51 protein-coding genes (1 of these 51 only partly in view) are annotated in these 56,586 nt (G+C 64.9%); 21 read left to right on the top strand and 30 right to left on the bottom strand.

The window, feature by feature from the left end; all coding sequences use genetic code 11:
• The 3 genes in view from EJ069_RS21585 to EJ069_RS21575 are tightly spaced (each overlapping or abutting the next) and all read left to right on the top strand, a layout consistent with a single transcriptional unit that may run on beyond the window.
• A protein-coding gene (locus tag EJ069_RS21585) for a PqqD family protein (protein WP_126063021.1) crosses the window boundary here: on the top strand, positions 1-232 show its 3' portion. It extends 56 nt beyond the left edge of the window; only the last 232 of its 288 coding nucleotides appear in the window; the start codon falls outside the window, past its left edge; it ends in the stop codon at positions 230-232.
• Positions 232-663, top strand: a complete 432-nt coding sequence (locus EJ069_RS21580) for a lasso peptide biosynthesis B2 protein (protein WP_126063020.1) — start codon at positions 232-234, stop codon at positions 661-663. Before EJ069_RS21585 ends, EJ069_RS21580 begins: the two co-directional genes overlap by 1 nt.
• Entirely contained in the window at positions 660-1,652 is a 993-nt protein-coding gene (locus EJ069_RS21575; RefSeq protein WP_126063019.1) for a serine kinase, read from the top strand. Before EJ069_RS21580 ends, EJ069_RS21575 begins: the two co-directional genes overlap by 4 nt.
• Here the strand turns inward: EJ069_RS21575 and EJ069_RS21570 are convergent.
• The 15 genes from EJ069_RS21570 to EJ069_RS21500 all read right to left on the bottom strand — a co-directional run bounded on the left by EJ069_RS21570 (position 1,640) and on the right by EJ069_RS21500 (position 15,437).
• The gene (locus EJ069_RS21570; protein ID WP_126063018.1) at positions 1,640-2,665 is read right to left on the bottom strand and encodes a nucleotidyltransferase family protein; all 1,026 of its coding nucleotides are present in this window, start codon (positions 2,663-2,665) and stop codon (positions 1,640-1,642) included. The genes EJ069_RS21575 and EJ069_RS21570 overlap by 13 nt on opposite strands.
• Positions 2,666-2,732: 67 nt before the next feature.
• Entirely contained in the window at positions 2,733-3,719 is a 987-nt protein-coding gene (dhaK, locus tag EJ069_RS21565; RefSeq protein WP_126063017.1) for a dihydroxyacetone kinase subunit DhaK, read from the bottom strand.
• Positions 3,720-3,750: 31 nt separating this feature from the next.
• Entirely contained in the window at positions 3,751-4,182 is a 432-nt protein-coding gene (locus tag EJ069_RS21560; RefSeq protein WP_189475916.1) for a hypothetical protein, read from the bottom strand.
• 4 nt (positions 4,183-4,186) lie between these two features.
• Positions 4,187-5,761 (bottom strand): phosphoenolpyruvate--protein phosphotransferase, encoded by a 1,575-nt coding sequence (gene ptsP / locus EJ069_RS21555; RefSeq protein WP_126063016.1) that lies wholly within the window; start codon positions 5,759-5,761, stop codon positions 4,187-4,189.
• A 32-nt stretch (positions 5,762-5,793) separates the two neighbouring features.
• Positions 5,794-6,096 (bottom strand): HPr family phosphocarrier protein, encoded by a 303-nt coding sequence (locus tag EJ069_RS21550; RefSeq protein WP_095817696.1) that lies wholly within the window; start codon positions 6,094-6,096, stop codon positions 5,794-5,796.
• A gap of 19 nt (positions 6,097-6,115) precedes the next feature.
• On the bottom strand, positions 6,116-6,505 hold the full coding sequence (dhaM, locus tag EJ069_RS21545; protein ID WP_042645089.1) for a dihydroxyacetone kinase phosphoryl donor subunit DhaM: 390 nt from the start codon (positions 6,503-6,505) through the stop codon (positions 6,116-6,118).
• A complete protein-coding gene (gene dhaL / locus EJ069_RS21540; RefSeq protein WP_126063015.1) occupies positions 6,505-7,104 on the bottom strand; it encodes a dihydroxyacetone kinase subunit DhaL in 600 nt (199 codons plus the stop codon). Before dhaL ends, dhaM begins: the two co-directional genes overlap by 1 nt.
• A 10-nt stretch (positions 7,105-7,114) precedes the next feature.
• Complete coding sequence (locus EJ069_RS21535; protein WP_126063014.1) at positions 7,115-8,755, bottom strand: dihydroxyacetone kinase subunit DhaK; 1,641 nt, start codon at positions 8,753-8,755, stop codon at positions 7,115-7,117.
• A gap of 64 nt (positions 8,756-8,819) precedes the next feature.
• Positions 8,820-9,833 (bottom strand): ABC transporter ATP-binding protein, encoded by a 1,014-nt coding sequence (locus EJ069_RS21530; RefSeq protein ID WP_126063013.1) that lies wholly within the window; start codon positions 9,831-9,833, stop codon positions 8,820-8,822.
• Positions 9,826-10,932 (bottom strand): ABC transporter ATP-binding protein, encoded by a 1,107-nt coding sequence (locus tag EJ069_RS21525; protein ID WP_126063012.1) that lies wholly within the window; start codon positions 10,930-10,932, stop codon positions 9,826-9,828. The genes EJ069_RS21530 and EJ069_RS21525 overlap by 8 nt, the downstream gene beginning before the upstream one ends.
• A gap of 2 nt (positions 10,933-10,934) precedes the next feature.
• Complete coding sequence (locus tag EJ069_RS21520) at positions 10,935-11,141, bottom strand: hypothetical protein (protein ID WP_126063011.1); 207 nt, start codon at positions 11,139-11,141, stop codon at positions 10,935-10,937.
• Positions 11,138-12,088 (bottom strand): carbohydrate ABC transporter permease, encoded by a 951-nt coding sequence (locus tag EJ069_RS21515; RefSeq protein ID WP_041001244.1) that lies wholly within the window; start codon positions 12,086-12,088, stop codon positions 11,138-11,140. The genes EJ069_RS21520 and EJ069_RS21515 overlap by 4 nt, the downstream gene beginning before the upstream one ends.
• Positions 12,085-13,032, bottom strand: coding sequence for a sugar ABC transporter permease (locus tag EJ069_RS21510; RefSeq protein WP_126064833.1), 948 nt, complete (start codon positions 13,030-13,032; stop codon positions 12,085-12,087). The genes EJ069_RS21515 and EJ069_RS21510 overlap by 4 nt, the downstream gene beginning before the upstream one ends.
• A 123-nt stretch (positions 13,033-13,155) precedes the next feature.
• Entirely contained in the window at positions 13,156-14,487 is a 1,332-nt protein-coding gene (locus EJ069_RS21505) for an ABC transporter substrate-binding protein (RefSeq protein ID WP_126063010.1), read from the bottom strand.
• A 251-nt stretch (positions 14,488-14,738) separates the two neighbouring features.
• Positions 14,739-15,437, bottom strand: a complete 699-nt coding sequence (locus EJ069_RS21500) for a PIG-L deacetylase family protein (RefSeq protein WP_126063009.1) — start codon at positions 15,435-15,437, stop codon at positions 14,739-14,741.
• A 21-nt stretch (positions 15,438-15,458) separates the two neighbouring features.
• Between EJ069_RS21500 and EJ069_RS21495 the strand changes: the two genes are divergently transcribed.
• The 5 genes from EJ069_RS21495 (at position 15,459) to nhaA (ending at position 23,020) form a co-directional block, all read left to right on the top strand.
• The gene (locus tag EJ069_RS21495; RefSeq protein WP_126063008.1) at positions 15,459-16,349 is read left to right on the top strand and encodes a DMT family transporter; all 891 of its coding nucleotides are present in this window, start codon (positions 15,459-15,461) and stop codon (positions 16,347-16,349) included.
• Positions 16,350-16,394: 45 nt separating this feature from the next.
• A complete protein-coding gene (gene hrpB / locus EJ069_RS21490; protein WP_126063007.1) occupies positions 16,395-18,983 on the top strand; it encodes an ATP-dependent helicase HrpB in 2,589 nt (862 codons plus the stop codon).
• 375 nt (positions 18,984-19,358) lie between these two features.
• Positions 19,359-20,684, top strand: coding sequence for an ActS/PrrB/RegB family redox-sensitive histidine kinase (locus tag EJ069_RS21485; RefSeq protein ID WP_042645840.1), 1,326 nt, complete (start codon positions 19,359-19,361; stop codon positions 20,682-20,684).
• A gap of 225 nt (positions 20,685-20,909) precedes the next feature.
• A complete protein-coding gene (locus tag EJ069_RS21480) occupies positions 20,910-21,473 on the top strand; it encodes an ActR/PrrA/RegA family redox response regulator transcription factor (protein WP_108703014.1) in 564 nt (187 codons plus the stop codon).
• A 350-nt stretch (positions 21,474-21,823) separates the two neighbouring features.
• Entirely contained in the window at positions 21,824-23,020 is a 1,197-nt protein-coding gene (gene nhaA / locus EJ069_RS21470) for a Na+/H+ antiporter NhaA (RefSeq protein WP_126063006.1), read from the top strand.
• A 4-nt stretch (positions 23,021-23,024) separates the two neighbouring features.
• Here nhaA and EJ069_RS21465 read toward each other — a convergent pair whose 3' ends face one another.
• The 3 genes from EJ069_RS21465 to EJ069_RS21455 form a co-directional block, all read right to left on the bottom strand.
• Positions 23,025-24,071, bottom strand: coding sequence for an RNA polymerase subunit sigma-70 (locus EJ069_RS21465; RefSeq protein ID WP_126063005.1), 1,047 nt, complete (start codon positions 24,069-24,071; stop codon positions 23,025-23,027).
• Between the two features lie 42 nt (positions 24,072-24,113).
• Positions 24,114-24,860 (bottom strand): SDR family NAD(P)-dependent oxidoreductase, encoded by a 747-nt coding sequence (locus tag EJ069_RS21460; protein WP_126063004.1) that lies wholly within the window; start codon positions 24,858-24,860, stop codon positions 24,114-24,116.
• 188 nt (positions 24,861-25,048) lie between these two features.
• Positions 25,049-25,549, bottom strand: a complete 501-nt coding sequence (locus EJ069_RS21455; protein WP_189475914.1) for an MmcB family DNA repair protein — start codon at positions 25,547-25,549, stop codon at positions 25,049-25,051.
• A 771-nt stretch (positions 25,550-26,320) separates the two neighbouring features.
• Here EJ069_RS21455 and EJ069_RS21450 point away from each other — a divergent pair.
• Both EJ069_RS21450 and EJ069_RS21445 read left to right on the top strand, forming a co-directional pair.
• Positions 26,321-26,611 carry a hypothetical protein gene (locus tag EJ069_RS21450; RefSeq protein WP_126063002.1) on the top strand — a complete coding sequence of 97 codons (291 nt, stop codon included), beginning with the start codon at positions 26,321-26,323 and terminating at the stop codon, positions 26,609-26,611.
• 209 nt (positions 26,612-26,820) lie between these two features.
• The gene (locus tag EJ069_RS21445) at positions 26,821-27,291 is read left to right on the top strand and encodes a nucleoside deaminase (RefSeq protein ID WP_042645834.1); all 471 of its coding nucleotides are present in this window, start codon (positions 26,821-26,823) and stop codon (positions 27,289-27,291) included.
• A 7-nt stretch (positions 27,292-27,298) separates the two neighbouring features.
• Here the strand turns inward: EJ069_RS21445 and EJ069_RS21440 are convergent, their stop codons facing one another.
• On the bottom strand, positions 27,299-28,087 hold the full coding sequence (locus EJ069_RS21440; RefSeq protein ID WP_126063001.1) for an outer membrane beta-barrel protein: 789 nt from the start codon (positions 28,085-28,087) through the stop codon (positions 27,299-27,301).
• A gap of 232 nt (positions 28,088-28,319) precedes the next feature.
• Between EJ069_RS21440 and EJ069_RS21435 the strand changes: the two genes are divergently transcribed.
• Entirely contained in the window at positions 28,320-29,285 is a 966-nt protein-coding gene (locus tag EJ069_RS21435) for a helix-turn-helix domain-containing protein (protein WP_126063000.1), read from the top strand.
• A 22-nt stretch (positions 29,286-29,307) separates the two neighbouring features.
• Here EJ069_RS21435 and cueR read toward each other — a convergent pair whose 3' ends face one another.
• Entirely contained in the window at positions 29,308-29,712 is a 405-nt protein-coding gene (gene cueR, locus EJ069_RS21430; RefSeq protein ID WP_126062999.1) for a Cu(I)-responsive transcriptional regulator, read from the bottom strand.
• A 225-nt stretch (positions 29,713-29,937) separates the two neighbouring features.
• Here cueR and EJ069_RS21425 point away from each other — a divergent pair, with 225 nt between their 5' ends.
• Positions 29,938-30,555, top strand: coding sequence for a L,D-transpeptidase (locus tag EJ069_RS21425; RefSeq protein ID WP_126062998.1), 618 nt, complete (start codon positions 29,938-29,940; stop codon positions 30,553-30,555).
• Positions 30,556-30,741: 186 nt separating this feature from the next.
• Here the strand turns inward: EJ069_RS21425 and EJ069_RS21420 are convergent, their stop codons facing one another.
• The 5 genes from EJ069_RS21420 to EJ069_RS21400 all read right to left on the bottom strand — a co-directional run bounded on the left by EJ069_RS21420 (position 30,742) and on the right by EJ069_RS21400 (position 37,846).
• Positions 30,742-31,311 carry a NifU family protein gene (locus tag EJ069_RS21420; RefSeq protein ID WP_073987681.1) on the bottom strand — a complete coding sequence of 190 codons (570 nt, stop codon included), beginning with the start codon at positions 31,309-31,311 and terminating at the stop codon, positions 30,742-30,744.
• Between the two features lie 194 nt (positions 31,312-31,505).
• Positions 31,506-31,997: a universal stress protein gene (locus EJ069_RS21415; RefSeq protein WP_042645830.1), complete on the bottom strand. Its 492-nt coding sequence runs from the start codon at positions 31,995-31,997 to the stop codon at positions 31,506-31,508.
• A 159-nt stretch (positions 31,998-32,156) separates the two neighbouring features.
• A complete protein-coding gene (gene trpS, locus EJ069_RS21410) occupies positions 32,157-33,224 on the bottom strand; it encodes a tryptophan--tRNA ligase (RefSeq protein WP_126062997.1) in 1,068 nt (355 codons plus the stop codon).
• 172 nt (positions 33,225-33,396) lie between these two features.
• Positions 33,397-35,004 carry a murein biosynthesis integral membrane protein MurJ gene (gene murJ / locus EJ069_RS21405; RefSeq protein ID WP_126062996.1) on the bottom strand — a complete coding sequence of 536 codons (1,608 nt, stop codon included), beginning with the start codon at positions 35,002-35,004 and terminating at the stop codon, positions 33,397-33,399.
• 40 nt (positions 35,005-35,044) lie between these two features.
• A complete protein-coding gene (locus tag EJ069_RS21400; RefSeq protein ID WP_126062995.1) occupies positions 35,045-37,846 on the bottom strand; it encodes a [protein-PII] uridylyltransferase in 2,802 nt (933 codons plus the stop codon).
• A 187-nt stretch (positions 37,847-38,033) separates the two neighbouring features.
• On the opposite strand from EJ069_RS21400, the gene EJ069_RS21395 reads away from it, so the two are divergent.
• The 4 genes from EJ069_RS21395 (at position 38,034) to EJ069_RS21380 (ending at position 42,759) form a co-directional block, all read left to right on the top strand.
• Positions 38,034-40,538 carry a heavy metal translocating P-type ATPase gene (locus tag EJ069_RS21395; protein ID WP_126062994.1) on the top strand — a complete coding sequence of 835 codons (2,505 nt, stop codon included), beginning with the start codon at positions 38,034-38,036 and terminating at the stop codon, positions 40,536-40,538.
• A gap of 43 nt (positions 40,539-40,581) precedes the next feature.
• Positions 40,582-40,971, top strand: a complete 390-nt coding sequence (locus tag EJ069_RS21390; protein ID WP_126062993.1) for a DUF305 domain-containing protein — start codon at positions 40,582-40,584, stop codon at positions 40,969-40,971.
• Between the two features lie 90 nt (positions 40,972-41,061).
• Positions 41,062-41,907: an aldo/keto reductase gene (locus tag EJ069_RS21385; protein ID WP_126062992.1), complete on the top strand. Its 846-nt coding sequence runs from the start codon at positions 41,062-41,064 to the stop codon at positions 41,905-41,907.
• Positions 41,908-41,949: 42 nt separating this feature from the next.
• Positions 41,950-42,759, top strand: a complete 810-nt coding sequence (locus tag EJ069_RS21380) for an MBL fold metallo-hydrolase (RefSeq protein ID WP_126062991.1) — start codon at positions 41,950-41,952, stop codon at positions 42,757-42,759.
• 105 nt (positions 42,760-42,864) lie between these two features.
• Here the strand turns inward: EJ069_RS21380 and EJ069_RS21375 are convergent, their stop codons facing one another.
• A complete protein-coding gene (locus EJ069_RS21375) occupies positions 42,865-43,455 on the bottom strand; it encodes a TetR/AcrR family transcriptional regulator (RefSeq protein WP_126062990.1) in 591 nt (196 codons plus the stop codon).
• Between the two features lie 108 nt (positions 43,456-43,563).
• On the opposite strand from EJ069_RS21375, the gene EJ069_RS21370 reads away from it, so the two are divergent.
• Complete coding sequence (locus EJ069_RS21370; protein WP_245456230.1) at positions 43,564-44,532, top strand: DUF3313 domain-containing protein; 969 nt, start codon at positions 43,564-43,566, stop codon at positions 44,530-44,532.
• Positions 44,533-44,545: 13 nt separating this feature from the next.
• Entirely contained in the window at positions 44,546-45,193 is a 648-nt protein-coding gene (locus EJ069_RS21365) for an isoprenylcysteine carboxylmethyltransferase family protein (RefSeq protein WP_126062989.1), read from the top strand.
• On the opposite strand, the gene mutS is transcribed toward EJ069_RS21365, so the two are convergent.
• Positions 45,194-47,932: a DNA mismatch repair protein MutS gene (gene mutS / locus EJ069_RS21360; protein WP_126062988.1), complete on the bottom strand. Its 2,739-nt coding sequence runs from the start codon at positions 47,930-47,932 to the stop codon at positions 45,194-45,196.
• Between the two features lie 168 nt (positions 47,933-48,100).
• Here mutS and EJ069_RS21355 point away from each other — a divergent pair, with 168 nt between their 5' ends.
• Together EJ069_RS21355 and EJ069_RS21350 are read left to right on the top strand one after the other, a co-directional pair.
• Positions 48,101-49,285 carry a glycosyltransferase gene (locus EJ069_RS21355; RefSeq protein WP_126062987.1) on the top strand — a complete coding sequence of 395 codons (1,185 nt, stop codon included), beginning with the start codon at positions 48,101-48,103 and terminating at the stop codon, positions 49,283-49,285.
• Between the two features lie 137 nt (positions 49,286-49,422).
• The gene (locus tag EJ069_RS21350) at positions 49,423-51,702 is read left to right on the top strand and encodes an NADP-dependent malic enzyme (protein WP_126062986.1); all 2,280 of its coding nucleotides are present in this window, start codon (positions 49,423-49,425) and stop codon (positions 51,700-51,702) included.
• A gap of 90 nt (positions 51,703-51,792) precedes the next feature.
• On the opposite strand, the gene EJ069_RS21345 is transcribed toward EJ069_RS21350, so the two are convergent.
• From EJ069_RS21345 to EJ069_RS21335, 3 genes are all read right to left on the bottom strand, one after another.
• Complete coding sequence (locus EJ069_RS21345) at positions 51,793-52,923, bottom strand: porin (protein ID WP_126062985.1); 1,131 nt, start codon at positions 52,921-52,923, stop codon at positions 51,793-51,795.
• Positions 52,924-53,296: 373 nt separating this feature from the next.
• Complete coding sequence (locus EJ069_RS21340; RefSeq protein ID WP_126062984.1) at positions 53,297-53,995, bottom strand: antitoxin Xre/MbcA/ParS toxin-binding domain-containing protein; 699 nt, start codon at positions 53,993-53,995, stop codon at positions 53,297-53,299.
• A 410-nt stretch (positions 53,996-54,405) separates the two neighbouring features.
• The gene (locus EJ069_RS21335) at positions 54,406-55,398 is read right to left on the bottom strand and encodes an adenosine kinase (protein WP_126062983.1); all 993 of its coding nucleotides are present in this window, start codon (positions 55,396-55,398) and stop codon (positions 54,406-54,408) included.
• A gap of 271 nt (positions 55,399-55,669) precedes the next feature.
• On the opposite strand from EJ069_RS21335, the gene EJ069_RS21330 reads away from it, so the two are divergent.
• Positions 55,670-56,581: an EamA family transporter gene (locus EJ069_RS21330; protein ID WP_126062982.1), complete on the top strand. Its 912-nt coding sequence runs from the start codon at positions 55,670-55,672 to the stop codon at positions 56,579-56,581.
• Positions 56,582-56,586: the final 5 nt, after the last annotated feature.

Here is a 56,586-nt window from a genome sequence, read left to right as displayed (position 1 = left end):
GCATGTCGGCGATGGCGCCGTCGTGCTGTTGGCGCGCAGCGGCCAGCTCTACACCTGCAACGACACGACCGAGGCTTTTCTCGACAAGGTCGATGGCACGCGCAGCCTCGGCCAGATCATCGACCTGCTGTCGGACGAATTCGAGGTCGACAAGGCAACGCTCGACGAGGATATGGCCGAATTGGCCGCCGAGCTGGTGGCTGAAGGCATCCTCGCCGACTCGGGCCTGTGATGACCGACGGGCCGGTCCTGCGCGCCCTGTTCCGTGCCCATTTGTGGCTCAGCGCCAGGCTGCTGCCGGTGCTGGTCGGCCGGCGCGATTTCGAAAGCGTGCTGAAACTGGCGCCGCTGCGCTCGCCCGCGCCCTATCGTGACTTGCCCTGGACCTATATCGTCCAGCGCGTCAACCGAACGGTGCGGCGGCCCTGGCTCATGCGCGACCGCAGATGTCTTCGCGAGGGTCTGCTCGGCTTCCGTTTTCTGCGCATGGCCGGCCTCGACCCGGAGCTGCGTTTCGGCGTCGACGCCAAATCGATGCACGAGCCCCGCCTTTCGGCCCATTGCTGGGTCTGCCTCGACGGCAAGCCGGTGGTCAGCGACAGTCAGCCCGGCATGGTTGAAATCTACCGCCATCCGCCCAGCGTGAAGGCGTCCGCTGCTTGAGCGACCGGACAACGACTTTCTGCTACGACCTCAAAGGGCAGGTCATAAGCGTCACCGCCGCCCGCGCCGACCTCTGGCCGAGCTTCGATCTGATGCTCGGCGCGCTGCGTGTGAGCGAGGCCGCCCGGCCCGGCTTTCGTGTCGATATCATCGAAACGCTTGATCTGCAGGAAAACCCTGAAGGGAAATTGGCTTTCGATGGCGAAGTGCCCTTCGATGGCCATTGCCGGATGATCGACGCCGGGGACGTCTTCCACCTCGTCTTTCCAGGCCAGCAGACGCTGTCGATCCGCGACAAGGAAAGCTGCGCCGAAATCAGCGTTCACCCGGACAGCAAGATCAAATGGACGCTGCTGATGATGGTGCTGGATGCCGCGCTCGATGCCGGAGGGCAGCACATGCTGCACACGGCCGGCCTGACGCTGCCGGGCAGCGATACGCTCGTGCTGATCCATGCGCCGAGCGGCACCGGCAAGTCGACGACGTCGCTGGCGCTCGCCTCGCAGGGCTTTGGCCTCTGTTCCGACGACGTCATGATCCTCAGGGCGACACAGGACGGCGTCACGGCCTGGGGCATGCCGCGTAAAGTGAAGATCCATCGCAACACCGCAGCGATGCTGCCTTTCGTGTCGCCCTGCCTTGGCGAGACATGGGATGCGGAGGGCGAGCAGGCCGTGTCGCTCGATCGCCTTGCCGAGATCGTCCGTGTCGAGGATGTTCGCGCCAGGCCGATCGCGGCTCTTCTTCATCTTGCCCGCTCGGCCGATGGCAAGACAAGGCTGGTGCCCATGGCCAGGACCGATGCCATGGTGGCTTTGGCCGCCGACAATGTGAGGACCGGCATGACCGGGCTTTTGCCGCTGCAGAAAAGGCGAATGGCTACGATCGCAATATTGGTCAAGACGGTGCCGACCTTCACGCTGGAAGTGGGCGCGAGGCCGGCCGAAGCGGCGCAGCTGATCCGCGCCGCGCTGCGTCAGGCCGGATAGGGCCGTGCTCGCGCCAGCCTCTGCACCCAGCGGAAGGCGTCGCGGCTGAGGCGCGAGCGCAGCTTTTCGCGCGAGTTGACACGCAGCAGCATGTTGCCGGTGATCAGCCATTTCGCCAGCCGTATCGAGAGGTCCGGCTCGATGCGGTTCGCAAGCTTGATCGCGCGCGGCGCGTCGAACAGACGTCCGGTGACGTTGAGGACCGTCGCCAGCTCAAGCTCTATGCCGGTCATGCGGGCCGCCTCCAGCAGGCGCGCTTCGTCTTCCGGCGATCTCAGCGCCCGCACGCCTTGCAGTACGTCGACACACAGCTGCAGCCGGTGGAATTTGTGGCCGCCGGCGGCATGGACGATGGCGATGGTCAGAAGTGCGGCCGGCGTATCGGTTTCGCCGCCGTCGATCGCCTGCAGCTCGGGGAAGCCGAGCGACAGGCGCCGGCGCATGCCGGTGTCGTGCACCAGATTGCCGTGCAATTCGATCAGCAGCCTGGAATTCTCTTTCTCCAGCCATTTGAACTCCTGCAGTTGGTGCGACTCCGCCTCGCCGCTGCCGAGCCTGAAGCCGCATTCGGCGATCGTCCTGTTGGCTTCCTCGATGCCGGCGGGGTCGACGAGAATGTCGATGTCGGTGAACGGCCGGTCGGCAGGCTGGTGGTAGAGCCTGCGCGCGAACACCGGCCCCTTGACGATTCGCGCCGGAACACCTTTCGCCGCCAGCGCCTTCATGATGCGGTCGCCGTGATATTGCAGCAGCATCGACTGCCCGGTCGCCATCGTCATCTGGTCGCGCAATTCGGCAAGCTTTTGCCGCAGACCCACGTCTTGCGGCAGCTTGGCGTCGCCGCGTTCCCGGAGCTTGCGCAGCACGATCGGCAGCACGCCGTGGAACTCCGCATTGGCGAGCAGCGCCAGCAGGTCGCCTGCGGAAACGTCATTGTTCCAATCGGCGGGCGCCTCGGGGTCGGCAAGGCTGATCAGCAGTTTTTCCTGGGCAGGCGAAAGCTCGGGCAGCATCGTTCAGGCAACAGCGGCAAGGTTCGGCGCATGCTTGCCAGAAAAGGGCCGGTGAAGCCAGCGGCGGCTACATTCCCCAGCGCAGCGCCGCGGTATGCACCGGCGCGTCCCATAACGCCGCGGTATCGTCGTCAAGCATCGCCAGCGTGATCGAGCACCCTGCCATGTCGAGCGAGGTCACATAGGATCCGACGAGCGAGCGGATCACCGTCACGCCCCGTTTCTCAAAGATCCTGCGGGCGCTGTTGTACATCAGATAGAGCTCCATCGACGGCGTGCCGCCGAAGCCGTTGACGAACAGCAGCGCCGGCCCCTTGGCGCGGTCGCCGAAATCGCCGCCGATCGCCGCGCAGACCTCTTCGGCGATGGCGTCGGCGCTCTTCAGCGCGTCGCGTCGCCGGCCAGGCTCGCCATGAATGCCGACACCGAATTCCATCTCGCCGTCGCCGATCTCGAAGGTCGGCTTGCCGGCCGCGGGCACCGTGCCGCTGGTCAACGCCACGCCCATCGAGCGTGTCGCGGCGTTGACACGGTCGCCCAGCGCCTTGAGCGCGGGCAGCGCCATGCCTTGCTCGGCCGCGGCGCCGACGATCTTTTCCACCACCAGCGTGCCGGCCACCCCGCGCCGTCCGGTCGTGTAGGACGAGTTCTCGACCGCGACGTCGTCATTGGTCACCACCTGCAGCACGCCGTCCGCCATCTCGGCCGCCATGTCGAAATTCATCACATCGCCTTCGTAATTCTTGACGATGAACAGGCAGCCGGCGCCCGTGTCGACGGCCTGCACGGCCGCGAGCATCTGGTCCGGCGTCGGCGAGGTGAAGACCTGGCCGGGGCAGGCGGCGTCCAGCATGCCGTGACCGACTAGCCCGCCATGCAGCGGCTCATGGCCGGAGCCGCCGCCGGAGATCAGCGCCACTTTGCCGGGTTTCAGCTCCTTGCGGCGGATGAATTTGTGGTCGTCGCCAAGCATGAGGATATCGGCATGGGCGGCTGCGAAGCCGTCGAGGCTTTCGGTCAGAACCGTGTCCACCGTGTTCATAAATTTCTTCATGGCGTCCTCCCAAACAGCCCGGCAACAAAGGTCAGCCGCTGCCCTTGCCGGCGATGCTGGTTATTTTCTGGATGAAGTCGTTGATCGCCCGGTCGAGCGCGGCGTTCTGCTTGTCGTCGCCGAAATCCGGCACGATGAGCGAGACGTGTCGCGTCCTGCGCGGCCCGGACGCCGCGGGCGCCTTGCCGGGATGCGCCTGGTGATAGGCGGCCATGAACTGGTCGCGCTCGGCCTGGCTGAAATGGCAGACGGAAAAGATGGAAGGCAGATGCTTTGACGGGATCGGGATCGTATAGGCGGGGCTGGAAATCTGCGTGACGAAGCTGCGGTGCTTGCCGAGCGCGTCGGCCAGGCGCTGGCGCATGCCGGACGGGCGCTGGTCGATGACCTGCGACAGGATCGTCTTGTAGGCGCGGATCGCCTCTTCCGAGCCTGCTTCCGGTATTCTTTCCATCCTGGCCATGCGCCTACACCGCAACGTCCGCGATGGCCGCTTTGGCCATCGCCAGTTGAGCAGGGGCGACCGAGAGGTCGCGCAAACCGGCCTCGAGCAGCGCCGGGATGGTTTCAGGGTCGCCACCGGCATCGCCGCAGAGGCTGACCGGAATTCCCTTCTCCAGTCCGAAGGTCGTGATCGCGGTGATCAGCCGCAGCACCGCCGAGTGACGGACGGAATTGAGATGCGCCACGGCTGCGTTGTCTCGCGCGGCCGCCATCACATATTGCGTCAGGTCGTTGGAGCCGATGGAGAAGAAGGCGACGTCGGCGAAATCCTCCGGCGCCAGCGCCACGGAAGGCACCTCGACCATGATGCCGAGCGGCGGCAGCTTGTGCGCCACGCCCTGCGCGGCAAGCCCAGCCTGTTCCTGCGCGAACAGCGCGACGGCTTGGCTGTATTCGTCAGGCGTGGCGATCATCGGGAACATCACCCTCAGATTGCCGTGGATGGCGGCGCGCAGCAATGCCCGGATCTGCGCGCGGAAGATATCCAGCCGCTTGAGTGACAGCCTGATGCCACGCAGGCCGAGAAACGGATTGGTCTCCTCGACGGTGAAACCCGGCACCGGCTTGTCGCCGCCGGCATCGACGGTGCGGATGGTCACCGGCTTGCCGCCGGCCCATTCCAGCACCTTGCGGTAGGCGTGGTATTGCGTCTCCTCGTCCGGCAATGTCTTGCCGAACAGGAATTCCGTGCGCATCAGGCCGACGCCGTCGCAGCTCTCGATATCGATGCCTTCGACATCGGAAGGGTAGGCGATGTTGACCTGCACGCGCACCGCGGTGCCGGCCTTGGTCACCGCCGGCTCCGTCAGGAATGTCTTCGCCGCGCCCAGGCGGTCGGCGAAGGCGGAAGCCGATTGGCGGAAGGTTTCGACCTCGGCCGGCAACGGTGAGAAAATGATCGCGCCGTGCTCGGCATCGAGCAGCGCGTCGCCCGTGGGCGGTGCGGCCAAGGCGCCGAGACCGACGATCATCGGCACGCCGCGCGAGCGCGCCAGCATCGCGACATGGCTGGCCGTGCTGCCGGCTCTCAGTGCTATGCCGCCGCCCTTGCTCCAATCGGTTTCGAGGAAGCGCGTCGGCGCGATGTCCTCGCCATGGAGGATCGCGCCCGGCGGCGCCGCCGCCTCGCCGTCCGCGCTCAGCGCCCGCAGCACCTGGTCGCGGATGTCGCGCAGATCGGCGGCGCGAGCGCGGAAATAGTCCTGGTCCGACGCTTCGTAGCCGGCGATCTCACGGTCGAGCGCCGCGCGCCAGGCGGCGTCCGCCGGCTGCCCGGCACCGATCGCCGCCAGGGCCGGACCGCTCAAGGCATCGTCCTCAAGCATGGCGATGTGGAATTCGAGGATGCCGGCGGCCTCCCCATCGGCGGTTTCGACCAGCGCCGCCAGCCGGCCGACGGCCTTGCCGATTGCGCTCACCAGTGCGGCTTGTTCTTCCTCGGCGCTCGCCTTGGCCTTGTAGCTGACCGGAGGCTGGTCGAGGTCGAACAGCGGACCTTCGGCATAACCGGGAGAGGCGGGGATACCCTCAATCCGCATGACCCGGTTTCCCACGGACATGCGGATCCTTTTCAAGCGGACCGGGCATGATCCGCATCCTCGTCGAAATCGCGCTGCACCAGGTCGACCAATGCCGCGACCGCTTTGCTTGCGCCGTCGCCCTTGGCGCGGATGTGCAGCAGCGTCCCCTTGGGCGCCTTCGCCGCCATCACCTTGACGATGCTCTTGGCGTCGAACCAGGGGCCGTTGGCGGCCACCGCCACCTCCACCTCGGCTGCGAACGTCTTGGCGAGCTTGGTGAACTTCACCGAAGGGCGCGCATGCAGGCCCACCGCGTGGGTGATCAGGACCGTTGCTTCGGCGGATGCGGACATTCAGTCGGTTCCCGTTCGTTCACGACGGCGACAGTTCATGCGCCGTCGCCACCACTTCCTTGAGCGAGGCGCCGCCGGAGGATTCGGTCGCGGCCATCACCGCGCCCTCGACGATCGGCGCGTTGCAGACCACGATCTTGTGCGAGCGCGGCTCGCCGATCATCTCGACCGCCATCTCCGAGTTGGTCTCGGCGCCGCCGAGATCCACCAGTATGGCGACGCCCGCTTCCGACCAGGCCTTGTCGATCGCGCCCATGATCGCCTCGACGCTGGTGCCGAGCCCGCCATGGCCGTTTCCGCCACACCATGCAAGCGGCACTTCGTCGCCCACCATCTGGCGCACCATGTCGGCCGTGCCCTCGGCAACCAAAGGCGAATGCGACACGATGACGATACCGACATTGCTCATCAATTGCCCTCTATCGCTTCCGCGACCGCGCGCACCAGAAGCGCGGTCGAGCGCGCTCCGGCGTCCATATGCCCGATCGAGCGCTCTCCCAGGAAGGAAGCGCGCCCGCGCAGGGCCTTCATCGGCACGGTGGCCTCCGCCGCCTTGTCGGCTGCGTCGGCGATCTCGCCGGCCGTCTTGCCCTGCGCCAGCGCCTCATACACCGGCTGCAGCACGTCGAGCATGGTTTTTTGTCCCGGCTGCGATTTGCCGCGCGCGGCCACCGCCTCGATCGCCCTGCCGAACGCAGCCGTCAGCCCGTCTCTATCGGGTGCCGCCGGCAGGTCCTTGCCGAGCGCCATGAAGAACGTGCCGAACAGCGGCCCGGAGGCGCCGCCCACGGTCATCACCAGCTTGGTGCCCACCGCTTTCAGCGCTTCGGGCAGCGGCTTCGCTGAAAAGACGTCCGCCTCGGCGCGCACCGCCTCGAAGCCGCGCTTCATGTTCAGCCCGTGGTCGCCGTCGCCGATCGCCTGGTCGAGCGCGGTCAACTCCTCGGCATGCGCCGCGATCGTATCGGCCGCCGCCGTGATCAGTCTGGAGAAATCGGCTGCGGCCATTGTCCGTCCTTCATGCCGGGGCGAACAGAGCCGCCACGGCAGCGAAAACTTCGGCGACCGCGAAGGCGCCCGGATCGGCGATGTCGAGTTGCCTGCCGATATAGGCGGAGCGGCCGGCCTTTGCCTTCTGCATCGCGGCGGTCGCCTCGGCGCCCTGCCGGGCCGCCGTGGCGGCCGCTTCCAGGCCGCTCGCGTCAAGGGCTTTCAGCGCCGGCTCGAGCGCGTCGACCATGGTGCGGTCGCCGGTCCTTGCGCCGCCATAGAAGGTCATCCGGTCGAGCCCGGCGAGCAAGGCCTTGGTGAGCGGTGCGCCGGCGCCGAGCGATTGCGAGGCTGCGGTGAAGAAGATCGACAACAGCACGCCGCTGGAACCGCCCATCGAGGTGCCCAGCGTATCGCCGATCGCGGCGGCGGTTGCGGCGCGATCGGCAAGCGGCATTGTGTCGATGCGTTCGAGGATGCTGCGCGCCCCGGTTGCCACGGTCGAGCCGGTGTCGCCGTCGCCAGCCTTGGCGTCGAGCGCGTTGAGCGGCTCTTCGAGCGCGATCAGCTTCTGGCAGACGGCTTTGATCAGCCGCTCGGCGGCCGCATCGCGGCTGGCGGGCTTCGTGGCTGTGCCGGTGACAGACTTGGCCATCGCCACGACGACCGGTGCGCGAACCGGCTTTGCGGGCAGCCAGGCATGTGGGCCGACGGGCGCCAGCAGCGCTTTCTCGCGTTCCGCATCCAGCTTGATCAGCGACAGCGAGAAGCCGTTCATGTTGAGCGCGGTCATCAGGTGCCCGGGCCCGATCGTCAGCGCCACCGCCTTTGCCAGCGACGAACACAGCACGGCATTCGCGATCAGCGCCATTTCGAGCGGCGGCACCGAGCCGAGATTGTTGATCAACAGGGCGTAGCGGCTGTGCGGATCGAGCCGCGCCGCGAGGCGCTCCGCCATGATGGCGACCAGCTTGCTGGCGGCCTCCAGGGCGATGCGCTCGACGCCGGGTTCGCCATGGATGCCGAGTCCGAGCTCGCCGTCATCAGCGCCGAAACGCTCCTCATGCGCCTGTCCGGGGATCGAGCAGGAGGAAAGCGAGATGCCGAGCGAAACGATGTCCTTGGCCGCCGCGCGCGCCGCCGCGGCAACCGATGCCAAGTCATGGCCGGATTCCGACAGGTGCCCGGCGATCTTGTGCACGAACAGCGTGCCGGCGACGCCGCGCGGCTGCGCGATGTCGGGAAGGGCGATATCGTCGGCGACGATCACCATCTCGACCGCCATGCCCTCAGCGCGCGCCTTCTCCGCGGCCAGCCCGAAATTCAGCCGGTCGCCGGTGTAGTTCTTCACGATCAGCAGGCAGCCGGCGGGCCCGGTCGTGGCGCGGATCGTCGCCAGCACCGCCTCGACGCTCGGCGAGGCGAAGATCTCGCCGGAGACGGCCGCCGTCAGCATGCCGGCGCCGACGAAGCCGGCATGCGAGGGTTCATGCCCGGCGCCGCCGCCCGAAACCACGGCCACCTTGGTCTTGTCCCAGTCGGCGCGCAGCACGACCTTGATCTCGGGATAGCCGTCGAGGCGGGCGAGCGCGCCCGATCCCGCCGTGGCGAGGAAGCCGTCGAGCGCCTCGGTGACGATCGTGTCCTTGCGGTTGAAAAAGTGCTTCATGGATTTCGTCCAGTCCGTATCTGCGGCCGTCAATCGGTATGCGAATATATTTGGGATGTCTCGGCTACATCAGTCTTTGCCCGTCCGAGCCGAAATAGAGCGGCGCGATGTAGCGGATCGTCACCTTGTCCCCCTTGGCTAAAGGCGTGTCGGGATCGGTCAGCGTCACCAGCTTCTTCGCCCCCACCGTCACATGCAGGTGGTTCTGGTCGCCGAGATGCTCGACCCAGTCGACGACGCCGTCGGCATGGCCGTTCGTTGCCTTCTCGATCGCGAGATGCTCGGTGCGGGCGCCGATCGTTTTCGTTCCGGTCGGCGCGCCGCCGTCGGGCAAGAGCCCGGCCGGCAGAAGGTTGATCGCCGGCTGACCGAGGCGGGCCGCGACATGAAGGTTTGCCGGCTCGGAATAGATCGCGCGCGGCGTGCCGATCTGCACCAGGACGCCGTCGGCGAGGATGCCGATGCGGTCGGCCATGGTCATCGCCTCGATCTGGTCATGCGTGACATAGAGCATGGTGGCGCCGAGCTCGGATTGGATGCGCTTCAGCTCGAGCCGGAGATCGGCGCGCAGCTTGGCGTCGAGCGAGGACAGCGGCTCGTCCATCAGGTAGATCGCCGGCTTGCGCACCAGGGCGCGGCCGATGGCGACGCGCTGCATCTCGCCGCCCGACAGCTTCGTCGAGCGGTTGTCGAGCTTGTGGTCGATGCGCACCATGCGCGCCACCTCTTCGACGCGGCGGCGCACCGCCTCCTCCGGAAAGCGCCGCGCCGGGGAGCGCAGCGGGAAGGCGAGATTGTCGAACACCGACAGATGCGGATAGAGCGAATATTGCTGGAAGACGAAAGCGGTGTCGCGTTCGGCCGGCGACAGGGTCGTCGCGTCATGGCCGCCGATATGGATCGTGCCGCTGTCCGGCCGCTCCAGCCCGGCGATCAGCCTCAGCGTCGTTGTCTTGCCGGCGCCGGTCGGCCCAAGCAGCACGACGAACTCGCCGTCCTTGATCGCGAGGTCGAGATCGTCGATCGCGACGGTGTCGCCAAAACTCTTGGTCACGCCCTGGATACGGACATCAGCCATGGCGCGCCTCCGCTGCCTGATCATGCATGGCGGTCCTGACCGCGCGTCCGGAGCCCTTCTCGAACAGCGACAGCCGCGCGCTGCTCAGCGTCAGCCCGACCTGCTCGCCGGGGCTGAGATGGATGCCGGCCGGCACCCGCGCCTTGATGATGCCGTCGGCCGTCTCTACCGCGACGATCTGCGTGGTGCCGAGATATTCGGTGCCGTAGATCGCGCCGCGCAGCTTCGAGCCGTCGTCGAAGCGGATGTGCTCGGGCCGGATGCCGAGCGCCATGTCGGCGGGCGCGACGTCCTCGCGCACTTCCGGTACCGCCACCTTGGCGCCCTGAACGACGATCTCCTTCGCGCCCTTGGCGAGGCCGCCGCCGAATTTCAGGAAATTCATCGGCGGCGAGCCGATGAAATCGGCGACGAACATGGTCGCCGGCCGGTCGTAGATCTCGCGCGGCGTGCCGAACTGCTCGATGACGCCGTGGTTCATCACCGCTATCTTGTCGGCCATCGACATCGCTTCCATCTGGTCATGCGTGACGTAGACGGTGGTGGCGTGGATGCGGTTGTGCAGCTCGCGCAGCTCATGCACCATCAGATCGCGGAACTCGGTATCGAGGGTCCCCAGCGGCTCGTCCATGAGAAAACATTTCGGCCGCCGCACGATGGCGCGGCCGAGCGCGACGCGCTGGCGGTCGCCGCCGGCAAGGCCGGAGACGGATTTGCCGAGCAGGTGATCGATGCGCAACAGCTTCGCGGTCTCCTCGACGCGGCTGCGGATTTCGGCTGCCGGCATGCCCTGCGCTAGCAGCGGAAAGCCGATATTCTTGCGCACATTCATATGCGGATAGAGCGCGAAGAGCTGGAAGACGAAGGCGATGTCGCGCTCGCGCGCCCGGCGCATGGTCACGTCCTCGCCGCCGAGCAGGATCTTGCCGCCCGTGGGCAGCTCGAGGCCGGCGATCATACGCAGCGTCGTTGTCTTGCCGCAGCCGGACGGTCCGAGCATGACGAAGAACTCGCCGTCCTCGACGACGAAATTGGAATCCTGCACGGCGACGAATGCGCCGAAGGCTTTCCTCAGGTTCTGAACACGGATCTCGGCCATCTCTATTCCGGGAATTTCGAGACGATGATGAACATGACCGTGCCGGCGAGCATGGTGATGAAGGAATAGGTGTAGAGCGACAGCGCGAAGGGCTGGAACAGCATCAGGAAGCCGATCGCGATGATCGCCGTGGCGATGTTCTCCATCAGCCCGCGCCTTGCCCAGCGGGGCCAGCGCGATTTGCGTTTTGCGGTCTGGATCGTGCTCATTTGCGCACCGCGCCGAAGGTGATGCCGCGCAGCAATTGCTTGCGCAGCAGGATGGTGAAGACCAGGATCGGCACCAGGAAGATGGTCGTGCCGGCGGCGACCGCCGGCCAGTCCTGGCCGCCCTCGCCGATGATGGTCGGGATGAAGGGCGGCGCGGTCTGCGCGGTGCCGGAGGTCAGCAGAGCGGCGAACGCATATTCGTTCCAGGCAAAGATCAGGCAGAAGATCGCGGTCGCGGCGATGCCGGTCGTCGCCTGCGGCAGCACCGTGCGCCAGAAGGCCTGCAGCCGCGTGTAGCCGTCGATCATCGCCGCCTCTTCATATTCGCGCGGGATCTCGTCGATGAAGCCTTTGAGTAGCCAGACTGCCAGCGAGACGTTCACCGCGGTGTAGAGCAGGATCATGCCGAGCGCTGTGTCGGACAGGCCGAGCTCGCGGTACATCAGGTAGATCGGGATCGCCACTGCGATCGGCGGCATGAAGCGCGTCGACAGGATGAAGAACAGAAGGTCGTCCGCGAGCGGCACCTTGAAGCGCGAAAAGCCATAGGCCGAGAGTGTGCCCAAAAACACCGCGCAGAAGGTCGAGCCGAAGGCAATGATCAGCGAGTTGACGAAGCGCGGCAGGAAGTTCGACGGCCCGGCGATCACCATGTTGCGCTTGCGCACAGTCTCGTCGCAGAAGCCCGTCGCCGGCCCGAGCGAGTTGATATATTCCGGCGTCTGCCTTGTGCGCGTGGTGAAGAGATTGCAATAGCCCTCGATGCTCGGCTGGAAGACGATCTTGGGCGGATAGGCGATCGAGTCCGGCGGCGTCTTGAAGCTGGTGGCGAAGATCCACAACAGCGGCACGATCGAGATCAGCGCATAGGCTATGATGATCGTGCCGGCGATCAGCTTCGCGTTCGACGAGGGTGCTACGACGGAATGGGCGGTGGTCAGGCTCATCTCTGCTTCACCTTGTTGAGCGCCTTGACGTAGATGTTGGCCAGCCCGAACACCGCGACGAACAGGATGATGGCGAAGGCCGAGGAATAGCCGGTGCGCCAGCTTTCGAAGGCCTGCCGTTTCAGCGTGATCGAGGCGACCTCGGTCGTCGAGCCGGGCCCACCGCCGGTCAAGAGGTTGACCATGTCGAACATCTTGAAGTTCTCGATGCCGCGGAACAGCACCGCCAGCATGATGAAGGGCAGCGCCATCGGCAGCGTGATCGACCAGAACTGCCGCCAGTTGGAGGCGCGGTCGACCTCGGCCGCCTCATAGATGTATTCGGGGATGGAGCGCAGGCCGGCGAGGCAGATCAGCATCACGTAAGGCGTCCACATCCAGGTGTCGACGATGATGATCGCCCACGGGGCCAGCTCGACATTGGACAGCATCTGCACATTCGTCGGCGGAATGCCGGTGACGAAGGAGATGACATAGGAGAACAGCCCGATCTGCGGCTCGTAGAGGAAGCGCCAGAAATTGCCGACCACCGCCGGCGACAGCATCATCGGCACCAGGATGATTGTGGTCCAGAAGGCATGCCCCCTAAACTTCCGGTCGATCAGCCAGGCGAGCGTGAAGCCGATCACCGTCTGCAGCAGGATCGTCCAGAACACGAAATGCGCCGTCGTCTGCATGGCGATCCAGATGTCATGGTCGCCGAGGATGCGCTGGTAATTGGCGAGCCCGAGGTTCTTCACCACCTCGTTGGGGCGGTTGGCGCGGTAGTTGGTGAACGACAGATAGATCGCCCAGAACAGCGGGAAGATGTTGATGGCAAGCAACAGAAGAATCGTCGGCGAGATGAACAGCCAGGCGAGGCCCTTGTCGCTGATGCCCCGGATCTTCTTGGCTAACGGCTCCGGGGTCGCCCGGGCAACGTTGTCCGCAGTCCGATCGAGCATGGTAAGTCCTGCTTCGGTCACGGGTAAGTCTCGGCTATGGAATTTATCTGAACTGCGTCCCGTGCCAAGGGTAGCACGGGACGCTTCGATCAAGCTCGGGAGGAGCCTTACATCTTGCCCCGACTACATCTTGCCGTCGTCCTGGAACACCTGCGTCCAGTCCTTGACCAGGCCGTCGAGTGCGTCCTTGGCCGAGCCCTGGCCGGCCACGACATAGTCATGGAAGCGCTTCTGTGAGGCCTGCAGCAGCGGAGCGTAGCTCGGCTCCGCCCAGAAGTCCTTCACGATGGCCATCGAGTCGAGGAAGGCCTGCGCATAGGGCTGGCTGGAGGGGAACTTCGGGTCCTTCACCACGGAGTTCAGGCAGGAATAGCCGCCGAGCGACCACCACTTGGCCTGCACGTCCTTGTTGGCGAACCACTTGATGTATTTCAGCGCCGATTCCTGCTTGTCGGAATAAGACACCACCGAGATGCCCTGGCCGCCGAGCTGCGCGAACTGGTCGCCGTCGGGTCCTTTCGGATTGACGAAATAGCCGATCTTGTCGCCGCCGACATTCTCGTCCTTCTGCAGGCCGGGCCAGGTGAAGGCGAAGTTCATATGCATCGCCACCTGTCCGGATTTGAAGGCGTCGACGCCTTCGCCCATGTAGGCATTGGAGGAACCAGGAGGCGTGCAGCAGTCATAGAGCGCCTTGTAGAATTCCAGCCCCTTCACCGATTTCTCGGAGTTGACGAAGCCTTCCATCTCATAGGGCTTCTTCGGGTTCTCATACTGGAAGCCGTAGCTGTAGAGCACGTCCATGGCGCCCATGGTGATGCCTTCCGAGCCGCGCTCGGTGTAGATCGAGGCGCCATAGACGGTCTTGCCGTCGATCTGCCGCTTCTGGAAGAACTCCGCGATCTGCTTCAGCTGGTCGAAGGTGGTCGGCGCGGCGAGGTCCCAGCCATACTTCTCCTTGAATTCCTTCTGCAGCTCGGGCTTGGAGAACCAGTCCTTGCGATAGGTCCAGCCGACGACGTCGCCCATGGCCGGCAGCGCCCAATAGTTCGGCGTGTTCTTCGGCCATTCCGAATAGCCGACAACGGTTGCGGGCACGAAGTCGTCCATGCTGATCTTCTCCTTATCGAAGAAGTCGTTCAGCTTGACATAATGGCCGTTCTCCGCGGCGCCGCCGATCCACTGGCTGTCGCCGATGATCAGGTCGCAGAGCTTGCCGTGCGAGTTGAGCTCGTTGAGGAAACGGTCGGCGTAGTTCGTCCACGGCACGAACTCGAACTTCATGCCGATGCCGGTTTCCTTGGTGAAGTCCTTGGACAGTTCCACGAGCGCGTTGGCCGGATCCCAGGCCGCCCAGCACAGCGTCAGGTCTTCCGCATGCGCGACGTTCGAGACGGCTGTCGACGCAAACATCGCCGAGGCCAGTCCCAACGCCAGTTTCAAGGTCGATTTCATGCCTTACCTCCCATTTGCGAAACGCGTCCGGATGACGGTTTCAGAGCCCCTCAACCCTCGCTCCTCCGAGGGCCTAAACAGGCGCGCTATGCGTCGCCACGAAGCGCGATTGCGCTGCCGATGTTTAGTAATTTGTTTAGTGATGCTCTTTTTACTAAACAACGCAAGCGAATTCGTTGCTGCGTCGCAGCATGGCGAAACGGGTGCTTGAAATCGTTGGGAAATGATCGTCGGACCTGTGGCCGCCGCGGTCAGCTGGCCCCGGTGGCAGGGCCGGGGCTTGCCACCACTGGCCGGATCGCCGGCGCCGGCGGCAACAGCGCGCGTATGTCGGCGAAGGGAAAAGTCGGCTCGAAGCGGAAAGCCTCGGCCAGCGCGCCGGAGACGCCGTTGCACTGGCCGGCGCGGAACTCGTTCTGGAGGCGCGCCCGGTGCACATAATGCTCGGGGCCTTGCGACTGGTGCGCGCGGATCGCTTCTGCCTTGATCTCCCAATACTGGGAGATCTCGACATAATGCGTTGGTGAAAAACCGGTGCCGCCGAGCGTGTCGGCATGCAGCACCGGCACCGCGAAGGACGCCGCGATGCGCACGCCGTCGGACAGCGCGCGGTGGTCGCCGTGATAGTCATAGGGCGCATGGGTGATCGCGAGGTCGGGCTTCACCTCGCCGATCAGCGCCTTCAGCGCCGCAATGAACGCCCCATCGGCGACGAGCGCACCGTCGGGGAAATCGAGGAAGCGCGGCTCGACGCCGAGCAGCCCTGCCGCCTTGGCCGCTTCCTTGCGCCGCAAGCGGGCGAGCGCCGCCGGGTCGCCCGTACCGCCCCTGGCACCATCAGTGGCTATCGCAAAATTGAGCTCAGCGCCTTGCGCGGCATAGGCGGCCAGCGTACCGAACATGAATATCTCGATGTCGTCGGGATGGGCGCCCAGTGCCAGTATCTTCACGTCTTCTCTCCCGGAAATGACATGCCGAACGGAATTCTGCTCGCCCTGATCGCCTATGCAAGCTATTCGTTCAGCGACGCCGTCATCAAGAGCCTGGGCGGGCAGTTCACCGTCTTCGAGATCGGCTTCTTCTCGACCCTGTTTGCCGGCTGCTTCCTGTTCTTCACCAAGCCCGGGGACGAGCGCTGGCGCGATTTCTGGCGCACCAAAAGGCCATGGGCGGTGCAAGCGCGTGCTCTGGCCGGCATCGCCTCGGGCGTGCTCAGCGTCTTTGCCTTCACCACCATTCCGCTGGCGGAAGTCTACGCGCTGATCTTCCTTGCGCCGTTGCTGGTCACCATCCTGTCGACAGTCATCCTCAAGGAGAAGGTCGGTCCCTGGCGGTGGCTCGCCGTGGTCGCCGGCTTTGCCGGCGTGATGCTGGTGGTGCGGCCGGGTTTTCGCGAATTGCATCTCGGCCATCTCGCCGCCTTCGCCAACGCCTTCCTCGCCGCGACCAGCGTCATCCTGATGCGCTCGCTCGCCCAGCAGGAAAAGCGCACGACGATCCTCGGCGCGCTGGTCGGCTACGGCCTTGTCTTCAACGGCGTCGGCGCGACCGCCACCTCGTTCGCACTCCCCAGTCTCGGGCAACTGGTTTGGCTGATGATGGCGGGCCTCTTCACCGCCGGCGGGCAGCTGCTGCAATTGCTGGCGGTCAAATACGCGCCGGCAAACCGCATCGCGCCGACGCATTATTCGCAGATCGTCTGGGCGGTCATCCTCGGCGCGCTGTTCTTCCAGGAATATCCCGACTGGCTGTCGCTGGTCGGCCTGGCGGTGGTCGGCGCATCCGGCCTGCTGACCATGGTGCGCGAAGAGGTCAGGCTCGGCACCGTGCGCTGGAACCCGTTTGCGCGCACGAGGCTCTGAGCGCATACGTTGCATGGCGACCGCGACCGCTGATATGCGGGCGACATGACGACGAAACCCTTGCCGGAGCTTCCGGTCACAGCCGTGCTGCCGGCACTTGGCGAAGCGCTCTCGCAGCGGAACAGCGCCGTGCTGGTGGCGCCGCCCGGCGCCGGCAAGACGACGCTGGTGCCGCTGGCGCTGCTCGACGCGCCGTGGCTCGGGCAGGGGCGGATCGTGCTGCTCGAACCGCGAAGGCTCGCCGCCCGCGCCGCCGCCCGCCGCATGGCCGAATTGCTCGGCGAGGAGCCGGGCGGCACGGTCGGCTACGCCATGCGCATGGAGAACCGGACCTCGGCGCGGACAAGGATCCTGGTCGTCACCGAAGGCGTGCTCTCGCGCATGATCCTCGACGATCCTGAACTGCCTGGTGTCTCGGCAGTGATCTTCGACGAATTCCATGAGCGTTCGCTGGATGGCGATTTCGGCCTGGCGCTGGCGCTCGACGTGCAGGGCGCGCTGCGTCCGGACCTGCGCCTGCTGGTCATGTCGGCGACGCTCGACGGCGCGCGCGTGGCGAAGCTTTTGTCGGGGGCGCCGGTGATCGAAAGCGAGGGCCGCGCCTATCCGGTCGAGATCCGCTATGACGAACGGCTGGCCGGCACGGCGATCGAGGACGCCATGGCAAAGGCCGTGCGCTCCGCATTGGCTACCGAGCAGGGCAGCGTGCTCGCCTTCCTGCCTGGACAGCGCGAGATCGAGCGCACCGCCGAGCGGCTTCAGGGCAACGTTGCGGCCGACACCGATATCGTTCCGCTCTACGGGCAGCTCGACAACCGGGCGCAGGACCAGGCGATCAAACCGGCGCCGGCCGGTCGCCGCAAGGTGGTGCTGGCGACCTCGATCGCCGAGACCTCGATCACCATCGACGGCGTCCGCGTCGTCATCGATTCCGGCCTGTCGCGGCTGCCGCGCTACGAGCCGGCGAGCGGCCTGACCAGGCTGGAGACGGTGCGCGTCAGCAGAGCCTCGGCCGATCAGCGCGCCGGCCGCGCCGGGCGCACGCAGCCCGGCGTGGCGGTGCGCCTGTGGCGGGCCGAGCAGACCGCGTCGCTTCCCGCCTTCACGCCGCCGGAAATCCTCGAGGCCGACCTGTCCGGCCTGCTGCTCGACTGCGCCGCCTTCGGCGTCGCCGATCCGTCGAGCCTCTCCTTCCTCGATCCGCCGCCGGCCCCGGCGCTCAACGAGGCAAGGGTTCTGCTCAAGGCGCTGCACGCCATCGATGAGGCAGGACGGCTTACGGAAGCAGGCGCCGCCATGCGCAAGCTGGCGCTGCCGGTGCGGCTGGCGCATATGGTGGCCGAAGCCGCCAAGACGGGTCATGCGCTCGAAGCGGCGACGCTTGCCGTGCTTTTGACCGAGCGCGGGCTGAGCGGCGACAGCGCCGATCTCGAGCGGCGCCTGAGCCGGTTTCGCGGCGAGAAATCGCCGCGCGCCAACGCCGCCAGGCAGCTCGCCGAGCGTTTGGCCAAACCCTCCCCCTTGAGGGGAGGGTGGATCCGCGAAGCGGATCGGGGTGGGGTCGCTTCGGGCACGCCAACGCCGAGCATGCCGCCGGCGACCCCACCCCGTCTCCCCCGCATTGCTGCGCAGGGCGTGCTCGTCGACCCTCCCCTCGAGGGGGAGGGTAAGAACGCCGGTACCCTCCTCATCCACGCCTGGCCGGATCGCGTTGCAAGGGCGCGCGGGGAGCGCGGCCGCTTCGTGCTCGCCAACGGTTCGGGCGCCATGGTCGATGCCGCCGATCCGCTGGCGAATGAAACCTGGCTGGTCGTCGCCGACTTGCAGGGCAAGGCGCAGAACGCCCGCATCACCGCCGCCGCGCCGGTTGGCGAAGCCGATATCCGCGCCGCGCTTGCCGATCGCATCGAGACGAAGCGCGAGACGAGCTTCGACCGCGAGCGCCGCGCCGTGCGCATGCGCGAGACCGCCAGGCTCGGCGCTATCACGCTCTCCGAGCGCATGTTGCCGGCGCCGTCCGGCGCCGATGCCGACCGCGCCATCCTCGACGCGCTGAGAGAGCACGGCCTGTCGCTGCTCGACTGGGGCAAGGAGGCGGAGACGCTCCGTCAGCGGCTCGGATGGCTGCATCGCGGCCTCGGCGCGCCCTGGCCCGACGTTTCGGATGAAGCGCTTGTCGAGCGCCTCGACGACTGGCTCTTGCCGTTTCTCTCCGGCGACGCCTCTTTCGCGGCCATCAAGCCGGCGACTTTGTCGTCGGCGCTCATGGCGCTTGTCCCGCACGACCTGCAGCGCAAGGTCGACGCGCTGGCGCCGACCCATTTCGACGCGCCGTCCGGCAGCCATGTGCCGATCCGCTATGACGGCGAATGGCCGGTGCTGGCGATCCGCGTGCAGGAACTCTTCGGCCTCGACCGGCATCCTTCCATAGCCAACGGCACCGTGCCGCTGACGCTGGAGCTTCTGTCGCCGGCGCATCGCCCCATCCAGACGACGCGGGACTTGCCCGGCTTCTGGCGCGGCTCCTGGGCGGATGTGCGTGCCGACATGCGCGGCCGCTACCCAAAGCATGTCTGGCCGGAAAACCCGCTGCTGGCCGCCGCCACCAGCCGCGCCAAGCCGCGGGGGACATAGGCTTGCCGCCGAAGCTTTGGTGAGCCTCGCGTTACCGGACGGTTTATGTTGGCGGTTGGCGCAAACGCCGGTCACGTCGTCATCCACGGGCGGAGCAAGGAGCGAAGCGACGCGCGCAGACCCGAGGATCCATTCCGTGACTTCCAAGCGTCGCGACGATCCAGAATTCTGCTCCGTCGCATTCCACGGTCGAGGTAACGGAATGGATCCTCGGGTCTGCGCTCCGCTTCGCGTCGCTCCGCCCGTGGATGACGAAGTCGCGAGAGGCCTCGGCCAATCTTGAATGCTCATGATGAAACACCGGCCGCATACCGGGTCAGGCCACCCTTACAGCACTACTAGCGCTTACTCTCCCGCGGTTATAATCGTAAGTCGATGATCAACATCCTGCGCGCGCCTGATTCCCAGCCAAGCCAGCGGTTGCGGCTCAACACGCTGGTCCGCCTGCGCTGGCTCGCCATCGTCGGCCAGAGCCTGACCGTGCTGGTCGTCGCCTATGGGCTGAAATTCCCGCTGCCGGTCTCGATGTGCTTCGCGCTCATCGCCTTGTCGGCGTGGATGAATCTGTGGCTCACCTTCCGCTATCCGGCCGCGCATCGGCTCACCCCGCTCTCGGCCTTCGCCATCCTGACCTTCGACGGCCTGCAGCTCAGCGGTTTGCTTTACATGACCGGGGGCCTGACCAACCCGTTCTCGGTGCTGCTTTCAGTGCCTGTTGTCATTTCGGCCGCGTCGCTGCCGCTGCGGTTCACCGCGATCCTCGGCGCGCTGGTCATGGTGGCCGCGACGTTGCTGGTGTTCTTCCACCTGCCGCTGCCCTGGTACCAAGACGCGCCGTTGCCGATGCCCTTCATCTATGTCGCCGGCATGTGGATGGCGGTGTTCGCCTCGATCGCCTTCACCGCGATCTATGCCTTCCGCGTCGCGGCGGAAGCGCGGCTGCTCGCCAATGCGCTTGCCGCCACCGAGCTGGTGCTGCAGCGCGAGCAGCATCTTTCGGCGCTGGACGGGCTGGCAGCCGCCGCCGCGCACGAGCTCGGCACGCCGCTGGCCACCATCACCGTCGTCGCCAAGGAGATGGAAAAGGCGCTCGGCAAGGACCCGAAATACGGCGAGGACGTCAAGCTCCTGCGCTCGCAGAGCGAACGCTGCCGCGAGATCCTGAAGCGGCTGACCAGCCTGTCCTCGGAAGGCGAAGCGCATCTGTCGCGCATGCCGCTCACCTCGCTGATCGAGGAGGTGACGGCGCCGCACCGCGATTTCGGCATCTCGATCCGGCTGCGGCCCGGCGAGCGCATCGGCCCCGAGCCCGTCGGCCAGCGCAACCCCGGCGTCATCTACGGGCTCGGCAACCTCGTCGAGAACGCCGTCGATTTCGCCCGCAAGTCGGTCACCGTCAGCTGGAGCTGGGACAATGAGACGGTCACCTTCTCCATCACCGATGACGGGCCGGGATTCCCGGCCGAGATCATCGACCGCATCGGCGAGCCCTATATGTCGACGCGCCAGGGCACGGAGGCGGGCGGCGGCCTGGGGCTCGGGCTGTTCATCGCCAAGACCTTGCTGGAGCGGTCCGGCGCCACCATCGATTTCCGCAATTCGAGCGGGCTCGGCGAAGGCGCGGTGGTGCAGGTCGTCTGGCCGCGTGGCGTCTTCCTCAACCAGGATCAGGCTTCGGCCACCATGTTCGACAATGCGTAACCTTGGCTGGATGGTGCGTAGACCTTGCAATTACCGCATGGCAGCTCTGTTGCCGGCTCTAAAAATTGGACATTGCTCTTGCGGGACTGTATCTGCGTAAAAGTGAAGCATGTCGCCCAAAATTGTGTCTGGAAAAGCGGCATGCCCGAAAAACATGGACTTCGAGCGCCTTCGCCGGAATTCGTTTCGACGGGTAGCGCTTTTGGTCAATAGGGTGCCGATAAGATGAGCGGAGACGAGACGGCTGGCGCAATGGTCGAGGGCGAGGACACCTCGCTGCTCATCGTCGAGGACGACAAGCCCTTTCTCACCCGGCTCGCCCGGGCCATGGAAACCAGGGGCTTCGTGGTCGAGACGGCGGAAAGCGTCGAAGAGGCTGTCGCCAAGGCGCGCGCCCATCCGCCGGCCTATGCGGTGGTCGACATGCGTCTCGGCGACGGCAACGGCCTCGATGTCGTCGCAGCCATTCGCGAAAAGCGCGACGACGCCCGCGCCATCATCCTCACCGGTTATGGCAACATCGCCACCGCGGTGACGGCAGTGAAGCTCGGCGCCATCGACTATCTCTCCAAGCCCGCCGATGCCGACGACGTCTTCGCCGCGCTCACCCGCACCTCCGGCGAACGTGCCGCGCCGCCGGAAAACCCCATGTCCGCCGACCGCGTGCGCTGGGAGCACATCCAGCGCGTCTACGAAATGTGCGACCGCAACGTTTCCGAGACGGCGCGCCGCCTCAACATGCATCGCCGCACGCTGCAGCGGATCCTCGCAAAGCGGGCGCCTCGATAGGCATCGCTGGGCGCGCAGCATTATGCGCTACAGGTCGGCCTTGGTCCGCCTTGTAGTGAAGGAGCCAACCACCAAAGCCGGCGCTGCCCCTCATCGCCCTGCCGGGCACTTCTCCCCGTATAGTGACTGGGAGAAGGGGCTGGCCGTGATGCTGGCGCCTCTTCTGCAACGTCGGAGATTGGCGAAATCGTGGGCGACAGCGCCCTTCTCCCCGTTCTGCCGGCAGGCAGATGAGGGGCGGCTCCGGCGTTCGGAAATGACAGATACGCCGCGACGATTGCCTTCGATGCTTGTCCGGTCGTTGAAGTTTGCGCATCATCGCGCCGCTGAAAGGGAAGTGAGGAGGAGAAATGCCGGCTTTTGACCAACGGCCGAAATCGATCCTGCGCGAATTCCTCGACCGCGAAGCCGCCGGCGGCATCATCCTGATGGTGGCCGCGGCCCTGGCGCTGATCGTTGCCAACTCGCCTTTGGCCGAAACCTATTTCGCCGTGCTCCACGCTTATCTCGGGCCGCTCAGCATCTCGCACTGGATCAATGACGGGCTGATGGCGGTGTTCTTCCTGCTGGTCGGGCTGGAGATCAAGCGCGAGATGCTGGACGGGCAGCTCTCGACCTGGCCGCGCCGCGTGCTGCCCGGCATCGCCGCCGCCGGCGGCATGGTGGTGCCGGCGCTGGTCTATGTCCTGATCAACCGCGATAATCAGGCGGCACTCTCCGGCTGGGCGATCCCCACCGCCACCGACATCGCCTTCGCGCTCGGCGTTCTGTCGCTGCTCGGCAGTCGCGTGCCGGCCTCGCTGAAGGTGTTCCTCACCGCCCTGGCCATCATCGACGATCTCGGCGCCGTCATCATCATCGCACTGTTCTACACCAGCGGCCTGTCGCTGGCTTACCTGGCCGCCGCCTTCGCCGTCATCGCTCTGCTGGTCGTGCTCAACAACATGCAGGCGATGAAGCTCTGGCCGTATCTCCTGCTCGGCGTCGTCCTGTGGGTTCTGGTGCTGAAGTCGGGCGTGCATGCCACGCTGGCCGGCGTCGCGCTGGCGCTCACCATCCCGCTGGAGCGGTCTCCCGGCATCAGCCACGATACAGAACATTCGCCGCTGCACCGGCTGGAGCACGGCCTGCATAAGCTCGTGCCCTTCGTCGTCATCCCGATCTTCGGCTTCGCCAATGCCGGCGTCTCGCTCGGCGGCTTAAGCTTCGCGGCCCTAGTCGAGCCGCTGACGCTGGGCGTCGCCGCCGGCCTGGTTCTGGGCAAGCTGGTCGGCGTTTTCGGCTCCTCGGCGCTCGCCATCCGCTTCGGCCTCGCCGACCTGCCGGTCAATGCCGGCTGGCTGCATATGCTGGGCATTTCGCTGCTGTGCGGCATCGGCTTCACCATGAGCCTGTTCATCGGCCTGCTCGCCTTCGCCCGCGACCCGGCGCTCCAGGACGCGGTGAAGGTCGGCATCCTCGCCGGCTCGTTGGTTGCCGCGCTGCTCGGCGCCGCCGTGCTGCTGACGGCGCCTGCGGCCGGCGGAGCGGAAGAGGATCCGGGCTGATCACTCAGGGCACGAAAGGTTCCGGCGGCAGGCCAAAGGCCGCGAACAGGGCAGGGCCGAGCGGCGGGACATAGATCGTCAGCGCGGCGATCTTGCCGTCGGCGGCTTCGATGACATGCAGCGAATGCGGCCGCCAGATGGAATCCCGGCGGCCGAGCGCGTAAACGCCCACTGCCGGCTGGCCGTTGGCCCCGGTGGCCACCGCACGATAGCGGACAAAATTGCCCCAGACGCTTGCCAGGAAAGCGCCGATCGCCTGATGTCCGCGGTACCATTCCCGCCATGGCGGCATGTGGTAGACGGCGTCATCGCGCAGCAACTCGACGAGCCCGTCGAGATTGTCGGCCTGCCAGGCCTCCATATAGCGTTCGAGCAGCAGGCCTTCGTCCGAACCGGGCTCTGATCGCTGCGGCGGACTGCCTTCCGTATGGTGTCCGCCCAGCGTCGCGCGGGCCCGCTGCAAGGCGCTGTTGATCGAGGCTGTGGTTCCGCCGAGCAATTGCGCGGTCTCGATGGCGGACCATCCGAGCACATCGCAAAGCAGGAGGGCCGCGCGCTGCCTGGGCGGCAGCAGCTGGATCGCCGCCACGAATGCGAGCCGTACCGCCTCGCGAGCCTCGTAGCGCGCTTCCGGGCCGGGCCTGTGGTCGGCAATATCCGGCAGCTCCGCGTCCGGATATGGATCCAGCCAGGCGAGTTCCGCGATCGGGCCGCCGGTCGCGCCTCCTTCGGAGGGCGGCCGTCCGGGTTGCTCGAGAATGCGCCGCGCCGACGACCGTGCCTTGATCGCGTTGAGGCAGCTCTTGGTGGCGATCGCGTAGAGCCAGCCCCGCGCCGAGCCGCGCCCGTCGAATTGCGACCGCGCGCGCCATGCCTTGAGGAACGTCTCCTGGACGAGATCCTCCGCCTCGTTGAGCGAGCCCATCATCCGGTAGCAATGCAGCTTGAGCGCCCGGCGGTGGGCGACGCTCAGGCGTTCGAAGGCCAGCCGGTCAAGGGCCGGCTGGCCTTGCCTACCCAAAGGCTCGATAGGGCCGGAGGCGTCAGTCATGGGAAGCCCGCCGCGCTGAATTCGGCCGCCATCCTGCTCGCCTCATGCCGCTGCCGCAAGGCCGCTGCCGCTCACGGTAAAGGAACTGCCCTGCGGCTTGCCCGTCGCGAGTTCGACCACCGCACGTCCGACATCGTCCGGCGTCTGCATGTCGCTCAAGCTGGCGAGGAAGTCGGCCGGGCGGATGCCCATATAGGCGGCGATGCTGTCGATGCCGCGATCGCCGACGCCGGTTCCCGGCATGATGCGGGCGGGCGAAAGCGCCATGAAGCGCAGGCCGAGGCCGAGCTTGTCCGATTCCTTCTGGCAGTGGCCGGCCAGAAATATCTGCATGCGCTTGGCGCCGGCATAGCCGCCTGAATTCGGCGGTCCGCCGGTGATGGCGGCGCCGCTGGCAATCAGCAGCACGCGGGCTCCGGGCTTCAGCCGACCCTTGAGGGCTTCGCGGCAGAACAGGAACGAGGCCTTGACGTCCATTTCCCAATTCGCCGAGAAGACTTCCCAGCTCTGCTCCTGGATCGGCGCGGCAGCGGCGAGCGCCCCCGCGCAGACCACCAGCACGTCGGGCGCCAGCGCATTGAAAACCGCCTGCGGCGCGGCTTCCGCCGTCGCGTCCATGCTGAGGGTCCTCAAGCCCGGCCGTTCCCAGGCAAGCTGCTTCAGGTCGGCGGCGCCTCGGGCGACGGCAAGCACGGTCGCTCCCGCGCCAAGCGCGGCTTCCACGATCGCGCGGCCGACGCCCCGGCTGCCTCCAACCACGACGACATTCTGATTTTGCAACGGTTTCATGTGATCACCTCTTTTCCGGGCCGCCGGCCATCCGGACGCGCCTGTAGGTGAAGACAATCGAGATCGGCGGAAATCATCGGTGCGAGACGAAAATTCTCGTTGGCCGCAGGCGAGGGGTCAGTTTGAACCCCGGCTCGACGCCGGACGTCAGCGGCAAGACGCCGGCGGTCAATCCTTGCGCGAAGGCTCTACTCGCTCTCGCCATCCAGCGCCGGCACCGCGACGCCGGCAAGCTCGGCTGCCAGCAGCCGCGCGGCGCCCGCCCGCGCGATCCGCAGCATCAGCGCCTTGCGCGTCGCAGCCGCCATGCGGTGCTCGGGCGCATCGCGCAGGATCTCCGCGCCATAGCCGTCGGAGAGCATGAAGCCGCATTCCTCGGGAAAGATATCCTGCGGAACGCCAGGATGGGTGGCGAAGAAGAATCGGTCGGAATGCAGCCGGTAGTCCGGCCATTTGCGGTCGACGCGAAAATCCTCGATCGAGGATTTGATCTCGATGATCCAGATGTCGCCCTGCCTGGTCAGCGCGACGAGATCGGCGCGCCGCCCGGTGGCGAGCGATAGCTCCGGCAGCACATGCGCGCCCATTTCGCGGAGCAGCCGCTGCACGCCGCGCCGCACCAGCATGGCGCGCTCCGACTGGCGGCCGTCGATCAGTGGGTTGAGGGGAATCGGGGAAACGATGGGCATGGAAGACACCATGCCAGATTTTGTTCACGGTTTGAACCCGCTTAAGCGGGGCGATTGTATATTTGACAGACCAAGCCAATCCCCCTATTGCGAATTCAAAGCGTAGCCATGGCCGACAGTCAGCACTCACCGATCATCAAAGGCATTCTCGTCGCTGAAGCGCTTGTTGGAGGCGCATTCGTCGCCTTTTGGTTATGGACAGGTGAGGCCACCATCCCAAAGCATAGCGGCGGCCTGACAACCCTGAATCGGGCTGAAGACCCATACCTCTATTGGTCCTTGGTGATTGTAATTTTGGGGGTGATTATAGCCTTCCCACTTCGGTATCTCTACAAGGGACCGCCGAAGCACTAGCCCATCCCAGCCCCAAACCAGCGGATGAATGAGGCGTCCTTTGACAAAGCCGGCGCTCGGATGGATAGTATCCGCGCTTGGCTTGGGAGGGGTTAAATGTCAGACGACGGCAAAATTGCATAGCTTGAATCGGCCATTCTTCAACTTCGCAGTGAAGTTTCGAACCTCAAAAAAGAGGTGAAGCTTCTTAAAGAAAAGAAATACGTTACGCTTGCCGATGTGACACAAGCGGTCCCTCAGATTCTAGCAAAACTGTCACGGCGCTAGCATCTAGCTCGCAACGCGAATAGCGATCTGTGATGTATTCGAAGGCGTTTGAGCGCGTTTCGGCGTCGCTTTTTGCGAACAATACAGAAGTCAGAAGCGCGTGAACTGCAAGTGCGCGCACGATGTCAGGTTCTTTCATTGGAGGCTCCTATGGCGGTCGACTATGGCTTGATTAGTATTTCGTTTTTTGGGCCAGATGGCTCAACCCAATCCTACATCGAACCTGATGGGACGATGCGATATGAACGGGGGAAGTCTGGGGCTGAATTCCAATACGAGGTGATCCTGTCTGCTGACAGAACCGTCAAACTTCGTGTCGTGGCCTTCGATCACTCTAGGCCATTGGACGCCTTAGAAATTGACGCAAAGGGGCAGCTAAAAAGAATGCTCCAGGCTCTCGGGAAAGTTGGCGACGAAATGGAAGTCTCTGCCAAAACGTGACCAGAGCTATTTGGCCTTTTTCGTCTTATCGTCCTTCGGCGGCGGTGTCTGCGCCGGCGCGATAGCCCGGCCCATCCAGTTGGTGGCGGCCATCAGGGGTCTTGGGAAAAAAGGGGGAGAGCCGCAGCCCGCGGAGACGGCTCGATCGACGGTCGGCTCTTGCCAACCGCATCCCCTCGGCAGCAATCTCGCCGTGAGAGGATTTCCCCATGACCCGAGATCAGATGCTCGCCCACCTGCGCTCCGCCGATGCCGTCGCGCGCGAGGCGGCGGCGCATGGGCATCATCCGTTCGGCTGCGTCCTGGTCGGGCCGGACGATCGGGTGCTGATGCGACAGGGCAATCTCGACACGGTGCGCCATGCCGAGACCGAGCTCGCCCGTCGTGCCGCGGCCGCCTATGAGCCGGAGTTCCTGTGGCAATGCACGCTGGTCACGACCGGCGAGCCCTGCGCGATGTGCGCCGGCACCATGTATTGGGCCAATATCGGCCGGCTGGTCTACGGCTACGAGGAGACCGATCTCCTGGCGCTCACCGGCGATCACGAGGAGAATCCGACGATGAACCTCGCCTCGCGCACCGTGTTCGCTTCCGGCCAGAAGAAGATCGAGGTCTTCGGTCCGTTCCCCGAAATCGCGGACGAGTTGCTCGCACCGCACCGCGATTTCTGGAAGCGCTGACGCGGTCTTAGAACCGCGTGCCTCCCGCCTCGTTGAACCTATAGACGAGCGAGAACGAAAGCGTCTGCACTTTCGACTTGAACGCGATGGCATTGGCTGGGGCGCCAGTGGTTGCGACGTAGATTTGTGCGTTCTCGCGACTGTAGTCGGCAAAGCGGTATTCGGTTTTCATGAACCAGCCCGGCGAAGATAGGCCGGTAAAGTCAAGCGAGTTTTCGATGCCGCCGCCTATGAACCAGCCGCTGTGATGGTGTCCGGCAACGCTAAGGGGCGGAGGAAGCGGAAGGTTCAAGCTCGATCCCGAGAAATCGGCGTGGCTGTAGCCGCCATTGACGTAGATCAGCGCGTCCGGTGTCGCAAGCACGCCAAGACGTAGGCCGGCGGCATAGTTCAGTTTGTCGCGCGTTGTCCCTTGGTACTCCGAAAAGGGCGATCTAATTTCGCCCCTGAGGTCTCCGAACTGAATATCGGTAAAGGCTCCGACCAGCCACCAAGGAGCAAATTGCCAGTCGAAGCCGCCGCCTACCGTGCCGAAGCCACCGTCTCCCGATGTATGCGCGGTCGGCTCAAAAACTGGGCCGCCGCCTAAAATGGTGTACTGGTCGGCGCTCCACCATCCGAACCCGCCGCCGGCCGAAAGATAGAACCCGCTCCAGTCCCGTGCCGGCGCTTGCCCCGCGGCATTCATGTCGGCCGCCGACGCCGCCGGCGCCAACATGCTTGCGATTACGATGCCGGCCGCGCGCAAAACTCTCATGCAAAAGTCCTCTAGGTTGATCTTGGCACGTGCAGCCATGACCGATTTCGCGGCTGCCGTCTTGGACCGGCGGGCTCCGGCATTGGATGGGCGGGCGTGGTTTGAAATCGATCGGGAATGTGGCGCGGCTGCAACGAATACCGACCCAAATGATCGCGGCTTGGACCGAATGGCTCTGGAATTGGACTGGTGAGCTGGATTGTTTCTTTTTGGCCGATCCGCGCCGCGACGGCCATGCTAGGCTGAAGACGGAGCAAACAGATTTCCGCCAATGCAGAAGATCGATTTTTCGTCCGACAGCCTGCCGGCGCATCTGAGCGACAAGGATCGCTTTCGCCTCTGGCGCGACATGTGGATGGAGCAGCTCGGCGACGCCGAGATCAGGCATGCCGAGGACAAGCGTTTCGCGACGGCGACGAAGATGCGCTTTCTCGGCGACCTTCGCGTCGGCCTGTTCGAGACCACGACCGAGTATTATGTGCGCACGCGCCGGCATGTCGCCAACGACCGCGACGATATCTTCGTGGGATTCTACCGCAGCCCCAGGCCGCAGGTCTGGTCCGTCGCCGATTGCGATCTGTCGCTGCAGCGCGGCAATGGCATCGCCTACAACGTGGCCCAGCCCTGCCGCAGTTTCACGAACGGCGTCACGTCCTGGGTCTTGGCCTCCATCCCCCGCGCCACGTTGCTGAGACAGGTGCCGCATGCCGATGATCGCCCGGTGACGCGGCTCGACCCGGCAAGTCCCGCCGTGCGCCATCTGGAGCGCACGATCGACTTCCTGCTGCAGTCCGAGGAACTGGATGGAGAGCCGGCCCTGTCGCGCCAGGCCGGAACGGCGCTGGCCGATCTGATCGTGCTGGCGCTGGGGGCCAAGGGCGATGCCGCGGAAATCGCCATCGGTCGCGGGCTGCGCGCGGCGCGGCTGCGCGAGGCTCTGGCGGTGATCGAGGCGCGTTTCGCTGACCCGGCGCTGTCGACGGAGACGGTGGCGCGCGCGGTGGGGCTTTCGCGGCGCTATCTCAACACGCTTTTGCTCGAGAGCGGGCGCACCTTTGCCGAGCGCGTCCTGGAACTGCGGCTGCAAAAGGCATGCGCCATGCTGTCGGATGTCCGCAACGACGCCACCAAGGTCAGCGACATCGCTTTAGCCGCCGGGTTCAACGATGTGTCCTACTTCAACCGGCGGTTCCGGGTGCGGTTCGGCGCCTCGCCCACGCAATATCGCGGGGGATAGCTTCCGGGCGCTGGCTGTCCCGTCAGGCGGGTACCCGATCCGCCGAGCCAGCCATATCGTCCAGGATCGGGCAGTCCGGGCGGTCGTCGCCGTGGCAGGCGTGGATCAGCTTTTGCAACGTCGAGCGCATCGACTGCAATTCACGCACCTTTTCCTCGATCGCCCTGACATGGGCGGCGGCGATCTCGCGCACGTCGTGGCTGGCGCGCTCGCGGTCCTGATAAAGCGCCATAAGCTGCCTGCAATCGTCGATTGAGAAGCCGAGATTGCGCGCACGGCGCAGGAAGGCGAGCCGGTGGATGTCCTCGCCGGAGTAGTCGCGATAGCCATTATCGGCCCGCGCCGGACGGATCAAGCCGATCTCCTCATAGTAGCGGATGGTCTTGGCCGGCAGGCCGGAACGTTCGGCTGCATCACCGACATTCATGGCGTTCTCCCTAATGTCCGGCAGCCTTCGAGCTGCCCCATTGATTTTGCTTCACAATCCTGTGAGGCCTGTTGCGGAAATGCCGCAGTTCGGCATCTACCGGCAGGTAAAGCCTTGCATATAGGCAGTGCGCGCTTGGCAAGCAAAAGAAATGCCAGCATGAATGATGGCAAGAAAGCGGCCGACTCGTGCCGCTGATACAGAGACAGGGCGTCGGACCTTTTCATGCGCTTGAAGTCGTTTGCAATTCTCGCCGCCCTTGCGCTGTCGACCGCGATCAGCGGCTGCAGCACCATTGGCGGGCAGTTGTTCACCAACAACTATGGCGCGATGACCGATGCCGGCTATCAGCTGCCGCGCATCCCGATCGAGAAGGTCCCCGCCAGGTACCACCGCCAGGAAGTGCGGTATGATTCCTCGGAAAAGCCGGGCACCATCATTGTCGATACCCAGAACAAGTTCCTCTACTTCATCGAGGGCGACGGCATGGCGATGCGTTACGGCATCGGCGTCGGCCGCGAGGGCTTCGAGTGGCACGGCACCGCCCATATCGCGCTGAAGCGCGAATGGCCGACCTGGACGCCGCCTTCGCAAATGATCAAGCGTCAGCCTGAGCTCGCCAAGTTTGCCGGCGGCATGGAACCGGGGCTGAAGAACCCGCTCGGCGCGCGCGCCATGTACCTCTTCAACAAGGGCGGCGACATGGGTTACCGCCTGCATGGCAGCCCGGAATGGTTCTCGATCGGCAAGGCGATGTCGTCGGGCTGCATCCGGCTGATGAACCAGGACATTATCGACCTCTACGACCGCACGTCGGTCGGCGCCAAGGTCATCGTGATGTAAGGACCATGATCCCGAAAAGTGGAAGCCGGTTTTCGGGAAAGATCATGGTCAACTAAAGAGTTTCGCAGGCGGACCGTCTAGGCAACAACAAGACGTCCAAGAACAGAAAACCGGGCTGTTGGGGCCCGGTTTTTTGTTTTTGCGATCAGCGATTTTTGCCAGTTACGCGACAGGCGGCAGGAAGTCTCAGGCGACCTGCTCGACCTGCTGCACCTCTGGAACGAAATGCCGGAGGAGGTTCTGGATGCCGTGCTTCAAAGTCGCCGTCGACGACGGACAGCCGGCGCAGGCGCCCTTCATGTGCAGGAACACGGTGCCGTTCTCGAAGCCGCGGAACGTGATGTCGCCGCCGTCCTGGGCAACCGCGGGGCGCACGCGCGTGTCGAGCAGCTCCTTGATGGTCAGCACCAGCTCTTCGTCGGCCTTGTCGTAGAACTCGCCGGTCCCGCCGGCTTCGCTCGTCGGGGCGGCCGAGGCCATGACCGGCGCGCCGGACATGAAGTGTTCCATGATGGCGCCGAGGATGGCCGGCTTTAGATGCTGCCAGTCCGGGCCGTCTTTGGTCACGGTGATGAAATCATAGCCGAAGAAAACGCCGGTGACGCCCGGGATCTCGAACAGACGGCCGGCCAGCGGCGAGGCCTCCGCCGCGGCTTCGGCGTTGCGGAAATCGGCTGTGCCTTCGCGCAGCACTTCCTTGCCCGGCAGGAATTTCAGCGTCGCCGGGTTCGGCGTCGATTCGGTCTGGATGAACATCGGTATCTCCAGGCCCTTCCTGGGCCGATAGTTTGGAACAATTCTAAATAGGCTCTATCGGCAGGACATTCAAGCGAAACGCGTCGCCCTGAACGGCTGGCTGGCGGAATGTTTTCGACCCTCATCCACTTGAGATGTGTTGAGATTCAGGTCAGGCCGTTCGCAGACCGGCCTCACCTGAATATCAGCACATCTCAGGCGAGGCTGTCGATCTCCTCATCCGACAGATTCTGCGGCACCACCGTGACAGGAATTGGGAAAGCCGCCCCCCGGCCGGCAACCGCGCTGACCAGCGGCCCCGGGCCTTCCTTGCCGGCGCCGGCGGCCAGCACCAGAATGGCGATGTCCTGGTCGTCCTCGATCAGCTTGTGGATCTCGTCGGTTGGCTTGCCCTCGCGCACCACCAGTTCCGGCTCGATGCCGACGCTCTGGCGCACCTTGTTGGCGTGGCCGTCGAGGGCTCCGCGCGCCGTCGCGTTTGCTTCCTCGCGCATGATCTTTTCCACGCCCAGCCAGTGCTGGAAGTCGTCAGGCTCGATGACATAGAGCAGCACCAGCACGCCGTTGGTGTGCTGCGCCCGCTTCGAGGCGTAGGCGACCGCACGCTCGCATTCGGGCGTGTCGTCGATGATCGCCAGGAATTTGCGGCGATGGCCGGCTTCGCGGCTGAGGCGTTTGGAGACCATGTCTATCTGCTCGGTATCAATTCGGCCGCAATCTGCCACCGCCGCGAACCGGCGGCAAGCCGCCGGCCGGCGTGGCGATGGTCCTGGAGCAATTCCAGGAAAAGTGTGAAGCGGTTTTCCGTCCGGAATTGCGTCGAAACAACTACTTAGACCGGTCGGTCAGTCCTGCAGCAGGCCGATGATGTCGCGCACCGTCTTCATCGTGCCTTCGGCGATGGCGCGGGCCCGGTCGCCGCCGTCCTTGAGCACGGCGTCGACATAGGCGCGGTCGCCCTCGATGCGGCGCATCTCGGAAGCGATCGGCGCCAGCTTCTCCACGGCAAGGTCGGCCAGCGCCGGCTTGAACACGGAAAACTGCTGGCCGCCATATTCCTTCAGCACGTCTTCCTTCGAGATCTCGGCGAGGCCGGCATAGATGCCGACGAGGTTCTCCGCCTCGGGGCGGCTTGCAAGTCCGTCGATCTCGCTTGGCAAGGCTTCGGGGTCGGTCTTGGCCTTGCGGATCTTCTTCGAGATGGTGTCGGCATCGTCGGTCAGGTTGATGCGCGACAGGTCCGACGGGTCGGATTTCGACATCTTCTTGGAACCGTCGCGCAGGCTCATGATGCGCGCCGCCGGACCGCCGATGACCGGTTCGGTGATCGGGAAATAGCCGTTCACCGTCTCCTCGCCGACCTGCATTTCGACGCCGACGCCGAGCGCCGCGATCTTCTCGGAGAAGTCGTTGTTGAACTTCTGCGCGATGTCGCGGGTGAGCTCCAGATGCTGCTTCTGGTCCTCGCCCACCGGCACATGGGTGGCGCGGTAGAGCAGGATGTCGGCTGCCATCAGGCTCGGATAGGCGAGCAGGCCGAGCGAGGCGTTCTCGCGGTCCTTGCCGGCCTTGTCCTTGAACTGCGTCATCCGGTACATCCAGCCGATGCGCGCCACGCAGTTGAAGATCCAGGCAAGCTCGGCGTGCTGGATGACCCGCGACTGGTTGAAGACGATGTGCTTCTTCGGGTCGATGCCGGAGGCCAGGAACGCAGCGGTGATCGAGCGGGTCTGGTCGGCAAGGTCCTGGTGCACGAGCTGCGCCGTCAGCGAATGCATGTCGACGACGCAATAGATGCAGTCGGACTGTTCCTGGAGGGCGACGAATTTCTTGATGGCGCCGAGATAGTTGCCGAGATGCAGATTGCCGGTCGGCTGGACGCCCGAAAAGACAAGTGGCTTGAAGGCGGACATGAGTTCCTCATGGCTTGTGGAGGGCCGTCTAAGCATGATTCCAAAAAGTTGCAGACTTTTTGGAGCCAATCATGCGGCTGGAAACCGCGCGCGGCGAAAGTCTTTCGACGGCGCGCTTATGAACGAAGGGCGCGACGTGATCAAGACCGGTGTTGCTGCAAGCCTGCTTGGGTTATTCGTCCAGGCTGGTCTTCGGTTCGGGCGGCGCGGATTTTGCCTCGCCCCGCTTCACGTTCCTGCGGATCATGCCGAAATCGGCGCCGCCGGTGCCGAAGGCGGCGATGAAGTAGAGCGCCGCGCCCCCGCCGACCAGCGCGAACAGCGTCGTAGCCTTCACCACCAGGGGGGAGCCGGGCCCGAGCCTTGCGGCGAAGTAGTGCTCGGCGAAGTAAAGCGCGGTCGCCATGATCACCGCCGACAGCACCAGCCTTGGAATGCGCTTCAAGAGCGGGATGTCGCGGCCCCAATGTCCGCGCCGGATCAGCATGGCGAGCAGCATCAGCGCGTTGACCCAGCCGGCGACGGCCGAGGCCACCGCGATGCCCGGCGCGCCCATGGACGGGAACAGGGTGAGCGCCGTGGCGACGTTCACGCCGACCGAGATGGCTGCGAAGATCATCGGCGTGCGCGTGTCCTCGCGCGCGAAGTAGCCCGGCGTGAAAGCCTTGATCAGCACGAAGGCGGGCAGGCCGAGGCCGAAGATCGCCAGGATCGAGGCGACGATCGGCGTCGAGTGGTTGGCGGCAAACGCCCCGCGCTCATAGACCAGCCGCACGATCGGTTCGGACATGACCCAGAGCGCCGCCGCCGCCGGCAGCGTCATGAACAGCGTGAACTCGACTGAGCGGTTCTGCAGGTTCGCGGCCTCGACGAGGTTGCCCGATTTCAGCGCCCGCGACAGTTCCGGCAACAGCACGATGGCGACGGCCACGCCGACGACGCCGAGCGGCAGTTGGTAGATGCGGTCGGCATAGGCGAGCGACGAGACCGCGCTGTTCTGCGCTGAGGCGATCGCTGTGCCGATCAGCTGGTTGATCTGGGTGATGCCGCCGGTGATCGCCGCCGGCAGCGCCAGGATCAGCAGCCGCTTGACGTTGGGCGTCATCTTCGGCCGGCGAAAGCCGATCGAGATGCCGGCATGGCGCACCGCGATCCAGACGATGGCGAGCTGCACGATGCCCGCCGCCAGCACGCCCCAGGAGAGGCCGAAGCCGACATCATGCGCGTCCAGCCCGTGATACCAGGCGTAACCCAGCACCGCGATCAGGATGATGTTGAGGAAGGCGGGCGCGATCGCCGCCGCGAAATAGCGGCGCAGCGAGTTCAGCATGCCGGCCATCATGGCGCCGAGCGACATGCAGATGAGATACGGGAACATGATCGTGGCGAGCGTGACGGTCGTCTCGAACTTGCCCGGAATGTCGGCAAAGCCCGGCGCCACCAGGTAGCGCACGATCAGCGGCATCGCCAGTTCCATGGCGATCGTCAGCGCCAGCAGCGCCGAGAACAGCACGCCGAACACTTCCTCCGAGAAGCGCTTGGCGCCCTCATTGCCATGCTGCTCGATCTCCTTGGCGAAGAGCGGCACGAAAGCGGCGTTGAACGCGCCTTCGGCGAACAGCCGGCGGAAGGTGTTGGGGAACTGGAAGGCGGCGTTGAAGGCGTCGGCGACCGGCCCGGTGCCGAGTGCCGCCGCCATCAGCATCTCGCGGCCGAAACCCAGCGCGCGGCTCATCAGCGTGCCGGAAGCGACGGTGGCGAATTTCTTGACGAGGCTCATGCCGGGGATGACTGCCAGGGAAATTGCGTCAAATGGATGGTCACTCGGCCGCCGCCTTGGCCTTGCCGCTGCGTTCCGACGAATTGCCTTCCAGCGTATCGATCAGCCGCTTGTGGATGGTGGCCGTGCGCGTCGGGCTGTCGATCTTCTGTCCGGTGAGGTCGGTGACATAGAATGTGTCGATGACCTTCTCGCCGAAGGTGGTGATATGCGCCGAGGCGATGTCGAGCGAAAGGTCGGAGAGCGTGCCGGTGATCTCGGACAGCAGGCCAGGCCGGTCCAGCCCCTCGACCTCGACCACCGAGAAACGGTTCGACAGCGTGTTGCGGATTTCGGCCCGCGGCGGAATCCTGAATACCTTGGCCCCGCGCCTCGGCTTGGTGCGCTTCTCGATCATCTCGGGCAGCCAGCTCTTGCCGGACAGCACGTCCTCGATCAGCCGGCCGACCCGCTCGGCGCGGCGGCGCTCGTCCTCGTCGAGATCGAACTCCCTCGAGATCAGGATGGTGTCCAGCGCCCGTCCGTCGGAAGTGGTGAAGATCTGCGCGTCGACAATGTTGCCGCCGGCCGCGGCGCAGGCCCCGGCGATGATCGAAAGCAGGCGCGGATGGTCCGGCGCCAGCACGGTGATCTCCGTCACCGCCTCGAATTCATGCGTCTTGACCATGGTCGCGAGCTTCTTGCCCGCCGCATCCGCCTCACGGATGAATTCGGCGTGGCGCAGCTGGTCGTTGAGGTCGACCGTCAGCAGGTAGTTCTCATAGTGCTGCGCGACATAGCGCTTGCGCTCCTTGGCCGGCCACGCCGAGAGCGCCTCGGCCAGCCGCTCGCGCGCGGCGGCGGTGCGTTGCGCACGCGACACTTCCGAGAAGCCGCCGGTCAGCAGCAGCTCGGTCTCGTAATAGAGCGTGCGGAGCAACTGGCCCTTCCAGCCGTTCCACACGCCCGGCCCGACCCCGCGTATGTCGCAGACGGTGAGGACCAAAAGCAGCTTCAGCCGCTCCACCGATTGCACGATCGAAGCGAAATCCTCGATCGTCTTGCGGTCGTTGAGGTCGCGCGTCTGCGCCGTCATCGACATCACAAGGTGGTTTTCGACCAGCCAGGCGACGGTCTCGGTGTCGGCCGGCGACAGCCCCATATGTGGGCAGATGCGTCGCGCGATCCTGGCGCCGGCCTCCGAATGGTCTTCCGGCCGGCCCTTGGCGATGTCGTGCAGCAGCACCGCGACGTAAAGCGCTTCGCGGCTCTTCTTCAGACCCGGCATCAGCGAATGCGCCAGCGGGTGGATCTTCTCGCCATCGCCGCGCTCGATCTCGGCCAGCACGCCGATGCAGCGGATCAGATGCTCGTCCACCGTGTAGTGGTGGTACATCGAGAACTGCATCATGGCGACGATCTTGCCGAAGTCGGGGATCAGCCTGCCGAGCAGCCCGGCCTCGTTCATGCGCCTGAGATTGAGCTCGGCGTTGCGGTCCGAGGTCAATATGTCGAGGAACAGCCGGTTGGCCTCCTCGTCGCGCCGAAGCGACTTGTTGACCAGGCCGAGCGAGCGGGTGAGCAGCTTCAGCGCGTCGGGGTGGAACTCCAGCCCATGCTTGTCGGCGAACCAGAACAACCTCAGCAGGTTGACCGGGTCGCGTTCGAACACGCCATCGTCGGCGATGTTGATGCGGTGGTTGTCGACAATGAAATCGGACGTGCCGGCAAGCTTGCGCTTGCGCCGCTGGAAAGTGAGGAAGATGCGGTTGAAGCCCGGCACATGCTTGGCTTGCTCTTCTTCGAGCGCGGCGCAGAAGATGCGGGTGAGGTCGCCGACATCCTTGGCGACGAGGAAATAGTGCTTCATGAAGCGCTCGACCGCCGACAGGCCGGGATGCGTCGTATAGCCCAGACGTTCGGCGATCTCACGCTGGATGTCGAAATGCAGCCGCTCCTCCGCCTTGCCGGTGAGGAAGTGCATGTGACAGCGCACCGCCCAAAGGAAGTCCTCGGCCTTCTGGAACTCGCGATACTCGGCTTGGGTGAAGACGCCCTTCTCGACCAGCTCCTCGCCGGTGCGCACGCGATAGAAATATTTGCCGATCCAGAACAGTGTCTGCAGGTCGCGCAGGCCGCCCTTGCCGTCCTTGACGTTGGGCTCGACCAGGTAGCGGCTTTCGCCGGCCTTGGCGTGGCGCTCGTCGCGCTCGGCAAGCTTGGCCTGCACATATTCCGGCCCGGTCGTGCGCACCACCTCGTGGTCGAAGCGGGTGAGCAGTTCTTCATAGAGCTTCTGTTCGCCCCACAGGAAACGCGCCTCGAGGATCGAGGTGCGGATGGTGATGTCGCTGCGCGACAGCCTCAGGCAGTCCTCGATGTTGCGGGTGGCGTGGCCGACCTTCAGCCCCATGTCCCACAGCATGTAGAGCATATACTCCACGATCTGCTCGCCCCATGGCGTCTGCTTGTAGGGCAGCAGGAACAGGAGGTCGATGTCGGAGCCCGGCGCCAGCGTGCCGCGGCCGTAGCCGCCGACCGCCACGACCGCCATGCGCTCGGCCACCGAACGGTTCTTGACTCGGTAGACATGGGTGGCGGCGAAATCATAGAGCGCCCGGATCAGCTCATCCATCAGATGCGAGAGCCGCTCGGCGCAGGCATTGCCGCCGCCATCCTCCTTGAGCATGGCCTCGGCGATCTTGCGCCCCTCCGCCAGCCTGGTTTTGAGCAATTGGAGCACGGCGGTGCGAACCGCCGGTCCCGAACCGTCGCCGGCGCTTGCCGACGTCAGCGCGGTCAAGTCGCGGCGCAAGGCGTCGCCATCGATGATTTCGTTGAGTTTCAGGGAGATCTTTGCCATTCGGCGGCGTCTATAGCCTGTTTTCTTCGCGCTGTGTATGGGGCTGGCGCACGCGTTTCCGATGGCGCGCGATTGATGCAGCGCTAGGCCAAACGACCAGAATTTCCGAAAGTCGAAACTGGCCCTTGACCTTCCAGTAGCTGGAAGGACTACCTCCGCCTCAATTCGAATTTCCGAGGCATTGCTGATGACCCATTCCGACCACAACCATCATCACTCGCATGGCGCATCCTGCTGCTCCGCGAAAACTGCAGCGTCCGCGGCCGAAGCTGTGATTCGCGATCCTGTCTGCGGCATGACGGTCGATCCGGCGGCCGGCAAGCCGACAGCCGAGCACGGCGGACGAACCTTTCATTTCTGCAGCGAGCGCTGCCGCACGAAGTTCGTAGCCGAGCCGGAGAGCTACCTGACGGCCACCGATCCTGTCTGCGGCATGAGCGTCGATCGCGCCAGTGCCAGGCACTTTGTACGTCATGATGGCAAGGGCTTCTATTTCTGCTCGGCCGCTTGCCAAGGCAAGTTCGAGGCGGAGCCGGCAAAATACCTTGCCGGCCGGCCCGAGCCGCAGCCGATGCCGAAGGGAGCGCGGTACACCTGCCCGATGCACCCGGAAATCATCCGCGACAAGCCCGGCTCCTGCCCGATCTGCGGCATGGCGCTGGAGCCGATGGGCGTGCCGACCGGCGATGAAGGCCCGAATCCCGAGCTGGTCGATTTCACGCGCCGGTTCTGGGTCAGCGCGGCGCTTTCCGCTCCTCTCCTGATCTTTGCCATGGCGCCGATGCTGGGCCTCAGCTTCGAAAGTCTCATCGACGGCCGGACGAAGACATGGGTAGAGCTGGCGCTGGCGAGCCCGGTGGTGCTTTGGGCGGCGTTTCCGTTCTTCCATCGCGGCTGGGAATCGGTTGTCAACCGCAGCCCCAATATGTGGACACTGATTTCGCTGGGCGTGGGCGCTGCCTATCTCTACAGCGTGGTCGCCGCCCTTTTTCCCGACATCTTCCCGCATCAGTTCCGCGGCCATGACGGCGCCGTGCCGGTCTATTTCGAGGCTGCCGCCGTCATCGTCGCGCTTGTCTTCCTCGGCCAGGTGCTGGAACTCAGGGCCCGCGAGCGCACCGGCTCGGCCATTCGCGCGCTCCTCGACCTTGCCCCGAAGACGGCGCGTCTGATCGGCGCCGACGGTTCCGAGAAAGATGTGCCGCTCGACAGCGTGCAGACCGGCGATCGGCTGCGCATTCGTCCGGGCGACGCCGTTCCGGTCGACGGCACCGTGCTGGAAGGTCGCTCGGCGATCGATGAATCGATGATCACGGGCGAGCCGCTGCCGGTCGAAAAGACGGAAGGCTCCGTGCTTACCGGCGGCACGCTGAACAAAAACGGCTCGCTGGTCATGCGCGCCGACAAGGTCGGCGCCGAGACCACGCTGTCGCGCATCGTCGAGATGGTCGCCAAGGCGCAGCGGTCGCGCGCGCCGATCCAGGGGCTGGCCGACCGCGTGTCCTTCTATTTCGTACCGGCCGTGGTGCTGGTCGCCATCATCGCCTTCGTCGCCTGGGCTCTCCTCGGCCCAGAGCCCAGCCTGATCTTCGCGATCGTCTCGGCGGTGTCGGTGCTGATCATCGCCTGTCCCTGCGCGCTCGGTCTGGCGACGCCGATGTCGATCATGACGGCGACCGGACGCGGCGCGCATGCCGGCGTGCTCATCAAGGAGGCGGCGGCGCTGGAGCGTTTCGCCTCGGTCGACACGCTGATTGTCGACAAGACCGGCACGCTGACCGAAGGCAAGCCGCGGCTTACCGATGTCGTCGCGGCCGGAGATATTGACGAGAACGAGCTGTTGGGCCTCGCGGCCGCGCTCGAAAAGGGTTCGGAGCATCCGCTGGCCGAGGCGATCGTTGAGGGCGCCGCCGCGCGCAGCCTGAAGCTGGCCGATGCGGTCGATTTCGAGGCCGTCACCGGCAAGGGCGTCTCGGGCACGGTTTCCGGCAGGAAGGTCGCGCTCGGCAATGCGGCGATGATGGCGGACCTCGGCGTCGAAACGCCGGCGGCCAATGCCGAGGCGATGCAGGCCGAGGGCAAGACGGCCATGTTCGTGGCCGTCGACGGCGCATTCGCCGGCATCGTCGCCGTTGCCGATCCCGTGAAGGCAACGACGGCCGAGGCGATCAAGGCCCTGCATGACAGAGGTCTGAGGATCATCATGGCAACCGGCGACAACGAGCGCACGGCAAAAGCGATCGCCGGCAAGCTTGGCATCGACGAGGTCCGCGCCGGCCTGCTGCCGGATGAGAAGGGTGCGCTGGTCGAGCAACTGCGTGCGAGCGGCGCTGGCGTGGCCATGGCCGGAGACGGCGTCAACGATGCGCCGGCGCTGGCTGGCGCCGATGTCGGCATCGCCATGGGCACCGGCGCCGATGTCGCGGTCGAAAGCGCCGGCATCACGCTGGTCAAGGGCGACCTCAACGGCATCGTCAGGGCGCGCACGCTGGCCCAGGCGACGATCCGCAACATCCGCCAGAACCTGTTCTTCGCCTTCCTCTACAACGTGCTCGGCGTGCCGGTCGCGGCCGGCGTGCTCTATCCGCTCACCGGCACGCTTCTGTCGCCGATGATAGCGGCGGCGGCGATGAGCCTGTCGTCGGTGTCGGTCATTACCAATGCTCTGCGGCTGAGGACGTTGAAACTCTGAACGAAGCTCCCAGATACGAACCTCAACCACAAGGAGACCTTGAATGACCCTGGCCAAGAAAATCGTGCTGCTTTTGATGGCGGCGGGAATGCTGCTTGCCGTCTTCCTCGAGAGCGTGCCGGCCTCGTCCGAGGAGATGAAGCACGACATGTCCAAGATGGCGATGGGCGCCCAGAGCCCGGCCACGGCGGGCTATGAGGCGGCGATGAAGAAGATGCACAAGGACATGGCGATCAAATACACCGGCAATGCCGATGTCGATTTCGTCCGTGGCATGATCCCGCATCATCAGGGCGCCATCGACATGGCCAAGGTGGTGATCGCCAACGGCAAGGATCCGGAAATCCGCAAGCTCGCCGAAGGCGTGGTCAAGGCGCAGGAAGCCGAGATCAAGCAGATGCAGGACTGGCTCGCCAAGCACCCGGCGAAGTAGCCGCTCCCGGGAAATCCAGGCGGCCGCGCGGCTTTGGTCTGGATTTCCGCTTTTGGCTGTGCTGCGATCCAAGCCCCCGCGGAGGAAGCCATGCCGTCAACAGTCAGAACCCTCAAGCTGCCGTCCGGTGAGGCCGTTCCGGTGCTGGGCCAGGGCACCTGGAAGATGGGGGAGGACCGCAGGCGCCGCACCGATGAGGTGGCGGCACTGAAGTTTGGGATCGACCTCGACATCACATTGATCGACACCGCTGAAATGTATGCCAGCGGTGGCGCCGAGGAGGTGGTGGCGGAGGCGATCGCCGGGCGCCGCGACGAGACCTTCCTGGTCTCCAAGGTGCTGCCCTCCAACGCCTCGCGCGCCGGCGTCAAGCGCGCCTGCGAGGCCAGCCTGAAGCGGTTAGCCACCGACCGCATCGATCTCTATCTGCTGCATTGGCCGGGCAGCGTGCCGCTGTCGGAAACAGTGGAGGCGTTCGAGGCGCTGAAAGCCGAAGGCAAAATCCGCCACTGGGGCGTCAGCAATTTCGACACGGACGAGATGGAAGACCTTGTCGGTCTGCCGTCCGGCGACAATGTCCAGACCAACCAGATCCTCTACAATCTCTCGCGGCGCGGGCCGGAATTCGACTTGGCACCCTGGAGCCTGAAGCGCGGCATCCCGCTGATGGCCTATTCGCCGGTGGAGCAGGGTGCGCTGGCGCGCAATGCGCGGCTGGAGGCCGTCGCTGCCCGGCATAACGCCACCGCGGCGCAGATCGCGCTCGCCTGGGCAATGGCGCAGCCGGGTGTCATCGCCATTCCAAAGGCCGGCCGCCAGGAGCATGTCCGCCAGAACGCCGCGGCGCTCGACATCAAGCTGACGCCTGAGGATTTGGCCGAACTCGACCGCGCCTTCCCGCCGCCGACGCGCAAGCGCGGCCTGGAGATGATCTAGCCACAACTTCATCCGGATTTGCGACTGAACCGGGAGCAGGCATTGGAACGAATTTCCGCCGGACCGCATCACACGGCCTATAAAATCGGCGACTTGACCGTCACCTCGCTCCGCGACGGTTATGTCGACATGCCGGTCCGGCGGCTGCATAAGGCGGGAGGCGAGCCCTTCGGCGACGATTTCCCCCCGCAGGTGCCGCTCTTCGACGGCGCTCTCAGATTGTCGGTGAATGCCTTTGCCATCGACGACGGCGAAGACATCGCGCTGATCGATACCGGCTCCTCGAACGCCTGGCACCCGACGATGGGCTTTCTGCCGCAGGCGCTGGGCGAGGCGAGGATCGACGTCGATCGCATACGCACAATTGCCTTCACCCACACCCATCTCGACCACATCCACGGGCTTGTCCTTGCCGATGGTCGCGACGGTTTCCCGCGGCTTTCCCGCCTATTTGTCCCTCGAGCAGAGCTCGACATGTTCCGGTCGGTAGCGAGGTTGAGCCGCTTCCATGATCGGGCGGAACCTTTGGACCCTGGACAGCAGCTGAGCGCGAATATCGAGGCCGTCGCCGCTCCCGGCCACGAAGTCGGTCATACCGGCTTTCGTGTCACGAGCGGCGGCGAGACGTTGCTGGTCTGGGGCGACATCGTGCATGTGCCGTCGCTTCAGTTAGAGCGGCCGGAGGTAGCGTGGGAATTCGACGCCGACCAGGACCAGGCGCGCGAGACCCGGCTGCGCATTTTGGCGCTTGCCGCCAACAACGCCTGGTGCGTCGCCGGAGCGCATCTCGATTCACCGGGCGTCGGCCGGATTTCGCGAGGCGAAACAGGCTTTCGCTTCGAACCTCTGTAGGAACGCCACATCCTGGCCGCTTGCTCAAGCCGCATCCGCAATCGCCGATCGGTACAATGAGTCAACACCGCTTGTGTTCTTTTGCGATCCCTCGAGCGGCTGGACTTATCGAATCTCGGTTTTCAGCCTTTCAAAGGCATCCCGGACATATCCTGCCAGCGGATGCCTAGCCTGTTGCTGCTGCCATGTTTCCACCGCCAGGCGCAACGCGACGACCGTCACCAAGGCGACCAGTCGCAGACTGTCGCGGGCCTGGTCCGGCCGCAGCTCGCACAACCCTTCGAAAATGGCTTGCTCGAGCTGCAGGTAACCCGTGTGCCTGCGCGAGCGCAGCGTCTTGCTCTCCCGCATGATCTTGGCCGTCGCCATCATTTGCGACCCCTGGAAGCTGCCGATGATATTGAGCAATGCATCGCGGGCGATGTCGATCGCCGTTCCCGTGGGTGGCTCCGCAAGGATCGATGCTTTGACCACGCTCGCGTGGTTGCCCAGGGATGCAAACAGCACCTCATCCTTGCTTTTGAAATAGTGGAAGAACGTCCGGCGCGAGATGCCGGCGGCGGCAGCTATCTCGTCAAGCGTGGTCGCGTCATAGCCATTCGCCAGGAAAGCCTTCAGGCCGGCGTCGGCTATACGGCGGGACGTTTCCCGCCGTTTCCGCTCGCGCAGGCCTTCTGGTTTTGGCGCATCGTTCATGGAGCGCTCCTGCCATGACCACTCCCCGGATGCGACAAGAAATTTGGCGTATGTTCAAGTCCCGTCATTGCACCTCGCCATAATGGCGCCATCAATTTATTGCACTGAGTGCAATTATTGATGCTCCCCCCAATACGCCCCGCCGGGCGCACCCAGTCAGAGGCATCCATGGCAGCTTGCTTGCGTTCCCGTCGCGAGGCTCACATCGCCCCGGTCGATCCGGGCGCGTGCGGCGCGGATCACCGCGTAATATGGCCGTTTGTGCTGGTCTTGAGCATGCTCGCGGTCGGCTGCGCGTCCGCGCCCTTGGATCAGGTAGGCTCGCTGCAATCCTATGACGAGTTGAAACCGTCGGACGGTTGGTTGGCCCGCTCGCTGATGCGGGTGAGCAAGGACGACGTGCTCGCGGCAAGAACCGTTCGGATCATTCCGACGGGCTTTTCACCGCCCGCCGCCGGAAAATCGACATTGACGCCGGCGCAGCGCGGCCTGATCACGAATGCCGTCGACAGGACCCTCTGCTCAGGCCTCAGCCAGCGCTTTCAAGTGGTCGCCCTGACCGAGCCGGCCGACCTGACGGTCCACGCCATGGTAACGCATGCGACGCCGACGAATGCGCTGGCGGTCGGCGTTTCGAAAGTTGCGTCCACGGCGGTTTCCGTCGCGCTTCCCGAAATGCACATTCCGGTTCCGCGCCTGCCGATCGGATTGGGCAGCCTGTCGCTTGAAGCCGAAGCGGTTGGCGTCAACGGCAAGCAGGCGGCGGCCATGATCTGGGGACGCGGCGCGAACGCCCTGCTGGATTCGGGCCGGGTCGCCCGGGAGGGCGACGCCTACGAGCTGGCGGCGAAGTTCGGCCACGATTTCAGCAAGCTGCTTGTCACCGGCAAGACGCCCTTCGGCACGCTGCCGTCTCTCCCAACCAGGGCGGAGATGCGCGCCATGATCGGCAGGGAGCCGAAATATCCGGCCTGCAAGGCATTCGGCAAATCGCCCGGACTGGTCGGCTTCGTCGGCGACCGGATGGGACTGCCGCCGGCCTGGACCGACAAGGGAGCCGCGGTGCGCAACGATTGAGGCGACGACGCAAATGCAGAAGAAGTCACCGATGCCGCTTGCCGCGGCGGTTTTTCAACAGGGCAGAAGGATCCGTTTCCTTTGGCTGGCTGCTCCCGTCGTCCTGGCGCCGGCCCTGCTTGCGGAAAGCGGGTGGCCGCAAGGCAGCACCTTTCGCGAAATGCTTGAATTTGCGGGTACCGTGCTGATCCTCCTCTGCATAGGCGGCCGCTGCTGGGCAGCGCTCTATGTTGGCGGACGCAAGAACCGTGAGCTCGTCACGACCGGCCCCTATGCCTATACGCGCAACCCGCTCTATTTCTTCTCGGCCCTTGGACTGGCCGGCGTCGGGCTGACATTCGGGTCGCTGATCCTTTCGGCGTCTCTCTTTGTCTTCACCTGCTTGGTCTTTTCCTATGTCGCGGCTCGCGAAGTGGTCGCGCTGGACGCGATCTTCGGAGCGGCGTATCGGCGCTATCGTCGAAGCGTGCCGGCCTTCTTTCCCCGTCTGCGGCGCGATGACGACGACGTCCTGGGCCCGTCTCCCGTCACCTTCGATTCGGTGGCGCTGAAGCGGACCGCCATCGACGGCTCCTACTTCCTTGCGGCGGTACTCGCGGTCGAATTGTTCGGCTGGCTCCAGTCGGCAGGGCTGGTGACGCCGATGTTCCGATTGTTTTGATTACCGGCTCGCCAGTCCCTTCAGCCGGTAGAGCGCCTCCAGCGCCTCGCGCGGCGTCATCTCGTCGGGATTGATCGCAACGAGCGCTTCGCCCAGCGCATCGCTCTTGACCGGCTTCGGCGCTTCGCGTTTCACCGCCACCGAAAACAGCGGCAAATCGTCGACCAGCCGGTTGGTCTTGCCCGAAACCTCGCCCTCTTCCAGCTGATGCAGGACTTCCTTGGCCCGGGCGACGACCGCTTCCGGCAGGCCGGCCAGCCGCGCCACCTGCACGCCGTAGGAGCGGTCGGCCGCGCCCTTGCCGACCTCGTGCAGGAAGACGACGTCGCCTTCCCATTCCTTGACGCGCATGGTGACGTTGTGGAGCCGGGGGAGCTTGCCCGCCAGCGCCGTCATCTCGTGGAAATGCGTGGCGAAAATTGCCCGGCAGCGGTTCTTCTCATGCAGGTACTCCACCGCCGCCCAGGCGATCGACAGCCCGTCGAAAGTCGCGGTGCCGCGGCCGATCTCGTCGAGGATCACCAGCGCCCGCTCGCCCGCCTGGTTGAGGATCGCCGCCGTCTCGACCATCTCGACCATGAAGGTCGAGCGGCCGCGCGCCAGGTCGTCCGAGGCGCCGACGCGCGAGAACAGGCGATCGACGACGCCTATATGGGCGCTTTGCGCCGGCACGAAGGAGCCGGTCTGGGCAAGGATGGCGATCAAGGCATTCTGCCTGAGGAATGTCGATTTACCGCCCATATTCGGACCGGTGAGCAGCCAGATGGCGCCGGCCTTGGCGCCGCTTTCGGGCGAGAGGTCGCAATCATTGGCGACGAACGGCCCTTCGCCGGAACGCCTGAGCGCCTGCTCGACCACCGGGTGGCGCCCGCCAACAATCTCGAAGGCGAGGCTCGCGTCGACCGTGGGCCTGCACCAGCCCTCGCTTTCGGAAAGCAGCGCCAATGCCGCCGACACGTCCAGAGCGGCAAGCGCCTCGGCGCCGGCACGGATGCTGTCCGCCTCGCCGACCACTTCCGCCGTCAGCCGGTCGAAGGCGGCGAGCTCGATGCTCAGCGCCCGGTCCGCGGCGTTGGCGATCTTCGATTCCAGCTCCGCCAGCTCCGTCGTGGTGAAGCGCATGGCGTTGGCCATGGTCTGGCGATGGATGAAGCGCGCCTTGGCCCCGTCGCTGCCGGTCATGATCGAGTGATGGTTGGCCGTCACCTCGATGTAATAGCCGAGCACATTGTTGTGCCGGATCTTCAGCGAGCGGATGCCGGTTTCCTCGATCAGCGAGCGCTCCAGCCCGGCGATCACTTTTCGCGATTCGTCGCGCAGCGCCCGCATCTCGTCGAGCTCCGCGTGATAGCCGGTACGCACAAAGCCGCCGTCGCGCTTGATCAGCGGCAGCTCGTCGTCGAGCGCTTCGCTGAGATGGCCGGCAAGCGCCTCGGGCAGGGCCTTGATCGCTGCCAGCGCCGCTGCGAGCTCGGCGGGCAACGCGGCCGCCGCGAACAACTCGGCGATCGCTCTCGCAGCCTCGAAGCCTGCGCGCAGCGCCCCCAGGTCGCGCGGCCCGCCGCGGTTGAGCGCCAGCCGCGACAGTGCCCTCGGCATGTCGGCGACGCTTTTCAGGCTCGCCCGCAGGCTCTGGCAAAGCCGCACTTCGGAGCGGAAGAAGGAGACCGAATCCAACCTTGCCGCGATTGCGGCCGGGTCGGTCAGCGGCGCCATCAGCCGATCGGCGAGCAATCTCGCCCCGCCACCGGTCACGGTGCGGTCGATCGCCTTGAACAGCGAGCCGTCGCGGCTGCCGGAGAGCGTGCGCAGAAGTTCCAGGTTGGCGCGCGTCGCCGGGTCGATGAACAGCGTCGAGCCCTGCTCCTCGCGCTCCGGTCGCGACAGCGGCGGGCGTTCGGCTTTTTGCGTCTTTTCGACATAGGCGATGGCGCCCGAAATCGCCGACAATTCGGCGCGCGAGAAGGTGCCGAAACTGTCCGGCGTCGCCACCTCGAAGAAGCGCGCGATGCGGCCCGTGGCCGAGGCCGAATCGAACAACGACGGCGGCTGCGGATTGGCGACCCGGCCAAGCACATCGAAGACCGGCCGCAAGTCCGGATCGTGGAAAACCGGCTCGGCGACGATCAATTCGCGCGGGTCGACCCGAAAGATGTCGGCAAGCAGCCGCTCGGCGCTCGTCTCGGCAACGCGGAACGCGCCGGTCGAAATGTCGATCCAGGCCAGCGCGAAGCTCGCCTGGCTGGCAGCGGCGCCGCCAGCCTTGACGCGGCCAAGCGCCATCAGGAAACTCGATTCCGAGGGCGCGAGCAGCTTGTCCTCGGTGATGGTGCCGGGCGTGACCAGCCGCACCACGTCCCGGCGCACCACCGATTTTGAGCCGCGTTTCTTGGCTTCCGCCGGATCCTCGATCTGCTCGCAGACGGCGACGCGAAAACCCTGCGCGATCAGCTTCTGCAGATAGTCGTCAGCCGCATGCACCGGTACGCCGCACATCGGAATGTCGTGGCCCTGGTGCTTGCCGCGCTTGGTCAAGACGATGCCGAGCGCCTGGCTCGCCTTCTCCGCGTCGTCGAAGAACAGCTCGTAGAAATCGCCCATGCGGTAGAACAAAAGCGAGTCAGGGTTCGCCGCCTTGATCTCGATATACTGCTCCATCATCGGCGTGACGCCGCCGGTGGCGGGCGCAGGCGTCGTCTTCTCCTGGGCGTCGGTATCTGTCGGCATGTGCATGTTCATGCCGGGACGCTAGCAGAAGTGGCAGCTCGGTTTAATGCCGGCGGCGCGAAAAGCAGGGGAAGACTGGACGGTTGCGCCGTCAGCAGGAACAGGGTGCTCAAGGCATGTTGCCTCACGAGGTCGGCCGACATATGGATCGTCCGGGCCCATGAGAAACATGGTGGGGCGATGAAGCAGGACGGACACGAGACGTTCGAGGAGATGGTCGGCCCCGCCGGCTCGCTCGGCCGCATTCGGCTTCTTGCCGCTAACCGAGCCAACCGAACCAGAACCAAAATCAAGGCGTGGACGCGGATACGGCTGCCCTTCATCCTTCCGGCGCGCGGGCCGATTTCGGGCCTCGATGGCGGCATCGACATGCCTCTCCACATCTTCAGTCGCGATCCGTTGATCCTCTATGTACCTGTCGGCGGCAGGAGCCCTCTCTACGCGCTCGCCGCCTTCTGCCGACGCCTTGCGCCACGGCGCGCTACCTTCCTTCTGATGCCGAACTGGACGCTGGAACGGCCGGCCGTCGTCGAGCAGATACGCAAGGATCTCGCCTGGTTCGCCAGGACCTGCCCCAAGCACGAGCTGATATTTCTCTGCAACACAGAGGAAGAGCGACGCCTGATTGCAGGCGTTGGCGGCAATGCAATCTTCTCCAATCACAATCTGATGATCTCGGAAGACGTCTTCCGGCCGCTGCCGGACGTGCCGGTCGAGTACGATGCCGTCTACAACGGCCGCATCTCGCACACCAAGCGGCACTATCTCGCGTTCGAGATCGAAAGACTTGTCCATGTGACGTCCTCGATCGGCGAATTGCCGCCGGCCGGGGACCGCGCCTTCATCCGTCGCCTGCAGGCGCAATCGCCGCTTCACAGCATCGCCAATCCGATCGTCGATGGCCTGCCCGGCCGGCTGACCTCCGCCGAGGTCAACCGCGTCTACAACCAGGCTGCGGTCGGGCTCTGCCTGTCGGCGGTGGAAGGGGCAATGTATTCCAGCATGGAGTATCTGCTGGCCGGGTTGCCGATCGTCTCGACACCGAGCATCGGCGGCCGCGACGTCTATTTCGATCCGGACTACTGCATTATCGCAGAGCCGGAGCCGGCCGCGATCCGCCGCGCGGTCGAGCGGCTTCGCGACCGGGCCATACCGCGGGAGGAGATTCGCGGCCGCACGCTTGAAAGGGTAAAGGCGGAACGGTTGGAACTGATGGCCTATCTCTCGGCGCTTAAGCGACGCATGGGAAGCGATGATCCGCCCTTCTCCGAATGGCCGTTCGCCGGCACATCTGGGCTGACGCGCTGGGCTTCGGTCAGCGAGCACCTTCGCGAGATTGCCGCGATCTCATCGGGCAAGATTTAACTGTCGCCGGCAGCGCGGAGGAACGCCGTCACTTGATCGCTTGGCGGTTTACAGCGGCTGAGTATGGCCTTAAGCGGTAGTTCAAAAGAATGCGCTCGCCTCAAGAGCGCGAATTGGTGAGGAAAACGTCAGGCATCATGGCCAGGAAAACCGAAAGCAGCGGCCCTTCCGTCAGTCCCGAGGAGGCGCTGGAATTCCACGCCATGGGGCGGCCCGGCAAGCTCGAGATCGTCGCCACCAAGCCGATGGCGACGCAGCGCGATCTGAGCCTCGCCTATTCGCCGGGCGTCGCCGTTCCCGTGCGCGCCATCGCCGAGGATCCGAGCCGCGCCTTCGATTATACGACGCGCGGCAACATGGTCGCCGTCATCTCCAACGGCACCGCCATCCTCGGCCTCGGCAATCTCGGGGCGCTGGCCTCCAAGCCGGTGATGGAAGGCAAGTCCGTGCTGTTCAAGCGCTTCGCCGATGTCGATTCGATCGACCTTGAAGTCGATACCGAGGATGCCGACGAGTTCGTCAACTGCGTGCGCTTCCTCGGGCCTTCCTTCGGCGGCATCAATCTCGAGGACATCAAGGCGCCGGAGTGCTTCATCATCGAGCAGCGGCTGCGCGAGCTGATGGATATCCCGGTCTTCCACGACGACCAGCACGGCACCGCAATCATCTCGGCCGCCGGGCTGATCAACGCGCTGGAGATCACCGGCCGCGACATGAAGACCACCAGGATGGTCTGCAACGGCGCGGGCGCGGCCGGCATCGCCTGTATCGAACTGATGAAGGCGATGGGCTTCGCGCCGGAAAATGTCATCCTGTGCGACACCAAGGGCGTCGTCTATCAGGGCCGCACCGAAGGCATGAACCAGTGGAAGTCGGCGCATGCGGTCAAGACCGAGGCACGCAGCCTTGCCGAGGCGCTGGACGGCGCCGACGTCTTCCTCGGCCTGTCCGCCAAGGGTGCGCTGACCACCGCCATGGTGCAGTCGATGGCGAAGAATCCGATCATCTTCGCCATGGCCAATCCCGATCCGGAGATCACGCCCGAGGAAGTGGCCGAGATCCGCACCGACGCCATCATGGCGACCGGCCGCTCGGACTACCCCAACCAGGTCAACAATGTGCTGGGCTTCCCCTATATCTTCCGGGGCGCGCTGGATGTGCGCGCCACCACCATCAACGACGCGATGAAGATCGCGGCGGCCAGGGCGCTGGCCGAGCTGGCGCGCCAGGACGTGCCGGACGATGTCGCCGCCGCCTATCAGGGCAACCGGCCGAAATTCGGCCCCAACTACATCATCCCCGTACCGTTCGACCCACGCCTGATCTCGGCGATCCCGCTGGCGGTGGCCAAGGCGGCGATGGAGTCCGGCGTCGCCCGCAAGCCGATCCTCGATCTCGACCGCTATGCGCAGGAACTGTCCGCCCGCCGCGACCCGATCGCCTCGACCCTGCAGCGCATCTATGACCGCGTCCGCCGCCAGCCCAAGCGCATCGTCTTCGCCGAGGGCGAGGAGGAGCAGGTGATGCGCGCCGCCGTCTCCTATGTGAACCAGAAACTCGGCACGGCGATCCTTCTCGGCCGCGACGACGTCATCAAGGACAATGCCCGCAATGCCGGCATCGACCTGAACAAGCAGGGCATCGAGATCATCAATGCCAGGCTGTCGCGCCGCAACGGCATCTACACCGACTATCTCTACGAGCGCATGCAGCGGAAAGGTTTCCTGTTCCGCGACTGCCAGCGGCTGATCAACAACGACCGCAACCACTTCGCCGCCTGCATGGTGGCACTGGGCGACGCCGACGGCATCGTCACCGGCGTCACGCGCAACTATTCCACCGCGCTCGACGATGTACGCCGCATCATCGACGCCAAGCCCGGCCACCGTGTCATCGGCGTGTCGATCGTGCTCGCGCGGGGTCGCACTGTGCTGGTCGCAGACACCGCCGTGCACGACATGCCGAACGCCGAGCAGATCGCCGACATCGCCGAGGAGGCAGCCGGTTTTGCCCGCCGCATGGGCTACGAGCCGAGAATTGCCATGCTCGCCTACTCCACCTTCGGCCATCCGCAGGGCGAGCGCTCCGAACGCGTGCAGGAGGCGGTGCGCATCCTCGACAAGCGCCGCGTCGATTTCGAGTATGACGGCGAGATGGCGGCGGACGTGGCGCTGAACCCGCGCTCCATGGCGCAATATCCGTTCATCAGGCTCACCGGCCCGGCCAATGTGCTGATCATGCCGGCATTCCATTCCGCCTCGATCTCGACCAAGATGCTGCAAGAACTCGGCGGCTCGACCGTCATCGGCCCTCTGCTAGTCGGCTTGAACAAGCCGGTCCAGATCGTCTCGCTGAACGCCAAGGATTCCGACATCGTCAACATGGCGGCGATCGCGGCCTATACGGCGGGGAATTGACGAGCCGGCGTATTCAACGACATTGATCGGGAACAAACAAAAGGCCCGCGGCGGCGCCGCGGGCCTTTCCATGTGAGATCGCAGCTTCGATCAGAACGAGCGCTGGAAGCGGACGATGCCGCCGACGCTGTTTTTCTTGTCGGCCTTGGTCCAGTTGAAATCGTCGGCGTCGCCGAACTTGCCGTCGTGGACATAGTCAACTTCGGTCGTGATCGTGAAGCCGGGAACGATCGTATAGGCTATGTTTGCCGCGACGGCGGCGTTCTTGGCATCATCAGCCGAGACCTGAAGGTTGAAGGCAGTCTTTTCGTTGAACTTGTAGGTGCCGCCGCCCCAGACTGCCCAGTTGCCGCCCCACGGCTTGTAGAAGCCGCGGCCTCGACCTGGGATCGCGTAGGCCGGATCGTTGAGATTGTCGTCGGTACCATAGCCGCCCATGATGAACAGCGACAGCTCTTTGCTGACATTGACATCCAGGCGGACCTTGCCGGCCACTTCCTCGTAGTTGCTGTCATAGGCGACGACGCCGGTGATCGCACCCCAGTCGCCCTTGTACTTCAAGCCGCCGACCACATGGGGAACATAGCTGTCGATCGTGCCGGAAATGCCCGTGGAGCCCGTAGTGTCCGAGCCTTCTTCGAGCGAAATCACGCCCGTGATGCCGCTGCCGGCGTCGAAATAGTAGCTGACAACGTTGGTATCTTTCTGGCCGTAATGGATCAGCGTGTCCTGAATGACGTTGCCGGCGTAGCCGATAAACGCGTCATACGGCGATTCATCCTTACCGACTCGCAGTCCGCCGAGCTGAATCCAGGCGAAGCTCAGCGAAACACTGGTGGCGCCGCCGTTCGGAAAGTTGAATTTGGTCTCGGTGTAGGTCTTCAACGTACCAAGCTCGGTTTCCTGGCCGGTCCAGGTCTTCAGGTTGAAGCGGGCGTTCTTCTTCCAGGTGTCCTGGGCGTCGCCGTCTTCATGGTCGGTGGCCGTGCGGCCGTCGAACGAGCCGACATCGCCCACGCCGGCGTCGTAGCGGATGTAGCCGCCAACGCGCAGGCAGGTCTCGGTGCCGGGGATGTAGAAGTAGCCGGCGCCATAGACGTCGCAGACCTTCACGTATTCGGCCGGTTCCGGCTCGGCGACGGTGACCGCGTCGGCGGCGCGGGCGCCCGAAACTGCGATCAGGGCCGCAGCTGAGCCGAGAAGAAGGCTCTTGATGTTCATTTTCTTGAATCTCCAGTCAAAGGTTCAAGACAGGCCTGACATGCCGTTCGGCTTCTGCCACCCCCGTCCCCATCGTTGAAAAAACACGCGCACCGGGCGCCGCTTCTTCGCTCCGGACATGGCCCAATCGGCGATCGCGCACAACAGAGATTGTGTCGGAAGGGCGGCCTTATAGACTATTGAAAAGGTCTTGTTGCCCAAATATCACGTCATATATTTGTAAAATTGGCACAAATTGCACAATTTATACAATCGGAACGCCAAGGAATCCTGTAAATGTGCAAAATGTGCCAATTATTACAGTTATATGACGCCTAATTATCCGGCGAAATTCTTTCGCTCGGTTGGGTGGGAACCGTGCCGCCGAGCCAGCTCAGGACACGGTGCGCGCGGCGCGGACGACGTCCGCGACCATGTCTTCCCTCAACATCTCTATAGGGACGCGGCCATTAAGCTCGGGCGCGGGGCGGGTCAGCCAGAACCAGGCAAGCCTCGGATTGCCGATCGCCGACAGCACGTCGCTTACGCCCAGGACCGGCCTGCCGTCGACGAACTGGGCCAGTGGGAAGACATGTTTGCGGCCGCCCTTGCGCAACGCGACGACCTCGCCGCGCCTTTGCCAGCGATGCAGCGTCGAGCGCGGGATGCGCAGCTTCTCTTCCAGATAGGTCGAGCCGGCGACTTCGCCTGACCAATCCTCAAGCAGCATCGATTGAAGACCGGCCGCGCGTTCCGCGATATTCTGAAGCCGTCCCGCTCCCGGCGGCGCGCGCCCGGAAGCCTGATCGGACAGCATCGGATTTCCGCTTGCGATTCTGTCCGGCACCGTCCGGAAGAACTCGGAGATGAGCACGGTCCAATCGGCCTTCAAGGAATCGATCGCATGGCGCTGCGCCGGCGGCAGGAAGGGGAGGGCGGCCGCCACGCTGCCGGCGAGCACACTGGCTGAAACCAGGGCCTGTGCGTCCAGCAGGACACCGTGCTGCATCAATGTCTGCTGCACGGCTTCGGTCACTAGGCCTGCCAGGGCCTCTTGCGAAATCCCCTCGGGCGGGGTCTGAAGTTTGGTCATGCGTTCGTCTTGTGGCCCGCGCTCCTCCCAGACGCCGGCGGCTGCTGAAATTCTATCGCGGAAAGCACAGATTGCGGCAGCATTGGACGCCGCGGCCCGGCTGGTTGCTGGCTTGCATCTCTTCACACCCCTGGTCTGGCGTGCCGAAATGTCAGTCGCGGAACGCCCTATCTTTGCGTGTAGGAGCGCTCTGTGACAGGGGCGCGACAGCTGCCGTTCTTCCTTCTCCCCTTGTGGGTCCGAAGGACGGGCGAGGCCAGCGACTCGCCCCGGGCGGTGGCTCGGCGCGCAGCGCCGAGGCGGATGGTGCTCCAGCTTGGTGCGGTTACCCCTCACCCGGATTGCCATCCGATTTGTAAGGACAAATCGGGGCAATCCGACCTCTCCCACAAGGGGAGAGGTGAAAAACTTTAGAGCAGCCCTGCCTGCTCGGCCTCGCGGCGGAGATTCTGGCGCGGGCGCGGGCCGATCTGTTGGATCACCAGCCCGGCGGCCAGCGAGCCGAGGTCGCCGCAATCCTTGAGGCTGCGTCCGGTCGTGTAGCCATAAAGGAAGCCGGCGGCATAGAGGTCGCCGGCGCCGGTCGTATCGACCAGTTCCTTAATCTTCGTCGCCTCGATGGTGACGGTCTCGTCGCCGCGCACGATCACCGAACCTTTTTCGGAACGGGTGACGGCAGCTATTTTGCAGTCCTTGCGGATGGCGTCGAGCGCCTCCTCGAAGGAAGCGGTCTGGTAGAGCGACTTGATCTCGTGGCTGTTGGCAAAGACGATGTCCACGGTGCCTGAGCGCATCAGCTCGAGGAACTCGTCGCGATAGCGGTCGACGCAAAAGGAATCCGACAGCGTCATCGACACTTCGCGGCCCGCGGCGTGCGCCAGCTTGGCGGTCTGGCGGATGGCCTCCTTGGCGCGCGGCGGATCCCACAGATAGCCCTCGAAATAGGTCACCCTGGCGCCGGACGCCTTGTCGGCCTCGACATCCTCGGGCCCAAGCTCGATGCAGGCGCCGAGATAGGTGTTCATCGAACGCTCGCCGTCGGGCGTGACGAAGATCATCGAGCGTGCGGTCGGCGGCTCGCCCGTGAGCGGCCTGGTGTCGAAGGCCACGCCCTGGGCGTGGATGTCGTGCGTGTAGATTTCGCCCAGCGCGTCGTTCGACACCTTGCCGAAGAAGGCGGCGCGCCCGCCGAGACTGGCGACGCCGGCCGCCGTGTTGCCGGCGCTGCCGCCGGAAGCCTCGATCGCCGGTCCCATGCGGCTGTAGAGCAATTCGGCGCGCCTGGCGTCGATGAGGTTCATCGCCCCCTTGATGATGCCGTTGGTCTCGAGAAAAGCCTCGTCGCACTGCGCGATGATGTCGACAATGGCATTGCCGATGCAAAGCACGTCATATTCCGGCATCAAAATCTCCGCCAAGAACCCACCCCGGCTATCTGGCATGCCGGCCGGGCGCGGGTCTAGCGAGTTGCCGCTGCTTTGCCTACCCCGAAAATCGCCATCGCCTTCCATGACGCCGAACTCGCCGCCGATTGTTCACCGGCTGCGGCAGCGTTCGCATCGAACTGGCTCATATCGGCGGCCGCCCTCGCCGCTATGGTTTCACGGCGATCGAAACATTTCCGCGCCGCTATCGGCTAGAAGCGGATTGTTTCCGCAGACGGAAGGCGCAGAAATGTCCGAAAAGACCGAAATGTCCACCGACCTCGCGCTGCTTGGCGCTCTGGCGGTGCTGTGGGGCGCCTCCTACACCTTCATCAAGATCGGCGTCGAGACGATCCCGCCTGTCACCTTCATCGCCGCCCGGACGCTGATCGCCGGGGCCATTCTGCTCAGCGTCATCCGCTGGCGCGGCCTTGCCATGCCTGCCGATGCGGCAACATGGCGTCGGTTCGCTTTCCAGGCCTGCCTCAACAGCGTCGTGCCCTTCACCCTGATCGCCGCCGCTGAACGATCGGTGGATGCCGGCCTCGCCACCATCCTCAACGCGACATCGCCTATCTTCACTTTCCTGCTGACGGCCTTGATCACGCGCCATGAGCCCGTCACGGTGCGCAAGCTCGTCGGCGTCGGGGCTGGCATCGTCGGCATCTGCCTCATCATCGGCACGGAGGCGCTTGGCGGGCTTGGCCGTCAAATGTGGGCGCAGCTTGCGATCGTCGTCGCGACGGTCTCCTATGCCGGAGCGGCAATCTTCGGCCGCGGCTTCAAGGGCCTCGATCCGATGATCCCCGCCGCGGGTTCGATGCTTTGCGGCGCGGTGATGCTCGTGCCGCTCAGCCTGATCGTCGACCGGCCATGGACGCTTGCGCCGTCGGTCGCATCGATCCTGGCCCTGCTCGGCCTGTCGGTCTTCTCAACGGCGCTGGCCTTCGTCATCTATTTCCGCTTGATCCACACACTGGGCTCGGTCGGCACCACTTCGCAGGCCTATCTGCGGGTGCCGATCGGCGTCGGCATCGGCGCCGTCTTCCTGGGCGAAAGCCTGGGGCCGGCCGCCTGGGTCGGCATGGGTTTCGTCGTCGCCGGCGTTGCGGCAATGACCATTCCGGCCAGGCGGGCAGGAGCGATCACGGGAAAAGCGTGAAGGCC

The sequence above is a fragment of the Mesorhizobium sp. M2A.F.Ca.ET.043.05.1.1 genome (assembly GCF_003952445.1).
Taxonomy (GTDB): domain Bacteria; phylum Pseudomonadota; class Alphaproteobacteria; order Rhizobiales; family Rhizobiaceae; genus Mesorhizobium.
This window is presented reverse-complemented; position numbering and strand designations above follow the sequence as displayed.

Coding starts and splice junctions, on each gene's coding strand:
- EJ069_RS21525 (WP_126063012.1), bottom strand. CDS start 10,932: ATGGCCGAGATCCGTGTTCAGAACCTGAGGAAAGCCTTCGGCGCATTC.
- EJ069_RS21570 (WP_126063018.1), bottom strand. CDS start 2,665: ATGCTGCCCGAGCTTTCGCCTGCCCAGGAAAAACTGCTGATCAGCCTT.
- EJ069_RS21485 (WP_042645840.1), top strand. CDS start 19,359: ATGATCAACATCCTGCGCGCGCCTGATTCCCAGCCAAGCCAGCGGTTG.
- EJ069_RS21425 (WP_126062998.1), top strand. CDS start 29,938: ATGCGCTTGAAGTCGTTTGCAATTCTCGCCGCCCTTGCGCTGTCGACC.
- ptsP (WP_126063016.1), bottom strand. CDS start 5,761: ATGCGGATTGAGGGTATCCCCGCCTCTCCCGGTTATGCCGAAGGTCCG.
- EJ069_RS21420 (WP_073987681.1), bottom strand. CDS start 31,311: ATGTTCATCCAGACCGAATCGACGCCGAACCCGGCGACGCTGAAATTC.
- EJ069_RS21335 (WP_126062983.1), bottom strand. CDS start 55,398: ATGCCGGAATATGACGTGCTTTGCATCGGCAATGCCATTGTCGACATC.
- EJ069_RS21385 (WP_126062992.1), top strand. CDS start 41,062: ATGCCGTCAACAGTCAGAACCCTCAAGCTGCCGTCCGGTGAGGCCGTT.
- EJ069_RS21445 (WP_042645834.1), top strand. CDS start 26,821: ATGACCCGAGATCAGATGCTCGCCCACCTGCGCTCCGCCGATGCCGTC.
- dhaL (WP_126063015.1), bottom strand. CDS start 7,104: ATGGCCGCAGCCGATTTCTCCAGACTGATCACGGCGGCGGCCGATACG.
- EJ069_RS21435 (WP_126063000.1), top strand. CDS start 28,320: ATGCAGAAGATCGATTTTTCGTCCGACAGCCTGCCGGCGCATCTGAGC.
- EJ069_RS21495 (WP_126063008.1), top strand. CDS start 15,459: ATGCCGAACGGAATTCTGCTCGCCCTGATCGCCTATGCAAGCTATTCG.
- EJ069_RS21330 (WP_126062982.1), top strand. CDS start 55,670: ATGTCCGAAAAGACCGAAATGTCCACCGACCTCGCGCTGCTTGGCGCT.
- EJ069_RS21400 (WP_126062995.1), bottom strand. CDS start 37,846: ATGGCAAAGATCTCCCTGAAACTCAACGAAATCATCGATGGCGACGCC.
- EJ069_RS21530 (WP_126063013.1), bottom strand. CDS start 9,833: ATGGCTGATGTCCGTATCCAGGGCGTGACCAAGAGTTTTGGCGACACC.
- trpS (WP_126062997.1), bottom strand. CDS start 33,224: ATGTCCGCCTTCAAGCCACTTGTCTTTTCGGGCGTCCAGCCGACCGGC.
- nhaA (WP_126063006.1), top strand. CDS start 21,824: ATGCCGGCTTTTGACCAACGGCCGAAATCGATCCTGCGCGAATTCCTC.
- EJ069_RS21550 (WP_095817696.1), bottom strand. CDS start 6,096: ATGTCCGCATCCGCCGAAGCAACGGTCCTGATCACCCACGCGGTGGGC.
- mutS (WP_126062988.1), bottom strand. CDS start 47,932: ATGAACATGCACATGCCGACAGATACCGACGCCCAGGAGAAGACGACG.
- EJ069_RS21455 (WP_189475914.1), bottom strand. CDS start 25,549: ATGCCCATCGTTTCCCCGATTCCCCTCAACCCACTGATCGACGGCCGC.
- EJ069_RS21395 (WP_126062994.1), top strand. CDS start 38,034: ATGACCCATTCCGACCACAACCATCATCACTCGCATGGCGCATCCTGC.
- EJ069_RS21515 (WP_041001244.1), bottom strand. CDS start 12,088: ATGAGCCTGACCACCGCCCATTCCGTCGTAGCACCCTCGTCGAACGCG.
- EJ069_RS21520 (WP_126063011.1), bottom strand. CDS start 11,141: ATGAGCACGATCCAGACCGCAAAACGCAAATCGCGCTGGCCCCGCTGG.
- EJ069_RS21365 (WP_126062989.1), top strand. CDS start 44,546: ATGCAGAAGAAGTCACCGATGCCGCTTGCCGCGGCGGTTTTTCAACAG.
- EJ069_RS21460 (WP_126063004.1), bottom strand. CDS start 24,860: ATGAAACCGTTGCAAAATCAGAATGTCGTCGTGGTTGGAGGCAGCCGG.
- cueR (WP_126062999.1), bottom strand. CDS start 29,712: ATGAATGTCGGTGATGCAGCCGAACGTTCCGGCCTGCCGGCCAAGACC.
- EJ069_RS21465 (WP_126063005.1), bottom strand. CDS start 24,071: ATGACTGACGCCTCCGGCCCTATCGAGCCTTTGGGTAGGCAAGGCCAG.
- EJ069_RS21375 (WP_126062990.1), bottom strand. CDS start 43,455: ATGAACGATGCGCCAAAACCAGAAGGCCTGCGCGAGCGGAAACGGCGG.
- EJ069_RS21355 (WP_126062987.1), top strand. CDS start 48,101: ATGAAGCAGGACGGACACGAGACGTTCGAGGAGATGGTCGGCCCCGCC.
- dhaM (WP_042645089.1), bottom strand. CDS start 6,505: ATGAGCAATGTCGGTATCGTCATCGTGTCGCATTCGCCTTTGGTTGCC.
- EJ069_RS21345 (WP_126062985.1), bottom strand. CDS start 52,923: ATGAACATCAAGAGCCTTCTTCTCGGCTCAGCTGCGGCCCTGATCGCA.
- EJ069_RS21415 (WP_042645830.1), bottom strand. CDS start 31,997: ATGGTCTCCAAACGCCTCAGCCGCGAAGCCGGCCATCGCCGCAAATTC.
- EJ069_RS21340 (WP_126062984.1), bottom strand. CDS start 53,995: ATGACCAAACTTCAGACCCCGCCCGAGGGGATTTCGCAAGAGGCCCTG.
- dhaK (WP_126063017.1), bottom strand. CDS start 3,719: ATGAAGAAATTTATGAACACGGTGGACACGGTTCTGACCGAAAGCCTC.
- EJ069_RS21440 (WP_126063001.1), bottom strand. CDS start 28,087: ATGGCTGCACGTGCCAAGATCAACCTAGAGGACTTTTGCATGAGAGTT.
- EJ069_RS21580 (WP_126063020.1), top strand. CDS start 232: ATGACCGACGGGCCGGTCCTGCGCGCCCTGTTCCGTGCCCATTTGTGG.
- murJ (WP_126062996.1), bottom strand. CDS start 35,004: ATGAGCCTCGTCAAGAAATTCGCCACCGTCGCTTCCGGCACGCTGATG.
- EJ069_RS21450 (WP_126063002.1), top strand. CDS start 26,321: ATGGCGGTCGACTATGGCTTGATTAGTATTTCGTTTTTTGGGCCAGAT.
- EJ069_RS21535 (WP_126063014.1), bottom strand. CDS start 8,755: ATGAAGCACTTTTTCAACCGCAAGGACACGATCGTCACCGAGGCGCTC.
- EJ069_RS21390 (WP_126062993.1), top strand. CDS start 40,582: ATGACCCTGGCCAAGAAAATCGTGCTGCTTTTGATGGCGGCGGGAATG.
- EJ069_RS21560 (WP_189475916.1), bottom strand. CDS start 4,182: ATGGCCAGGATGGAAAGAATACCGGAAGCAGGCTCGGAAGAGGCGATC.
- EJ069_RS21350 (WP_126062986.1), top strand. CDS start 49,423: ATGGCCAGGAAAACCGAAAGCAGCGGCCCTTCCGTCAGTCCCGAGGAG.
- EJ069_RS21510 (WP_126064833.1), bottom strand. CDS start 13,032: ATGCTCGATCGGACTGCGGACAACGTTGCCCGGGCGACCCCGGAGCCG.
- EJ069_RS21480 (WP_108703014.1), top strand. CDS start 20,910: ATGAGCGGAGACGAGACGGCTGGCGCAATGGTCGAGGGCGAGGACACC.
- hrpB (WP_126063007.1), top strand. CDS start 16,395: ATGACGACGAAACCCTTGCCGGAGCTTCCGGTCACAGCCGTGCTGCCG.
- EJ069_RS21505 (WP_126063010.1), bottom strand. CDS start 14,487: ATGAAATCGACCTTGAAACTGGCGTTGGGACTGGCCTCGGCGATGTTT.